The sequence below is a fragment of the uncultured Lacinutrix sp. genome (assembly GCF_947500325.1).
Lineage (GTDB): Bacteria > Bacteroidota > Bacteroidia > Flavobacteriales > Flavobacteriaceae > Lacinutrix.
In genome coordinates, this window is sequence record NZ_CANMRQ010000001.1 from 519,044 (window position 1) to 576,714 (window position 57,671).

Consider the following 57,671-nt stretch of genomic DNA (forward strand, 5'->3'; position numbering starts at 1 on the left):
TATCATCATTACATGAGGTGAATAAAAAGGCCATTGCAGCCATACTTAGGATTAATTTTTTCATAAAAAGTTAGGTATTTAATTATAATTTTGACGAATATATATATTTTAACAGAAAAAAATATTGAATTGATAAAAAAATCATTCGTTTTTCGATAAATAACCAGCTATATAGATGTATGGTAAAAATATTCGATAAAGCGTATTTTTGTAAAACAACTCAAAAAAAAAAGCATTTTATCGACGAAATACTTAGTAAGTGAATTTAAGTGTCCTTAAGAGTTTTTATAATAAATAGCGTCTTATTTTTTTATGTTTAAACTAAGATATTTACCTGTTCTTTTTGAATTGTATAAGTAAAAGAAGTTCTAATAGTTCTTGGTGTCTTAAAGAAATATATTAGTTGTATACAATAGTATCGAGTAAGAAGAGTAATGTTTAATTATCTAATAAGTGTGATCAAATATCATTAATACCTTTTAAATAAAAGCTAATGACTAAGGTTTTGTAGCGCTGTAGGTACTAAAATAACCAATAAAATATTTTTTTTGTCGATTAATTTCCAGATAAAGAAGCTCGTGATGCTCCAGGCTGTAAAATGGCTCTCATACGAGATTTTTGACCTTCAGAGAACATAGACATACAAGCATCATCAGTATAATCCATATAGTTCATTGTCATATCGTTAGAACGGCAGTTTTTAGTTGGGTAAGATGGGCACCCGTAGTTAGGTCCGTCTGATGTTGGTGTATCTACTACAAAATCATCTTTTTTACATCTTCCATCACCCCAAATATGTCGTAAGTTTAGATAGTGACCTACTTCATGAGTTGCAGTTCTACCTCCATTATAAGGCGCAGAAACAAAACCTTGAGTTCCAAAATATTGTGGAGATATTACTATACCATCTGTTTCAGATGGGCCACCAGGAAATTGGGCGTAACCTAATATTCCATTACCAATGTTACATATCCAAATATTTAGGTGAGTATCTGGTGTTACTGGAGGATAAGCAACTTTCATTGCATCATTAGTACCCCAAGACACTCTAGAATTAGCATACTTATATGTTCCTGCTAAAGAGAAGTTGATTTCTGTATCTGCAGCCAAATCAGCAAATTCTAATGGTACTTGGTTAGCATCACTGTTAGTTTTTCTAAAATCATTGTTTAACACTGTAATTTGAGAATTAATTTGTGCGCTACTTATATTTTGTTGTGAGTTACTATAGATAACATGTACATAAATAGGAATGTTTACCACTCCTAAATTGTCAACTTTAGGAGGTGTATTTCCTCCGTTGTTAGGATTTCCTCCATTACCATTACCGGGTTTTTTTTTAATAAAATCACGAGTATTGTATTCTATGTCATACATTATTTTATTTAACCCTTTGTTTTCATTTAGTAATCTGTTAAGATTTACCATAGAATAACATACAGATTTACCTTCAGCAATTCTTATTGGTTCTTCAGAATCGGCATTTGTATATAGATAGAAACTAGACATATCTATTGCAGATTGGTCTAGAATTTCGTCACTATTATCGTCATTACATGAGGTGAATAAAAAAGTAATAGCTACTATGCCTAGGGTTAGTTTTTTCATAAATACCAGGTATTCAGTTGTAATATTTGACCAATATATGTATATTTTAACTAAAAAAATGATGAATTGTTAAAAAATAAGCTTTTATAAATACAATAAATGATATAGTTGTATTGAATGACGCTAAATATAGATGCACCTGCTATAAAATTATCCAGGCTAAAACATATATAACAAAAGTTTAAATAATGCCTCCTTTAAGCGTTTCTGTACACTCGGAGCCACCACAATCTTGCTATTAAACAATCTCTAGATAAACTTCTTTAAGGCATTTAAGTAACTTACATTCTATAATGTTAAGGTAGGATGTTAAAGTGTTTTTTGTTAGTTAATTAATGCTAAGCAAAAGATAATATTATAAAAAGTGCTTCGTTAGGAAAAAGATTTTAGACCACTTTTAAATGAAATAAGACTAAGAAAGCATCATTTTTGCTTTTTTAACAGCTTCAACTAAAGTATCAATTTCCTCTTTGGTATTGTAAAAAGCAAAAGAAGCACGAATAGTTCCTGGAATTTTGAAGAAGTCCATAATAGGTTGCGCACAATGATGTCCAGTACGAACGGCAATACCCATTTTATCTAATAAGGTACCAACATCATAAGGGTGAATGTTTTCTATATTAAAACTAATAACTGACGTTTTGTTTTTAGAAGTGCCATAAATTTTTAAGCCTTCAATATCAAGTAACTTTTCTGTAGCATAGTCCAGTAGTTCGTTTTCGTAACTAGAAATTGCATTAAACCCAATACTATTCATATAATCAATAGCAGCTGCAAAAGCAATTCCACCACAAATATTTGGTGTTCCAGCTTCAAACTTATGTGGTAAACCAGCATAAGTCGTTTTTTCAAAGCTAACAGTTGCAATCATTTCTCCACCACCTTGATATGGTGGTAGTTTTTCTAGCCATTCTTCTTTACCATATAGCATACCAACTCCAGTTGGTCCACAAATTTTATGAGCAGAAGCGACGTAAAAATCTACATCTAATGCTTGAACATCTGGCTTAATATGTGGACAAGCTTGTGCGCCATCTATTAAAACAGCTGCGCCAACTTGATGGGCTTGTTTTATAATTGATTCTATAGGATTGATGGTTCCTAAAGCATTTGAAATATGATTTACAAAGACCAATTTTGTTTTATCAGATAATAGTGCCGAATAGGTGTCCATTTCCAACTCACCATTTAAGTTCATTGGAATAACTTTTAATATAGCTCCAGTTTTTTCACATAGCATTTGCCAAGGCACAATATTACTATGGTGTTCTAATGCCGAAACAATAATTTCGTCCTCTTTTTGTAGTAATGAAGTAAAACCATGCGCTATTAAATTAATACTCTCTGTTGTTCCTGAGGTTAGTATAATTTCGTAAGCGTGTTTAGCATTAAAATGGTTTTGTATTGTATTACGTGCCTGTTCGTATTTATCTGTTGCTTCTTGACTTAAAGAGTGAACACCTCTATGAATATTTGCGTTATAGTTAGTGTAATAGTCTACAATAACATCAATAACTTGCTGAGGCGTTTGAGACGTTGCAGCATTATCAAAATACACTAGTGGTTTACCGTTTACTTGTCTATTAAGTATAGGAAAATCTTGCCTTATGTTTTTTATATCTAGCATTAAAGATCGAAACCAATATTTACTCCTAATTTATTAGCAATTAGTTTGGTAATGCGTTGTTTTAATTCTGGAATTTTAACCGAGTCTAAAACATTATTACTAAAAGCGAACATTAATAAAGCTCTGGCTTCTTTTTCTGGAATACCACGTTGTTTCATATAAAACAAAGCACTTTCGTCTAATTGACCAATAGTACAACCATGAGAACATTTTACATCATCTGCAAAAATCTCTAATTGAGGCTTAGTATTTATAGCAGCTTTATCACTTAATAAAATGTTATTATTTGCTTGAAATGCGTTGGTTTTTTGCGCTTCTTTTTCAACAATTACTTTTCCATTAAAAACACCTGTAGAGCTATCTGCGAAAATACCTTTGTAATCTTGATGACTTTCGCAATTTGGTTCTATATGATGCACTAAAGTATTATGATCTACATGTTGTTTGTCACCAATAATGGTAATGCCTTTCATTGTAGAATCCATATGTTCACCATTTTGGTAAAAGTTAAGATTATTACGAGTTAATTTTCCTCCAAAAGAAAATGTATGTACAAAACAATTTGTTTGCTCTTTTTGCTCAACAAATGTATGATCTATTAAAGATGCATTTTGATTATCATTTTGAACTTTATAATAGTCTACAATAGCGCGTTTATTTGCAAAAATTTCAGTGACACTATTAGTTAATACAGGATTATCTGTTAAGCTTTGGTGGCGTTCTATAATTTGAACATGAGAATTCTCTTCTACAACAATTAAATTTCGTGGTTGTAATAAAACTGCCGATTCATTTCCTGTAGAAAAATGAATAATTTGTATTGGTTTTTCTACAGCTTTATTCTTTGGGATATATATATAAGCGCCTTCGTTTGAAAAAGCAGTATTTAAAGATGCTAAACTATCTTTTGTTGCAATCTTATTAAAATAATTTTCAATTACAGGCTTGTATTTATCTTTGTTTAAAGCAGAAGACATTAAGCAAACGTCAATACCATCATGAGTGACTTGAGATAAATGAGATGAATATTTCCCATCAATAAAAATAATTTTATACGTATCTATATCGTGAATAAAATATTTTTTTATGTCTTTATATTCTAAGGCATTTTCTTGCTTTGGGAATACACTGTAATCATGTTTTAAAACACTGTTTAATGAAGTATACTTCCAAGCTTCTTCTTTTTTAGAAGGAAAGCCAGTATTTTCAAACGTCTTTAAAGCTTCATTTCTAATGTCGTGAACAGGCGAATCTACGTCTACACGATTTTCGAATGCTAAAAATGAGGTTACTAATTTTTCTTTTAAATCCATTGTCTAAGCGTCTACTTCTTCTTTAATCCAATCGTAACCTTTTTCTTCTAACTCATGAGCTAGTTCTTTTCCTCCAGATTTTACAATACGGCCATTATATAAAACATGTACAAAATCTGGTACAATATGGTCTAATAAACGTTGGTAATGCGTAATTACAACTACAGCATTATCTTTGGATTTTAATTTGTTAACACCATTGGCAACAATACGAAGCGCATCAATATCTAAACCAGAATCGGTCTCATCTAAGATGGCTAATTTTGGTTCTAACATTGCCATTTGAAAAATCTCATTACGTTTCTTTTCTCCACCAGAAAATCCTTCGTTTAATGAGCGAGATAAGAATTTGCGATCTATTTCTAAAAGTTCAGATTTTTCACGAATCATTTTAAGCATGTCCTTAGCAGGCATATCTTCAAGGCCTTTAGCTTTACGCGTTTCGTTTATAGCGGTTTTCATAAAGTTCGTTACCGAAACTCCAGGAATCTCAACAGGATATTGAAACGATAAAAAGATGCCTTTATGTGCACGTTCTTCTGCAGCTAATTCTTCTAGATCTTCACCTTCAAGAATGATTTCGCCTTTCTCAACTTCATACTCTTCTTTTCCTGCTATAACAGAAGCTAATGTACTTTTTCCAGATCCATTTGGACCCATAATAGCATGTACTTCTCCTGCTTTTACTTCAAGGTTAATTCCTTTTAAAATAGACTTATCTTCAACACTTGCGTGTAAATCTTTAATTTGTAACATATGTTTATTGACCAATTTTAACGACTTCGTTTTGTTTTGGATCTAATTTTTTGACGTTTATAATTTCTTTTATTTCAACTCTATATGGCCAACCTTCCTCTGCTTCAGGTTTTGGTATTATTTTACCTCTTATTTCTGCCATGATACCATCTGTAGATTCTTTTCTATGCGATGCTCCCATTTTATATAATTCTTGCATTTTGTCATCTATAACAACACCATAAACAGAATTTCCTACTTGTAATACAGCTGCATCAGCAAAATAAATGAATTCGCCTTTCAATAAGGTTAATCCGTCGCTTTGTTTTTCAGTTTTTTCAGGGCCATCTGCACCAATAGTTGTTGTTTCGGACTTCGTTTCATTTTTACAGCTTGTAAAAACAAAAACACATAAAAGTAATATTAAAATATGCTTCATCATTATTTTAAGAATTTAGGATATTTAGGTAATTTATTAAAATCTTCTACAGAATGTTGAATGTAAACTTTTGCATTGGTTTCTTTAGCAAAGGCTTCAAAAGCATCCATACTTTTTAATGTTTGATCTACATTAAAGTTGAAACTAGGTACACCACGATTGTCTCTATTTTCTTGTAAATGATATAAATCTCCAGTAAGTAAAATAGAACCAGCTTCAGCTAAATTTAAATATAATACTTGATGACCAGGTGTATGTCCTGGCATAGATTTTATAATCACTGTGCCATCGCCAAAAACATCATGATCACCATTAAGCTTTTTTACTTTTGTTAATGTCGCTATTGGAGGATAATTGTCTCCTTTTTTTTGTTCATCACTAGTGATAAAATTATATTCACTTTCTTGAACTAACCATGTTGCCTCTGAAAATTTTGAAGCAGATCCAGTGTGATCAAAATGAGAGTGTGATAATGCTATGTAATTAAAATCTTTTGGTGTTAAATTCAAAGCTTTTAATTGAGAGACTATTGAATCTTTTCTAGATACTGTAAAAGCGCCATTTGGAGTGGTAAATGGTTCTTGCCCAACTAAGCCTTCTGCTAAACCTGCATCCCAAAGTAAACGGCCATTAGGGTGCTCAACAATGTAAAAGGCATCTGCAAAAGTTTTCGATTGTCCTTTAAAGGCATCGTCTTGCGCAAAAATCTCTAGTTTATTTACTAATACATTACCGCCATCTAAAGTATATAGTTTTACTTCAGTTTTTTTAAGTTCAGCTTCTTCTTGTGCTGCATTATAACCATCTTCTACTCCCTTTTTAAAATCTTTACAAGATATGAAGCTAATGATAAGTATTAATAACAGAATTACTTTTTTCATAACGATTAATTTATCCAACAGAGCCTTCAAGACTAATTTCTAAAAGTTTTTGTGCTTCAACAGCAAATTCCATTGGTAATTTATTTAATACTTCTTTACTAAAACCGTTTACAATTAAAGCAATAGCCTTTTCTGTGTCAATACCACGTTGGTTACAATAGAAAATTTGATCTTCACCAATTTTACTAGTAGTAGCTTCGTGCTCTATCATAGCCGTTTTATTCTTTGCTTCTATGTATGGAAATGTATGTGCACCACATTCATTGCCCATTAGTAAACTATCGCATTGTGAGAAATTACGAGCATTGTCTGCACGAGAACTTACTTGTACTAATCCACGATATGAATTTTGAGATTTTCCTGCAGAAATTCCTTTAGAAATAATAGTCGATTTGGTGTTTTTACCCAAATGAATCATTTTAGTTCCAGTATCTGCTTGTTGGTAATTGTTTGTTACTGCTATAGAGTAGAATTCTCCTACAGAGTTATCTCCTTTTAATATACAAGAAGGATATTTCCATGTTACAGCACTTCCAGTTTCTACTTGTGTCCATGAGATTTTTGCGTTTTTCTCACATAAGCCTCTTTTGGTTACAAAATTGAATACACCACCTTTTCCTTCAGCATTACCTGGATACCAATTTTGTACAGTAGAATATTTTATTTCTGCATCATCTAAAGCAATAAGCTCCACTACAGCAGCATGTAATTGGTTCTCATCACGACTTGGTGCAGTACAACCTTCTAGGTATGATACATAACTACCTTCGTCTGCAATAACTAGCGTTCTTTCAAACTGCCCTGTTCCTGCTTGGTTTATTCTAAAATAAGTTGATAGCTCCATTGGGCAACGTACTCCTTTTGGAATATAACAGAATGATCCATCACTAAACACTGCAGAGTTAAGTGCAGCATAAAAATTGTCTTTAGTTGGAACAACTGTACCAATATATTTTTTTACAAGTTCTGGATGCTCTTTTATAGCTTCAGAAATACTCATAAAAATTATTCCCTTTTCTCCTAATGTCTTTTTAAAAGTAGTTGCAACAGAAACAGAATCTACTACAACATCCATAGCGACATTGGCTAATTTTTTTTGCTCATCAATAGAAATTCCTAATTTTTCAAACGTAGCTAAAAGTTCAGGATCTACTTCGTCTAAACTATCATATTTTGGTTTGCTATTAGGTGCAGAATAATATGATATAGCTTGAAAATCTGGTTTTTCATAATTAACATTTGCCCATTCAGGCTCTTCCATCGCTTTCCAAACTTTAAAGGCTTCTAGTCTCCATTCTGTCATCCATTCTGGTTCTTCCTTTTTCTTAGAAATTGCGCGTACAATATCTTCATTTAAGCCAACAGGAAAAGTTTCAGAGTCTATGTCTGTATAAAAACCATATTCGTACTCTTTGGTTTTAAGCTCTTCTCTTAAATCGTCTTCTGTATATTTACTCATTTTGTCTTAAAATTATAAAGAGAAACTTTCTCCACAACCGCAAGTTCGGTTTGCATTAGGGTTATTAAATACGAAGCCAGTTCCGTTTAAACCACCAGAATATTCTAATGTGGTACCAATAAGGTATAAGAAGCTTTTTTTATCAACTATGATTTTTACACCATTGTCTTCAAAAACTTTATCTTCTTCTTCTTGGGTCTTGTCAAATTTCAAATCGTAAGACAAGCCAGAGCAACCACCGCTTTTAACTCCAACACGAACATAGTCTTCGTTAGGATTATAGCCGTCATCTGTCATTAACTCAACGACTTTCTTTTTAGCTGTTTCAGAAACTTTTATCATATTCTTATATAGAATTTATCTAAATAGAGTGCAAAGATACGATATAAGTCTCTTTTTACCATATAACCTAACATTATATTAGTATATGAAGTAATAGTATTTTTTTATGAACAGCTTTCTTTAAAAAGTCTTAATTCTGAAAGTCTGGATTGGTAAGAAAAGATGGGTCAGATAGAGACAGTAAAAAAGCTTTTAAATCTGCTTTATCTTGATCTGAAAGTTGAACGCCGCCTTGATCAACTTTTTTCATTAAAGGGTCTATAGTTGAAGAGTTTTGAAGACCTTCACTATAAAAATCAATAACTTCATCTAATGTGCTAAAACGACCATCATGCATATATGGAGCTGTATATGCTAAATTTCTAAGTGATGGACTTTTAAATTTTCCATTGTCATTTGGATCACCAGTTACAGCTCCCAAACCAAGATCTGAGAATGTTGAATCTAAGCCATTATTATGAAAAATATTATCAGTCCATAAAGGATTATTTGGATTTCCATGACAGTGAAAACAATCTCCTTTTGCCTCGTCTAAAAACACATTAAGACCATTTTGTTCTTGAGGTGTAAGAGTTGCTAATCCTTGATCTGCTCTATCAAATTTTGAGTTAGCAGAAATTAAAGTGCGTTCAAATTGGGCAATAGCTTTTGCTGTAAGTTCTTTTGTAATTGTAGTAGTTTTGAATGCTTTGCGAAATAACTCTGGATATTCAGGGTGTGTTTGTAATTTGTTTACAACATCATCCCAGTTACTATTCATTTCAATAGTGTTTTGCACTGGTTCTAATGCTTGTCTTTCTAAACTTAATTCTTTGCCATCCCAAGCAAAACGCTCACCATAATTCCATGCTAAATTAAATAAAGGCATGGAGTTTCGGTTTCCAAAAACACCGTTTATTCCATCACTAGTTGGGGTATTATCTGTAAATGCATTTTGAGGACTATGGCAATTTGCACATGACATAGTTTCATCTCCAGATAAAATAGGGTCGAAAAACAATTTCTTTCCTAAAGCTACTCCTTCTATAGTTTGAGGGTTATTATTTGGTATAACTGGAGCAATAATATTTTGTTCGAAAATTGCAGGTATTTCTAATGAGTTTGGTGTTGGTTCATATACTTCCGTATCTGGAGTGTCATCTTTTGAACAAGAAGATACAGAGACTATGAGAAGTAAGTATATGAACCAATTTTTCATTAATTATTGTGTTACGGTACCTAAGCCAAATACATTTTGTCCATTTTGATTCATTAACAATTGGGCATTAGCGTTTGGCATTAAAACTTGATTTAAGACATTTAAGTCCCATGTGTTAGGGTTTTTAAACCATTCAGCAACATTCATTTTAACCTCAATAGTTATATCATCGCTTATTGTCATTGCTCCTAAATCGACAGTAATAAATGTAGGCTGATCTGGGAATACAGGAGGCATACCTGCATTAACAGCTCTAATGTGGTGGTAATTGAAAGGAGCGTCTGTGACAGTACTATTAGTATATTTTCCGTCAAATTGCATATAGTGATATCCACCACCTAATGCGGCCATAGGGACATTAAAAGAAGCTGAATTTAAATCTGTATAAGCACCATCAATATTATCTTCATGTTTTAATCCGTAAGTAAATGATACACTTGTGTAAGCTCCGGTTGGAATTTTCATTTCTGGATTATAATTTAAATCATCATTAGTAACGTCTACTAACTTATAACCTTCAATAGTTGTACTTTCTCCATTAGCTTTTGTGAAAGTAACATCAGAAATGATATATCGCAACCTTGTCATTGTAATCATTTCACCATTAGCATTAGTATACTGGGTGTTTTCAAAATCTGAACCAGCTATTGCTGTATCATCCCAGTTATGAGTGAAGTTAAAACTTGTTTTAGCTTCTGTTTTTGTTTTTAAATTGTCATCATTATCATCACTACAAGAGGTAAATGTAATAGCTGAAATTATTAAAAGGGCAAAAATCTTTTTCATTTATTATTTAATTTTTATTATTAGTAAATCACTAAAACCTTTGTTTTCGATTAAATCACCATCATTACTAGTTGCATCACCTACAGCAACTACAGTTTTGTCATTTAGTTCTGTTATACCATATGCAAAATCAATATTAGAACCACCGACAGTTTTTTGCCATTCTAATATTCCATTGCTATCGACTTTTAAAACCCAAGCATCATTTTGCCCTTGGTTAATAGTTAAATCCCCATCTGAGCTTCTAGAGCTTCCAGATAATAGAAAGCCATTGTCTTGTGTTTTAACTATTGCTCTAGCGACATCGAAACTTGAACCACCGATAGTTTTTTCCCAAAGTAATTCTCCTAATGGAGATATTTTAATAAGCCATAAATCGGCCGCTCCATTATTATTTGAAATATCGGTGTCACTACTTCTAGTGTCTCCAGCAATAATGTAATTACCATCTCCAGATTTTACAATGCCTCTAGCTTCGTCTATTTCTGAACCTCCAAAAGATTTTTCCCAAATCAAACTTCCTGTATTAGAAATTTTAATGACCCAAAAATCATAAGAGCCTTTATTGTTGCTAATGTCTGTATCAGCACTGTCCGATCCGCCAGCAATTATAAAGGCATTGTCATCAGTTTCTACTATACCTTCAGGTGTGTCTGTAAATAATCCACCAAAAAATTTACTCCATTCTATATCGCCATCTGTATTCAGTTTTATTATCCAATAATCGCCACCTGCATGTCTACTACTGTTTCTAGAGGTGTTACCTTCTCCTCCAGATGCAGTAACATCTAAAACGCCAGAAATTAAGTAGCCATTATCATTTGTTTGTATTACCGAAATGCCAGAATCTGTACCAGAATAGCCAAAAGATTTTTGCCAAGAAATATTTCCAGAAGCATCTAACTTTGCTAACCAATAATCTTCTTGGCCAGCATTAGTACTTACATCTTCGTTACTACTGTAGCTTGAGCCTAAAATAGCATAACCACCATCTTGTGTTTGTATTATATCTTTGCCACGATCATCTTCACTACCACCATATGTTTTATTCCATTGTAGTTCGCTATCTGTATCAAATTTTAATAACCAATAGTCAAAACTTTCATCAGTTTTATCTGTAATATCTCCATTGGTACTTTGTGTATAACCTAATACGGCATAACCACCATCTAAAGTACTTACAACTGCTTGTGCGCTTTCGTTTTTACTTCCACCATATACTCTAGCAAAATCTAAAATGCCAGTGACAGAATTATTAGTTGGTGTTATGGTATCATCATCACTTTTACAACTATTAAAAACAAATAATATAGATGCAATAAATATTAAGACTCTTTGAAAACGCATTGTTTTTTATTTATGGTTGGCTTTTCTTGATAATAAATAAACCTCTATCAATATCGCTAATAACTATGTTGCCACTAGCGAAATAAGGATATACATTCCATGCGCCATTAAAATTAGCATTATTATCATCTGGGTAAGTATCAAAGAAACCAACTTCTGTCATTGAATTGCTTCCTATGTTCGATATGTCTATCATACGCACACCAGCTCTATAATTGGCTTGAAAATACGTGTTGTTATGTATATAGCCATTATGATCTATTGCAGGAGTATTACCTGTATATTCCATATGAAATGTTGGATTGTCTAAATCTGTAAAATCGAAAATTAATGCTCTAGTATTACCACCAAAATTTTGTTCATCTAATTCATCTCCAAGTATAAAGTATTTCATATCACCAGTAAACCAGCCTTGGTGTGTATATCCAATGTTATTATAACTAATAGTTGAAATTCCTACTGGATTTGCTTTGTCAGTAATATCAACAATCACAACTTCATTTTCATTACTCCCAATTAAAATTTCTTTTCCTGTATAGTCAGAATCTGGACCGTTATATGTTACCACTTGCGCATCATGAGAGTATCCTCCATCTGCATAACCACCTGCAGCAACAGGATTTGTTGGGTTTTGTATATTAACAAAATGTGGTCCACCATTAAAAGTAGGTGTTCCATTTAACCTTGTTCCAACGCCATAGGCATAACCACTGTCTTCATTAATAACAATGTTATGAGCACGACCAAAGCCTGTGTAACGTGCATCAGCAGTAAAAGTTTCAGGTGCATTAGTAACGTTTCTTAATCTAGTTAAATCAAATACTTGCATACCGTGATTAGAAGCTTCACTAACAATAAATGCATGATTATTATATACTTTTATATCTCTCCAACTACTATTTACAGTGGCAGTTGGAAGTATTCCAACAACAACTAATTGTGAGGTGTTTGTTATATCAACAAAAACTGAGGCAGAAGAAGTTCCTACCAAAGCATATTCTCTTCCAGAGACTGGATCTGTCCATCCCCAGGAATCATTACCACTACCTGCAGCTCCCATTTCGGCAACTGAAAGTGTTGCCATTAGATCATAATCGTTGCAAGGAAAATTTCCTGCCATGCCATTTTCACAAGGAAATAATGGTTGTGGATTTCCTTCACAGATATCGCCAATACCATCAGAATTTAAATCTAATTGATCTGGATTGGCCTGATTTGGACAGTTGTCAATATTATCCATAACTCCATCTCCATCACGATCATCACAGACATCACCAATACCATTATCATTAGAATCTAATTGATCAGGGTTACTTGCCTCAGGACAGTTGTCTGAAATGTCTGCAACACCATCATTATCTTGATCTGGAAATGCGGTTAATGTAGAATTATCATCATCGTTAGAGCAGCTAATAGATACTGTTATTAAAAAGAATCCAAGACCAAAAAGGGTAGCAATTTTAAAAATGTTTTTTAATTTTTTCATTGAATTCAATGTTTTAAGTTTTTTTGTCTATGTATAATAGTTAATAGACTAAATTAATAATTCAATTTATTCGATTATTAATTTTTTAGTTACAGCACCATTTATTTTGATTAAATACATGCCAGAACGATAGTTTTTTACAGGTAAAACGTATTCTTGTTTATTAATATTGTTAGCAGTAAATACATTTTGCCCTAAGATATTATAAATTTCAATAGTATTTACTTTAATATTCTCTGAAGCTTTTATAGTTGTATTGGATGTCGTTGGGTTTGGTGACAAAGTGAAGCTATTTGAAAATTCAAATGAAGGCGTATCTAATGTATTACTTTTTCTAACAATAAAAAGTCCTCTTTCAATATCACTTATAATAATATTTCCACTATTGAAATATGGGTATACACTCCAAGCTCCATTAAAACTAGCACTATCACTTGTAGGGAAAGTATCGAAATAACCTATTTCAGATGCAGAATTGTTTGATGAAATAAGTGTAGGCACATCTAATACTCTCATTCCTGCTCTATAATTTGCTAAATAAAACTTATCATCTTTTACATATCCATTGTGATCAATAGCAGCTGTTGGGCCTAAATAAGTAGTTGTTAAAGCTGTATTGGTATTAAAGTCTGCATCAAGGTCTTGGAAATCAAATATTAGTGTTCTTGTGTTATTTCCAAAACTTTGTTCATCTACTTCATCTCCTAAAATAAAATAACGATGATCATCTGTGAACCAGCCTTGGTGAGCATATGCAATTTGTGGATAATCAAATTCATTAATTGCAACAACATTAGACTTATCTGTAACATCTAAAATGACTACTCTATCAGAGTTTCCATTACTACCAATAAAAATTTGTTTTCCTACATGTTCAGTATCTGGACCATTATAAGTTACTACTTGGGCATCATGAGTGTATCCTTTACCAGCATAGCTGCCAACTATTGTTGGAGATAAAGGTGTGCTTATATCTAAAAAAACAGGTCCGCCACTTGCTGCACCTCCACAACCTACTAAATAAGCTATGCCTTCAGATTCATTAATTACTATGTTGTGGCAACTTCCTATTGTTATTCCATTATCTCCTTGAAACCTAAGAACATTACCATCATTAGCTGCACTTGTATACGTTAAATCTGCATTTGGACCGTTTCTTAGAACTGTTAAGTCAAAAATTTGGACTCCATGATCTCCAAGAAGATCTGCTACAATAAAAGCATGATTGTTATAAACTTTTACATCTCTCCAAAATGAAGTGTTTCCATTAGCTGTTTCTATTCTTCCTAAAAAGATTGGATTTATTGGATCTGAGACATCTACAAAGGCAGTGCTATTTGTCATACCTACAATCGCATATTCTTTTCCGTTTAAAGGATCAGTCCAGCCCCATATATCACTACTTTCTTCATTGCCCAAAGTGGTCGCTAAAACCGAAACAGGTATATTAGACATTAAATCGTAATCTTTACAAGGGTATATTCCAGCCATATCCATTCCTGCTCCAGAATTAAATTCACATGGAGTTTGAGCAAACATAGACGTTTGAAATAATAAGCAAATAATAATTGTAAATGTGTAGTTTTTTAACATTGTGGCTAAGTTTTTAATTGAGTTTTGCGAAAATATATAAAAAAACGATAAAAAGTACGTTTTTCATGTTAAAATGCACTGTTTATCAGTTTGATATGGTTTCATTCAATTCGATAAAATAGTAATAATCAATATAAAAACAATTAAAGTATTGGATACCCTACTAATTTAGTATATCTTCTTATTTTTGCATCATGATAGAGGATAAAAACCAACTGCGTACACCATTAAGTGAATTAGGAGAATTTGGCTTAATAGATCATTTAACAAATCAATTTGAAATTAAGCATAAGTCTACAGTAAAAGGGATAGGAGATGATGCGGCAGTTTTAAATATAGAAGAAGATAGAATAGTAGTAACTACAGACATGTTAGTTGAGGGAGTGCATTTTGATTTAAGTTATGTGCCTTTAAAGCATTTAGGTTATAAAGCAGTTGTTGTAAACTTATCTGATGTTTATGCTATGAATGCAGCAGCGACTCAAATAACTGTTTCTATTGCGGTATCTAATAGATTTCCACTTGAAGCTTTAGAAGAATTATACTCAGGGATTGCTTTAGCTTCAAAAATATATAATATAGATGTTATTGGAGGTGATACTACATCTTCAACTTCAGGCCTTTTGATTTCTGTTACGGCTATTGGTCAAGTGAAACCTGATGATGAAGTCTATAGAAGTGGTGCTAAACCTAATGATTTATTAGTAGTGACTGGAGATTTAGGTGGTGCTTATATGGGATTACAGATCTTAGAACGAGAAAAAGAAGTGTTCAAGGTAAACCCTAATAATCAACCAGATTTAGACGCGTATACTTACATAATGGAACGCCAATTAAAACCAGAAGCTCGGAAAGATATTGTTAAATTATTGAAGGATTTGGATGTTAAACCAACTGCTATGATAGATGTTAGTGACGGTTTGTCTTCAGAAATTTTACATATTTGTAAGGCAAGTCATGTAGGATGCGATCTATATGAGGATAAGATTCCTTTAGACCCTCAAGTAATTTCAACTTGCGAAGAGTTTGATATAGACAGTACAACAGTAGCATTAAATGGGGGTGAAGATTATGAGTTATTAATGACAATTTCTCAGGAAGATTTTCCTAAAATAAAAGCTAATCCGAATCTATCTGTTATAGGTTACATTACAGAAGAGAGTAGTGGGGCACATTTAGTAACAAGAGCAGAAACTAAAATTCCGCTTCAAGCACAAGGTTGGAAGAGTTTTAATAACTAAGAAGTCATTTTGTAAGACTCTTGCAATCCTTCACGACGTAATTTATTTTGTCTTTTTTTGTGTACTCTGGATAAGATGAAATTTATCTCTTTAAACTTTGGAGTTAGTTCTACTAAATTACCATTTCCATTGGTAGTTAGTTCTTTGCTACAATTACAGCATTTATATTCTTTAACATGATAAGTTATGGACTTCGATACTTCGTATCTATGTCCAAATAGATTACATAATAGTTGCATGGTTAGGGAGAGTTTTAATTATAATGTTATTCATTTTTTTGATTCTAAGGGAGTTAAACTTAATCAAAAAATAATAATTCCCGACAAAAAGACTTATTTATTCGATGAAATACATGATTTTTTTTAAAAACTCACTTTTATTTTCAATATGACTCATGTGTCCTTGCGTAAAAACATGAATAGGAATATTATTTTTATTAGAAAATTGAAGGATGTTTTTGGTATCTAAAACAGTATCTTTTTCTCCTAATAAAATCATTTTTTTAAAAGGCGCTTCTATAAAAAAAGAAGAAGAATCCTCTCGTAATTTCATGCCTTCTTGAGCTGCCATATAACCTTGAAGAGGTGTTTTAAGAGCTATTAACAATGCTGCTTCGTACTCTTCCTTATATATCGTTTTACTTTCGGCACTAAATAGATTTGCAAAACTCATTCGTACCATGTTTTCAAAATTGTTTTGCACCATTTTATTTGCTCTTGTTCTTAATATTTTTCTTTCACTGCTATCAGCCTTGTAAGTTGAGTTTAATAAACACAAGCCTTTTACATTTTGAGTATATAACTTTGCAAAAGTTAGTGCTACATATCCACCCATAGAATGACCAATAAAAGTATATTTTCTTAATTTTAAATGTTTTAAAACGAAATAGACCATATTGGCCATGTCCTCCATTGTATGTATATAGCCAATACTACCCGTTTTTCCATGACCTAATAAATCTATACAAATGACTCTGTTTTTTTTAGAGATAATGTTTTTTGCATCGTTCCACATAGATGTGTCTTCTAAAAAGCCGTGAAGTAGTATTACAACAGATCCTTTTCCTTCATCTGTATAAAAAATAGTAGTGCCTTTGTATTGTAAAATCATTTTAAAGTATATTTAGACAAAAATAAGCTTTCAATAAGTATCGTTCTTGAAAACTTAATTAATAATTGTCTAACACTCACAGTTTAACTGTGATAATTTAATACTAGATTTTTTTGAATAAAAGTAAAGAAGTATTTGTTATAGGTTTTGCCTTATTCTCAATGTTTTTTGGAGCTGGGAATTTATTATTACCACCACTTTTAGGTTATAACGCTGGAGAAGATTGGTTTTGGGTAACAATAGGATTTATAATTACTGCAGTAGTGATTCCTATTTTTGGAATTTTAGCACATGCTAAGTTGCAAGGAACAATGTTTGATTTTGGTAAAAAAGTGTCACCAACATTTAGCTTAATCTATTGTGTTATTGTATATATAATCTCTATAGCAATACCATCGCCTAGAACTGCATCTGCAACACATGAAATAGCTATTCACCCAGCATTTGGAACAAGTCCATTATTAACAAGTGCAATATATTTTACTTTAGTATTAGTGTTTGTTTTAAATCGATCAAAAATTTTAAATCTTATAGGGAAGTTTTTAACACCATTAATAGTAATAACACTTTTATTAATCATAGGTATAGGTTTGTTTTCTAGTAATATGCAAATGAATGCGTCTGCTTTCGAAATACCAATTGTAAGTGGTATATTAGAAGGCTATCAAACTTTCGATGCAATTGGAGCCGTGGTTGTTGGAGGCGTTATTATTATATCTTTAAATTTTAAAAAAGAAGATTCTTTTGAAGAAAGAAAAGATTTGATTAAAAAATCAGGATTTATTGCAGGATTAGGATTGTTTATTATTTATGCAGGATTAATTTCTGTAGGTGCTTTTTATGGTTCAGAAATAAATGTAGACTCTACTTTAAGTAACGATATGCAAAGAGCAAAACTATTACGAGGTATTAGTTTAGCATCATTAGGTAATTTTGGAAACACTGTACTAAGTATTTTAATTTCTTTAGCATGTTTTACAACAGCAGTAGGTATAATAGCAGGAACAGCAGATTATTTTAAGGGCTTATTAAAGCACTCTAAAAATGCTTATACAGCTACAGCAGTTATTTCTTGTGTAGTAGGAGTTGCTATAGGGCAATTAGATTTTCATTCTATAATAATGATAGCATTGCCAATACTTATGTTTATTTACCCAATAACAATTGTACTAATATTATTAAATGTATTGCCAGAACGGTTTGCTTCTACTATAGTTTTTAGAGGTGTTGTAATTGTAACATTTCTTTTTAGTATTCCAGATTTTTTAAAATTTATTATCCCACCAGAAAATTTAGAAAGCGTTGTTAATCTTGTTCCGTTGGCAAAAGATAGCTTAGGTTGGGTTTTACCTTCTTTAATTACATTTTTATTATTAAATCTAGAAAATCTAAAAAGAAAAGCTTTGTAATTCTATGTCTAATTAAAAAAAGCTTTGTTATAGAGGTAACAAAGCTTTCTTATTGCTATAATTTTCTTTTAAAAATATATCGTGTAATAAAAATACCTTGATCATCACCTTCGCCAGCATCGCTTTCTACTGCGCTTGTTACAAATACTAAATCCCAGCCTTTAGAAATCATAGTTGTTAGTTTGGACGAAATAACTGCATCATTAGCGGCAATATTTTGAAATCGTATGCCTCCAATATTGTAAAAGTTTAATAGTTTGGTTTCTTCAAAATCTTTAACTCTAATATTTTTTCGTTTAGATTTGTTTCTAGTATTATCATCTTCAGTTTGATTAGATGAAAATTCACTATAATCACGTTCTACGTTAGAAGAAATAATTCTAGAGCGACCTAAACCCATTGGTACAATAGATTCAACACTAGTAATAACTTTTATTTCAAATTTTGGGATAGATGTAGTTGTTGTTTCTTTGTTTTGAGCTTGTAGGCTTGTTGTTACAATTAAAGCTAATAAACCTCCTAATAAAATTACTTTTTTCATAGTTCTTTTTTTTAATTTGTTATTAATTGATATTGTTCTAATTCTGTATCAGTCATTAAATGAATTCCATTAAAAGGAGCTGCATTTATTGTGAAAAAATAAAAGTTTGGACCATTTGTAGTTCCTAACATTTCTTTAAAATAAGCTAGCTGACTATTATGCCCAGGTGAGTTTTGTGGTAATTGATCTGCTGTTTGACCTTCATAACAGCACCAAGAATGTACTCCAATTTTAGAGCCTGCTTCTCTTGTTCTAATCTTACCAGAACAAAATAAATCTACACCTCCAGAATATATTTCGCTATTTGCTTTTAAATGTGTTGAGTAACCAGCATTTCTAATTAATCTACCAGTTTCTACATTTACATCATCATTAACAGAACCTTCAATTGTTGTTAAGACAAAAGTATTTACTTCTGGATAATTTGAGTTAATTTCAAGTATTTGGTTAAAGGTGTAAGTTCCTAATGTTCCAGATAGTAATGCTTGATTCTCATTTATGGTATAACTAGAGTTCCCTGCTCCAAAGTGACTTTCTTGTAATGTAATAGAAAGAGATTTGATATCACTAGATGTATTAGTAACTTGACCAGATAAGGTTATAGAGTTATTGTTTTCATTTACTGTAAAGTTAGATCCAGTATATAATTCTGTTGAGTTGACTATAAGTATAATCGTTTCTCCATCAGGCAAATTATCGTCATTAGTAGAGAGAATTATTTGTTCATTAGAATTTAGAATAATAACGTCGTCTCCATCTAAATTTGACATTTCTATAGTGTTAACAGTACGTTCTGGAGTTTCACCAAAAGTATATGTGCTTTCTATAACAGTTATAGGATTGGAATTTAGTTTTTTAATTCCATTAGGGTGAAATAGATCTGTTACGGGATTGTCGTCGTCATTTTTATTGCATCCAATTAACCCTACTAATATAAATATTGCTATTACTGATTTTAAAATTTTTCTATTTTTCATTTTTTTATTATTTAAGATGTGTAAACCCTTTGTTTAGGGGTTAAAACGCATATCCTAATGATATTCCTAAAACAGGAATTATTCCATTATCTTTTCTAGCTAAGTTAACAGCAGATTTATTTTTATAATTAATAGAAATATATTCGGCTCCGGCATTAATGTCTAATGAGAATCCACTTCCCCATATCCATTGATAACCTAATATAGCACCAGCTCCAAACGAATTGAATTTTTCTTTAACACCTACAAAAGCTGTATCTCCAGTAGCATATGTACCAAGTGCACCTCCATAAAACCCTTTTAAACTTTCTTTTAAATAGTATCTAAACTGTAATTCACCTCCAATAGATTTATTTTTATTGTTTCCATCAAACTTATAATTTGAATAGTTGGCACCTATAAGGCCAGATGTTTTTTCTCCAAGAGATAATTCGTATGCAACTAAATTTGAGCCGTATAAAAGCCCAATAGGGTTTACTTTAACAACATTTTCTTGAGCGTTTAAAGCATTCATCCCTAAAGCTGAAAATAACATTATTACTATTGCTTTCTTTAAATTCATAATTTTCATTTTAATTATTAGACAATTAAGAGTGTACTACTCTATATTTAATTATTTATTTTTTTGATTTTACAACCACTAATACTTTATAGTTACCTTGCTTATCAACAAACATTTGCGGGTCTAACTCATAATTCATAATTTTTGGCATTACGTCTTTAAGTGTTGTTTTTTTGCCATTAGCGTAGTATACTTCAGTCATGTCTTTTGGAGGAGGATTTCCCATTAATTTTTCTATTGGAAGCAGTTTCAAATGCGATGGAACAAAATCATATAGTGTTTGGTTCACTAAACCTTCTTTTTTTGTCTCTTTAAGAAATGATGTGGCTAATTTCCAATCTTTAATCTCTTTATCACTCATCCAATGCATTTTTCCTGCAGGAGCAGCTGTAAGAGTTCTAAAATAAAATGCAGGGCCTATTTCTTTACCCAAACACATTGTGAAATATGCTAATTGGTATTGATGTGCTGGATGATCTTTAGCAATATCGTCTGCAGATATACCGTCGCCTCCCCAAGAATGAATCCCTAAACGAGCCCCTTTTGTAACAATACGTTCTTTTCCTGCACAAAATAAATCTACACCTCCAGAAGAAATATTACTATTGGCAAGTACTTTAGTATTTAAACCGGCCTCTCTAATAATGCGTCCAGTATGCATATTTACTGCATCGTTTATAGAACCTGGTACATTTTGTAATACTATAGTGGTTATTTCTGGATGGTTTTTAATAAGGTCTTTAAATTGTGCATATCCTTTTGTGCCTAAGGTGCCATTTAAATACACATCTGTTCCTTTTATTTCTAGTCTTGTATCACCTAATCCTGCTAATGCTTCTCCTACTTTCATTTTGAAAGAGGATTCTTCACCTCCAGCTACAGGCGTTAAGGTTCCTGTTACATCGAATATTTTCATATCTTCTTTTTCTGCAGATATGATATTGGCAGTACCTTGCGAAACGATATATGACGGAACTTTTGCTTGATCTTCTTCTGAAAGTTCCATTAGATTCACATTAAATAAAAGGGTTTGAGCAGTAAAGGATCTTTTTTCTGAATCTTTAATGGATGTGATTAGTATTAAAGTATTTGTTTTTTTCTCTATAGTAAAGGTTGAAATCATCATGAATTCATTGTCTTCATAATTTATCTCTGGGAAAAAGAAATCGAGATTAAAAGGCTTTCCATTTAGTTGTAAGCCAAAATCCTTAGCAGCGTTTAATTGTTTCTCAACTTCTGCATCTATATTTTCTATAGAAATACCTTCATCAAATTCTTTAAAATTTGCCCAACATTTGTCATTATACCAATAACCTCCCTTTTTCTCACATTTACTTTTAGAAGATGCTTTAACTGTTTTATTGATTTTTTTAGCCATTTTACTTTGCCCATAACTATTAGACAGAGCAAATGTGATTAACGTAAAAAAAAGAATTTGCTTTATTGTTTTCATTATATTTTATTGTTTTGCTTTTTAATTATTTGATATATACCGTATAGTGTTGTTAAAATGAGTATAGGTAATATGATTATTAAGTCTATTCTTAATATGTATTGATTTAATGTTTGTATCCAATTGTTAACAAGAATTTCCCAAACTATAAAGCTTGTCCATAATAGGATTAAAAAAGCTAAAAGTAGTAGTGTTGTTCTTTTCATTTCTATAGTTTATATAAGCATGTGCATTGTTGCCTCAGCAAATATTTCTGAAATAAAAAAGAACGAACAAAAAAAGAGATAGTATTGTAGTTCGGAATTCTGAAATCCGAACTATTTACTGTTTTTATTGCGTGTTTTTTGTCTGAAATCCGGAATCCGAACTTTTAAAAGAACCGATATTATTGGCTTTTATAGCGAGAAGGAGTTGTGCCTGTAACTTTTTTAAAAGCATCGTAAAATGTACTTTTACTTTGAAAGCCTACTTCTTTACCAATACCTTCTATACTTAAATTATTGACTGTTTCACTATTGAGAAGTCTTTTAGCTTTTTCAATTCTAAAGCTATTAATATAAGTATTGAAGTTTTGATTAAGGTTCGCGTTTATAACTCTAGAGATACGTTTTGGATGGACATTAATGCCTTCGGAGATATCTAAAATAGTTAAATCTGGTTTTATAAAAATGGAATTATTAACAATAAAATCGTTTATTTTTTCTAGGAGTTTTTGTGAGTTTTCAGAAGAAGAAATTTGCTTTTCTGTAGCAGTATTGTTTTCTGGTGAAGAAAATAATAAAGCAATATTTTGTTGTAAAATACCTCGCATAGATACCCAATACAATAAAACAACATTGATTATAGATATTATTAATTCGAAATAATAATTGTCATCGAAAAATGCAGAGATAATAAAGGTTGTGGTAAATATTAAACCAATAAAAACAAAAACTCTTGCCCATTGTAAAACTTTATATTCAACTGATGCATATTGGTTTTTAAGTTCTGCGATATGTTTTTTAATCCATTTTATAGTTAAAATTCCTATTCCTATAGAATAAAATATTCCTAACACGTCTAATAACTCATACCAAAGAGAATCTTCAATTTCTTTTTTTACTTCTAAGGGTTGAAAAAATATAATAATTCCAGTAATAAGTATTAAAATTCCAGGAATTAAGGTTTTATAACTTTTTTTGTGATTAGAAAAAATGGAAACTTGTTGTACATAAATATAGAACAATGGATAAAGCAACCATGTAAATTTAAAAGGTAATAAAATATACTCCGGATAATGATCTAGAACCCCTAGATCATCTAATATTACAGGTAATAAATCAAGTGCGTAGGCTATAATGAAAAAGCCTAAAAATAAAGTGGATTTATTTTTTTTTCTATTTATTACTATAAGAAGAATTCCTAAAATAAGACCTTGAAGTAATCCTAGAGTATCTATTAAAGATATAATATTGTAATTAATTTCCATAAGTGGTTAAAGTTACATTTAAAATAAAAAATGCACATACCTCTTTTTTTCTTAAAAAGAGGTATGTGCATTTTTTAGTGTACACAAAATTTAAAAAGTCATTTTTCCTATTTCTTCCTCAATGATAAAAAATGACTGTTATGGTGTTTGATAAATAGACGATTAAGATTTAAATTTGTTACAAAGAAGAATTATTTTTTAATTTTAAAACTAAAGATGTTGTTCTGTTAAATTTTAAGATTTTTTACGACTAAACTTATAACTATTTATTTTATTAATGGCAGTACAAGATATTTCAAATTATACCTATAAAGATATTTTTTCATTAAGTGTTGTAGAGTTTGAAAAAGCTTGTGTGGTAAATAGACCAGAGCAAGTAGATGCTTATAGTATTTATTGGATAAAAGATGGTAAAGGTACTTATAACATAGATTTTAAAAGTTATAATTTTGATGAAAATGTATTGTTTTTTCTTTCACCAGGGCAAGTATTTTCTGTAGATTCTGAAAAAATAAAGGAGGCCTATAAATTAACTTTTATCCGTGATTTTTACTGTATACAAACACATGATAAGGAAGTAGCATGTAATGGTGTATTATTTAATAATGTATATGAAACTCCTTTTGTTAAACCTTGCAAAAACGACACTAAAAAACTTAGTTTTATAATAGAAAGTCTAGTAGAAGAATTTAAAAGCTCTGAGACGGCGCAATATGATATGTTGCAAAGTTATTTAAGACAATTTATAATACATTGTGTCCGTATACAAAAAGAACACTATCCTATAAAGACGGATATTGAAAGTAAGCTTTTTAAAGACTTTAGCATATTGGTTGAGCAAAATTATAAGACAGAGCATTCTGTTACGGATTATGCTAAAAGATTAGGTGTCTCTCCAAAATCGTTGACAAAAAATTTCCAGAAGGCAAATGCAGAAACACCAAGTAACTTTATTAAAAACCGAATTATTTTAGAAGCTAAAAGACAACTAATTTATTCTAACGATTCTGTAAAACAAATAGCCTATTCATTAGGTTTCAATGATTCTGCATATTTTACACGTTTTTTTACAAAAGCCACTACGAAATCTCCTCTTCAGTTTAAAAAGAACTATTAATACAAACCAGTTTTTAGTGTTTCTAGATTAGGTATAAAGGTCTATTTTCTTTTGCTATTATATGTCTATAAAAAAGGATGTTACTCGCATTTTCAAAGTCAAAACCACTACTAGTAAGCTTAACAAAACCCAATAAAACAGACTAGTCCAAGCATAAGGAACTTTTGTCCATTTTTTAAGGAGTCTTCTCGTCGCATCTTTGCAGTGTAACAAATAAACAACTAAGATTTATGAAAACAATAGAAACAAACCAATGTCCAAATTGTTGGGGTTATCAAGTTTATGATGAGAATGAACCAGAGCGACAATTATGTGAATGCAAGCAATAAAATAATTAATAAAACAATAACAATTAAAAAATAAAATTATGAGTACAAGAATAGAAACATTAAACCCGGAAACAACGACAGGAAAATCTAAAGAATTATTTAATGCCGTACAAAACAAATTAGGGTTTATACCAAACTTAATTAAAGTATTTGGTAACTCTCCAGCAACATTACAAACGTATTTAAGCTTAGGTGAATTAACGGCAAGTGGAGAATTTACAAATAAATATAGAGAGCAATTAGCTCTAGCAATTGCAGAATCTAATGCTTGTAATTACTGTTTATCTGCACATACTGCTATTGGTAAAATGAATGGTTTAACAGATGAGCAAACACAACAAAGCCGTCAAGGTTTTGCAAACGAGGAAAAAGCACAAGCAGGATTACAATTTGCAAAGTTGGTTACAGAAAATAGAGGACAAGTATCTACAGAAGCAATTAATGATGTTAAAACTGCTGGTTTTAACGATGGTGAAATTTTAGAAATCGTATTAAACGTAGTGTCTAATACTTTAACAAACTATGTAAATCATATAGCAGAAACAGAAGTAGATTTTCCATCTGTAGAAGCTGGAAAATTTGCAATAACACAATAATTAACAAATAATAATTTTAAAAACAGAAACAATGAAAAATTTAGTATTAGGAATCTTTTTAGTAGCCTTTACATTTGTAGCACAGGCACAAGATAAAATGAAAACATCTACAGTAAAAACTGTAGCATTAGAACAAACAAAAGGGGAGTTTACACAAAAAGCATTGACTTTAAGCGAAGGTACTTATGTGTTTAATGTAACAAATACTAATGCAGCACCGGAAGTAGGATTGGTTTTAATACAAGATGGAAAAGATGGAGCTAACCCTAAAAACCACATTGCAGATGCGTATGTGTCTCAAATGGTAAAGCATGGTAAAACTGAATCTTCTAAAGCGGTAACACTTACAAAAGGGACATACAAATATTTCTGCCCTTTTAATAAAACGCCTCAATATACTTTAGTTGTTGAGTAGTTAATTAAGTAGTTTTTATGTTTAAAAGCGAACTTCATTGAAGTTCGCTTTTTTTATTTAATACTATAATTATTGTCACTTCTTTTGCTACCTATTAATTTTATTTTTTGTCTAATATTGCTGGCAATATATAATCTATCATCATTTTGTCGACATTAGAATGAGCATATGGCATATTATAAGCAGATGCAGTGATTACAATTACAAATGGGATATCTTTAAATATAAAAATTTTATTACCTCCATTACCAGTGCAAAACGAAACTTCATAATCTTTACCATCTATAGTATATGTTTTGTTCCAGAAAAGATAACCATAATAACCGTTTTTTATTCCAGTATAGGCTTGCGATACTTGTTTTGCTAAACTTTTTTCTACCCATTTTTTAGATATAATTTGTTTGTCATTCCATTTTCCATTGTTTTTGTATAATTGACCATACTTAGCAAAATCAATTGCTCTTAATCGTATTCCTCCTGCAGTGTTTCCAACATTTTGGGGCGTGTATTGCCATTTGTAATTAGTAATGTTTAATGGAGCAAATAACTTCTTATCTGCATAAGAAACCAGTCCATTTGGTACAGATTTATGAATAATATCACCTAAAACAACCACACCAGCTGTAAAGTAAGTGTAGTCTTTTTCCATAATTTTATCTTTTTCTATGGGCTGATCTAGTGCAAACTTTACCCAATCGCCAGTTGGATACATATACTCTTCGTTTCCAGGGTTACTCATATCGGTGTCATCACCTAAAAAACCTGAGCTCATTGTTAAAAGTGATTTTAAAGTTATTAAATCTTTTGCAGGCTCATAATTTTTATAAGATTCAAGTTTATAAAACTCTTTGAGTTGTTGCTCTTCATTTTTTATATAATTTTCTTCAATTGCAATCCCCATCATTGTCGATGCAATAGATTTCCCAACAGACCTTGAATCATGTAAACTACCTCTCGTTTCCCCATTAAAGTACTCTTCTATTAATAATTCGCCTTCTTTAATAACTACAATTCCATTAATGTTTTCAAACCTCTTTTGAGCAATTTTTTTATTGAGTGCTTCAATTTTAGAGTGGTTAAAATGGTCTTTTGATATATCCCATCCACTATTGACTGCTATAGTTTGTAAAGCAACAGCATTTTGGTCAAAAGGTAATTCTTTAACATTAATATCAAGATTTCCTTTTGCTAGTAGTTTTCCAACATGTAGTTCTTCATTATTTAAATAGGTTCTTATTTCTATACTCAGTACATGTTTCCCTTTATCCAACTTATCTCTTCCGCCTGACATTTTCATGAATTTTAGCCACAAGTACCAACCCCAATGATCTATTCGTTCTGGTGAGATTAATGGAAGGCTATATTCTAGTTGTGTTTTTTTTGCTGATTTTAAACCAGCTCCGGTATTTAAGTTTTCTACATAAACAATTTCGTTATCTACTAAAAATGAAAACTGAAAATTGCCATTATTTAATAATTCATCTTCAGATAATTTTGGTGCTAATAATTGAAGACTATGCACTAATGGTTTATCTAATGTAAAATGGATAGACAGATGCTTATCTTCATTTAAATTAAAATGTTTAGAAAACTCAGGAGTATTACTTCCTTTTATTTTTGCTTTATTTTTTGCGAAATAGATATTATTGGTTTGCTCTAATTGAATGTGATCACTTTGCTTTTTATTTAAGGATATGTTTTTATTGTTTTGACATGATATAAAGGAGTAGACAAATAATATTAGTACTGTAATTGATTTCATTTTTTTTGATTTTTTGATTTGATTTATTTTGATTATGAATTGATTGTAAATATCAGCCTTTGTTTCTTTGAATAATTGTATAATATTAACATTTGGGAAATTAACTTAAGAAATATTTGCTTAGTGATAATTAGTATAGTCATATCTAATTATAAATCCTCAATTTTAAATTCTACTTTAAGTTTTTTCTATAAAAACTTGGGTTTATCTTAAAATAAGACTTAAAAACACGGTTAAAATGGCTTTGATCTGAAAAGCCAGATTGATAGGCAATTTGTGTCAATGAGTAATTAGAATCTAGTAATAACGGAATGGAATTTTTTATTTTTAATAGCCTAATATATTCACCAAGGCTTGCAGAAAAATATTTAGGTACTGCTCTGGAAATATGATTAGGATGAATACCTAATTGATTTGAGAGGTATTTAAGATTAAGGTTAGCTTGGTCGTAATGTATTAGTTCTTTTAATTTAATAACCCAGTTAGGTATATTTTTATGATTAAATTCTTTTATTGGTCCTAAAGATTCGCTTACTTGTAGTAATAATAGTTCAATAGATATTTCACTATACTCATCTGAAAGAATAAATTCATGATATAATTTTGCAAATAAAAAATGCACATGTGGATTTTCTATTAATTGACTTCCTTCTAGTAAGTTTAATTCTATGTTGTTACTCTTAAACCAGCTTTTTTCGAATTCTAAATGAAATCCAGCAGCATTTTCAGAATGTTTAGATCCAAAATGTGCTTCTTGCCAATTATTAAACATTAAGCTTCCAGATGGTAGTAGTGTTTTGTTTTTTGTATTGCAATCCATCATATTACCATGTAAAACAAACATGAAATAAGGGTTTTCATGGTAATGCCAAGGAGTTTTATCTGTATGATAATCGTATTTGGATAGTAAAATACCATTAAAAGATGCTTCCGAATTTCTTTTACCATAATATTTTCCTTTGGTTGATACTTTCATAATTATCTGGTATGTTCTAATCTCAATGTCTGTTTACACGGCATTATGTCTTTTTATTGTATGTTATGTTTATATCCAAGTCCTCATTTAAATTGTATTATTTAATGATGCAATATTTTAAAGATTAATTTATTTTAAAAATGTTACACTAGATTTACTAGATAATGATTTTTTTTCACCATAATCACCTGCTACTCAAATTTTGAGTTATAAACCAATATTATTAAATAAAATTCTTTCAATGTTAATGCTATGTAAGCAAACCAATTACTTTTTATGTATGATCTATAAATCCTTTATATCTAATTTCTATTCCTAATTCATTAGCTAGTTTTTTTAGTAGTTTTTTCGATTTACTAAGAAGCATTTGCTTCGTTTTATAATCTCCCTTTTCAAAGATGTGAGATGGATTTATATTAAACACTTTAATGTGTTGTTTGTTTTTAGTCAAAAATTCAATGTCTACCCAGAATCTGTTTTTTATTATCGTACCAGTTTCTGAATCACTTAAATCTACTTCGTCTTTATTTAAACGATATGTAATTAAGCTTATATCTGATATATTTATCTTGTGACTTTTATATTTGGTGGATTTTAATTCTACAATATTTGCGCTTTTTCGAATTGTAATTAATTCTTTAGTTGGTTCTAATAATCTTGATATAGAATATGATATTTTTTGGAAAGCAACAAACCCAAAAACCAAAATGAAAAAAATTAAAATTCATGAGAAATCGTCTATCACATTAATTGCCATCCAAATACTAAATACTAGGCTAGATAAACCTAATAACATTGAGGTTGAAATATCAAACCAATCTTTAGAAGATCTATTGTAATTTAGTATTGTGGCTGATTTCTCTTTATCAAATTCAAAATTTCCAAATTGTTGTTTCATTTAATAGATATTGAGTCTATTTGTACGACGTTTGACTGTAATAATAGTTACAGTTTTAATTCAATCTTTTTATTGCAGAAAAGGCTTTATCAACAAGATGATCTTCTACTAAAACTGTAAATTCATTTGTAGTAGAAATTACTTCGTATAATGAGATACCTTCCCAAGCAAAACGCTTAAATATTTGATAGTATAATCCAGATACTTTAGAGTTGTTTTCTGGTAAACGAATACTAATAGCAGAAAGATTTTCTTGTAAACCAATCATGGTTTCGTTTTTAAAATGTTCTTGTATTTTTTGTTTTTCGGTAGCAGAAATCACCATGTTGCTTTCATGAATACCTCTAGAAAATCCGTAAAAAATATTAGTATCTATGCTTTCTAATATTTTGCTATGGCTATTGACTAAGGTTTTTGAATTTTGGAAGGTAAAATCAATTAAATTTGATCGTACAGTTATATCTCCTAAATGCTTTAATACAGCCTTTAATTTATTTGAATGCCTCAAGTCTTTTGGAGGATTATAGCGTCTCAAAGCCATCATTATAGCTCCGGTTTTCACGGGTTTTCTAAGCATGACACTTATAGGTGTTTGTAACTCTTCTGCTAGAGCAGAGAAGTTAATAATGCTTCGTGATAATGCTTCTTCAAGAAAAGGTTGGGTAACTAAAATTTCTTCAACACAAGTTGCTATAGTTTTCATAATGTTAATTATTTAACAGATTGTGTAAAAGTAGACTAATTTTTTTATTTTCATTTATAATAATGGATTACAGTGTAATTTGGCCTTTTAAATAAGAATAGTATGTTGGTATTAAAATTTGGAGGTACATCTGTTGGGTCTATAGAGAATATGACTAATGTAAAAAACATTATCAATGATGGTGAGAAGAAAGTAGTTGTTTTATCTGCTATGTCTGGGACTACAAATGCTTTGGTAGATATTTCAGAATTCATAAGAGCAAAGGAACTAGAAGTAGCCTTAATAAAAATAAATGAGTTGTATGATATCTATAAAAAAACGGTTAAAGACTTATTAAGTGACACCTTTTTAATTATTGAGGCTGAAGCATACGTTAATACTATTTTTTCTGGTTTAATAGATTTGCTTAATATTAATTACTCTGAGTTGTTGCATAATAAAATTGTTGCTCAAGGTGAATTATTGTCTACTTTTTTATTTAGCCGCTTTTTATTTCAAGAGAATATAAAAGTCGCTTTGTTACCTGCTTTAGATTTTATGAGAGTCGATAAAAATAATGAACCAGATGATTTTTATATAAAACAAAATTTTAATAGAATTATAAATGAAATTTCCGATGTAGATATATACATCACACAGGGTTTTGTATGTTTAGATGCTGAAGGTACTATCTCTAATTTACAACGTGGCGGAAGTGATTATACTGCAACAATTATTGGTGCAGCAATAGAGGCTAAAGAAGTTCAAATTTGGACAGATATTGATGGCTTTCATAATAATGATCCTCGTTTTGTAGAAAATACTAAAGCGATTTCAAATCTTTCTTTTAATGAGGCTGCAGAATTGGCTTATTTTGGGGCAAAAATTTTGCATCCGCAAACGGTAGTACCTGTTCGGACATTAAATATTCCTGTGCGATTAAAAAACACCATGTCTCCGGATTCTTACGGAACTTTAATTACCAATGAAATTCATGGAGAAGGCATTAAGGCTATAGCCGCTAAAGATAATATATATGCTATTAAAATTAAATCGGCTAGAATGTTGCAAGCCTATGGATTTTTAAAGAAGGTCTTCGAGGTTTTTGAAAAGTATGAAACAGCAATAGATATGATAACCACTTCTGAAATTGCTGTGTCATTAACTATAGATGATGACACACATTTAAAAGCTATAGTAGAAGAGCTAGAAAAAATTGCAAATGTAGAAGTTGATGATTATATGAGTATTGTATGTTTAGTTGGTAATACTATTATTTACCATCAAGATACACCTCAGTTATTTCAAGTACTACAAGATGTAAATGTTAGAATGATTGCATATGGCGGTAGCAATAACAATATTTCCTTATTGGTAAATACTAGTGATAAAAAAGAGACATTACGAAAATTACAACGTTATGTTTTTGAACATAGTGATCGCCTAGTGTTGAATTAGAATTTAAAATATGAATTTGGAAGTTTACTTTTTATAAAGGCTTTAACATTAGTCAATTACATATTTAGCTATATTTATATAAAACCTTTATTATGAAACCTTTTATTTTTTTATGTGTTTTGTTTTTTACATTACAAGTTTCAGCCCAAGAAAAAGAGTTAGCAACTAAGAATGTTACAATTGCTGCAAATAATTATATTGATACTTTTTATAAAGCAGATACAACATTAGCTTATAAAAGTGTTCATAAAAAGTTACGGAAAGTAGGTTGGTGGTTTGATGAAAAGAAAGGAAAATATTCTGATGATTCTGAAATGCCTTTTGATAAACTTATAAGTTTGTCAAAACGTTGGAATAAAAAAGGAGACAAAGTAAATGAATCTACTCCAAGAAATATTGAAGTTTTAGATGTTTCAGATAAAATTGCAGTAGTAAAAGTTACTGCAGCTTGGGGTATTGACTATTTAAATATGGTTAATACCAACGAAGGTTGGCAAACAATAAATATTGTTTGGCAAACGAAACCTAAATTTTAATTACACATTAAAAATGTGAAGTTTACTCTTTTTTTACTGTATAGTTTTTTTATTTTCAACTGTTATTTCAGAACCTTCAGCTAACATAACAGAATGTGGTTTAAGCTTAGTTAAAAAGCTAAAAGTGTTACCATAAACAGCCCCAAAGTCGACATTTATTTCATAATCTGTAACATTATACTGTTTCCACTTTGGGTGAGTAACTTCGTATTCATTAGTTTTTGTCTCACTATGTTTTGCATAGCCCCAATAATGCTCTGTGATAAATTCTGTTTCGCTATTTAATGGGATCTCTATTTGTGTTTTATCTGCTCTAATTATAAATGATTGCCAGTTAGAGTTATGTTTCCAATGGTATTCTATAAGCTTTTCATTATCAATATCTTCCCATTTATGCAGCATTGGCATTGTTTCGTAATTCTCTTTATATACAGTATTCGCAACAAAAGTTAAAGCTGGTTTAGGTACTATTTCTTTAATAAATACAACACCGCGTTTCCACTCATTATTCTCAAGCCTTTTAACATAAAAGCGTAAATTAACCTCTTCAAAATTGATGTGAAAAGGAATCTTAATGCCTAATAGCTTAGTGTTTAAAAACATAAAACCTACTAGACTTATATAACATTTGTTATTCCATAAATCTAGCTCCGTACCATAAGGAACATAAGGTGATAAGATTGATGGATCAATCTCATAGTTTGCTATAGCAAGTTTTCGCCATTCTGCCTTGAGGAAACTCATTTTGTTTTATGTATTCATTAAATCTTCAATTTCATCAACTTCAATAGGAATGTTTCTCATTAAATTAAAAGGATTTCCGCTTTTTTGGATGACTACATCATCTTCTAAACGAATACCAAAACCTTCATCTGGAATATAAATACCAGGTTCTACAGTAAATACCATGTTTGCTTGCATAGGCTCAGTTAAAATACCATAATCATGTGTGTCTAGTCCCATATGATGAGATGTACCATGCATAAAGTATTTTTTGTAAGCAGGCCAATCTGGGTTTTCGTTTTGAACATCTGCTTTATCAATTAAACCTAAGCCTAATAGTTCTTTTGTCATTAATTTACCAACTTCAACATGGTATTCTGCCCATAATGTTCCAGGGGTAAGCATTTTAGTGGCTTCATTTTTAACCCTTAAAACTGCGTTGTAAACGTCTTTTTGTCTGTCTGTAAACTGTCCAGATACAGGAATGGTACGTGACATATCACTAGAGTAATTAGCGTATTCTGCACCTATATCTAGTAAAATTAAATCGCCTGCTTTACATTGTTGGTTGTTCTCTATATAATGTAACACATTTGCGTTTTTTCCAGAGGCTACAATTGGTGTGTAAGCGAATTTTTTAGAACGGTTTCTTAAAAATTCATGCATAAATTCTGCTTCAATTTCAAACTCCCAAACATCAGGTTTTACAAAACCTAAAATACGACGAAAGCCTTTTTCTGTAATGTTACAAGCAGTTTGTATTAAGTCTATTTCTATTTGGTCTTTTACAGAACGTAAACGTTGTAAAATTGGATTGCTTTTTGCTACATTATGTGCAGGGTATTTATCTTTTAACCATTTTGTAAAACGATCTTCACGAGTTTCGGTTTCTACATTAGCACGATAATGTTCATTAGTGTTTATATATACCGTTTCTGCTTGAGTCATAATCTCAAACATTATTTTTTCTAAGTCTTGTAACCAGTAAACCGTTTTAATGCCACTAGTAGCTAATGCTGCTTCTTTGGTTAGTTTTTCTCCTTCCCAAACAGCAATATGCTCATTCGTTTCTTTTAAAAATAAAATTTCGCGATGTTTTTCAATTGGACAATCTGGAAATAGAACTAAAATGCTTTCTTCTTGATCAACACCACTTAAATAGAAAATATCTCTATGCTGTTCAAAAGGCATTGTACTATCTGCACTAATTGGATAGATGTCATTAGAATTAAATACCGCTAGACTTTTAGGTTGCATTTGAGCAGTAAAGTTTTTACGATTTTTTATAAAAAGAGAGTTGTCTATTTTGTGATACTTCATTGGAAAATTATTTTTTACTCATCAAAAAGATGGAAATATGTTACTTTTCCTCAAAAATAATCAGATTATAATAAAAAAGATGCTTTAAGCACCTTTTTATATAACATTTAATGTCTTTAATACATTAATTTCTATTAGCTGTTGGTTCTTCATCAATAGGTAATAAAAGTTGATAGTCGTAACTGTAAATAAGGTTTCTCAATTTGTGGTAGTCACCTGTTTTAGGAAGTTGTATTTCATTGTTTTCTATAGCTTTTCTAATAGCTTTAAGGTTTATAATTGCCCATGCTTCTTTTTTTGCTAATGGAAAAAATACTTTATAGCGTTTATAGCTTCGTTTATATTTTTCAAAATTATTAACGATTTTTCCGTTTTCCTCTTTATAAAAAGGCTGCCAGGTATTAATACAAGTAGTTATAGTACCATTCTTTTTTGCTAAAGACTCTGTAAGCTCGCCTATGTCGTAAGCGCCATTTACAAATGTTTTTTTTGCATGTAAACTTCCAATTTTTGTGAATATTTTTGGATTCTTTTCAGTTTTTGAAGCTGCGTTATAATGTTTCATAAAATTATTTCGCATATAACTAATACGATCTACGTGAGAATCGTTTCTCCAATTTATGTATATATCCCAACTAATTTTTAAATCTTTAATAATAGCTTGCGCTTTTTTGTTAGAACTTTCAAAAGCTTTAAAATACTCAATAACAGCTTTCTCTTTTTTTATTGGTCCATAAGCTCCATCAATTTCTTCTTTTAAATCAGCAATGAAATGTTTATACATTATAGCTTTTGCTTCATTTTGAAGCCTAATTATATTGGAGTAATTTGATGTTTCTTTAGCTGTTTCTGTTAATTCGTCCATTAAAAAAAATGTTGAAAAATAAAATTCTTGATCTAAACCCCATAGCTTCATATTGTATGTTCTGGCTTCTTTTAAAAATTCAGCATCTGTAACACTTGTAAAGAATGGAATAGGTACAGCGGTTTCTCCTCCTTGAGACACAGAATATTTAGAATTAAAAGATTTTAGATTTTCTACACTTTGACTTGCTGGAGTTGTTAATTTAGTGAGTTTTTCTGCAGAATGTGGACCAACTTCAATGGCAAAATGTTTAAATCCTGAATTGGCTAATAAAGGAATAAACGCTTTATTAAATATGGAGGTTTGTTCAGAATTATGCATTTCTCCATAGACTACAAATTGAGATTTAGCAGCTATATTTTCTAGTTCGACTTTTCCTTCTCCTAGAATTGCGTTATTTTTAATAGTAAAATAAGATAGATGGTTTTTGAGAATTTCAGTGTCTAAAATTGTCTGTTCGTTTTGTGAATTTACAGTAGAGTAAATAAATACTATACATAAAAATATGATTGATTTTTTCATGATATAAAGGTTTTAAAATTAAATCTTGAGTAAGATTATTACATCTTATTTTAATCTTTAAAAAAATCTGACGTACTTATTAGTAAATTATATGAACACCGTATTTTATATTATTTTTATGTTTGTTGTCTAAAACAATAAGTTGGTATAATAAAGTTATAAGTTGATATAATTAAACTAATAACTGTTTAGAATGGTATTAAATTCGTGATATGCAATTATCTAAAGAGCTTAAATACAATATCCTTTTTGCTGTTCTACTGGTTTTTATTGGTGAAACATGGTCATATTCAAATGATATGATTTATAATAATACTAGAACCGAATGGTTTAGACCTGGAGCTGTTGTATTATTTATAACCTATAACATTTCATACTTTTCTGTATATACTATAAATTATTTAGTATTTGCACCTCGTTTTTTAAAACCTAATAAGATTTTTCAATATATTTTTTCGTTTGTTGCTATGGTCTTAATTTTTGCAGCTATTCGCTTTTTTTTGGAAGAAATTTTAATTCTAGAATTATTTAATTTTCACAATTATAATTTAAATAGACCCAATATCGTAGCGATATATTTGACAGATAGTACTATTTATGCAATGAGACCATGTTTGTATAGTAGTTTAATGTTCTTGTTTTTTAGGTTTACTGAAAATAAATCTCGTATGCATGAGTTAGAAATGCAACATCAGGAAGCTCAAATGACCATGTTGAAATCTCAGATAAGTCCACATTTTTTATTTAATACCTTAAACGGGTTTTATTCTGATTTATACGATAAGCAGCCAGAAACTGCAGACGATATTTTAAAATTATCAAATCTATTAAGATACGTAACCTATGATGCAAAGGCTAATTACATGCCTTTAAATAAGGAAATCTCTTTTATTGAAGATTATCTTTATTTCTATAAAAGGAGATATGAAGATGAGTTTTATGTAAATTTATCTATAAAAGGGAGTGTTGAGGGACAGCAAGTACCATCGTTGATGCTAATTCATTTTGTTGAAAATTTGTGTAAACATGGGATTATTAATGATTCTAAAAAAACAGCAGTTATAGATATTGTTATAAATAATAATAGCCTAGAAATTCGCACAGAAAATGAAATAAACCCTTCAGAAAATTATATGGATAAAGGCATTGGAACAAAAAATATTAAAAGACGTTTAAAGTTGTTCTTTGAGGATAATTATATTTTAAAAACTAATCATATTAAAGATACATATCTTACGTATTTAAAAATACCTCTGTAATGCAAAAGCTTAAATGTATTATTATTGACGATGAGCCAGCAGCAATACGCTTACTAGAGCGATTCGTGTCTGATGTAGCCTTTTTAAAGCTCCAAAACACTTTTACTAAACCGCTAGAAGCACTCGCTTTTTTAGAAAGTAACCCAGTAGATTTAGTGTTTCTTGATGTCCAGATGCCTCAAATTACTGGTGTTCAATTATCAAAAATTATAAAACCAAGTATGCAAATTATATTCACCACTGCTTACTCTGAGTTTGCTATAGATAGTTATGAGGTTGCTGCAATCGATTATTTATTAAAGCCGTTTTCGTTCGAACGTTTTTATCAATCTGTTCTTAAAACTCAAACAAAATGTATAAAACCTTTTGTAAATCAAGAAGAAATAGGAAACTATATTTTTATTAAAACTGATGGCAAACATAATTTTAATCGTGTCTTTTTAGAAGATATTCTATACATAGAAGGTTTAAAAAATTATGTATCTATACAGTTAAAAGAGGAGCAGATTATTACGTATAGTACTTTAAAACATTTATCTTATAGATTGCCTGAATTCCAATTTATCCAAATCCATAAATCTTATATTATTGGGTTGTCTCATATAAATAAAATAGACAATGATACCGTATGGATTGGAGGAAAACAATTACCTATAGGTAATACTTATCGAAAAAAATTCTTCGAGATCATTAATGAAAAACAGCTTTAAATTATTTTTTTTCTATTTAGAATACTAAGCGTTAAAATAAATAGAAACAACAACTTTTAAGTAAAAAAATGGTAATTTCATCCCATTAAAACGTAACTATTATGCTGTATTCTAGATTTCTTTTATTCATTTTTTTTCTAAGTACTTTTATTGTCGATGCACAACAACCAGCGACGTCAGCAATAGAAGTTCAAAATGCATTAAAACAAAAAGAAAAGCTTCAATTAAATTCTATAGTAAAAAATATTCCGTTCAAAAACATTGGTCCAACAGTTATGAGTGGCCGTGTGGTAGATATAGATGTAAACCCTAAAAACTCTGCAGAATTTTATGTAGGTTATGCTTCGGGCGGTTTATGGCATACGGTAAATAATGGCGCATCTTTTATTCCGATTTTAGATAGTTCACAAACTCAAAATGTTGGTGATATTGCTGTAGATTGGAATACTAGAACGATATGGGTTGGTACAGGAGAAAATAATAGTTCAAGATCTTCGTATTCTGGTATAGGGATATTAAAATCTCAAGATAATGGTAAAACTTGGGAGAATGTTGGTTTAGCAGATTCCCATCATATAGGACGTATTTTAATTAATCCCAATAATCCAGATGAGGTTGTTATTGGCGTTACAGGACATTTATATTCACCTAATAAAGAACGCGGTATTTACAAGACAAAAGATGGCGGTAAAACATGGAAGCAAGTCTTATTTGTTGATGAAAATAGTGGCATTATAGATGTACAACAATCTCCAAATAATTTTAATGTCTTGTTTGCATCCTCGTGGACAAGAGATAGAAAAGCATGGAATTTTGATGGTAGTGGAAACAACTCTGCAATATTTAAAAGTATAGATAGTGGTGAAACATGGATGCGTGTTTCTATAGAAGAAAGTGGTTTTCCTACAGGAAAAGGTGTTGGAAGAATAGGATTAGCTGTTTTTAATGATAATGTAGTTTATGCACTTCACGATAGTCAATTTAGAAGAGAATCTGATGATAAAAAAGAGAAAACAAGAGGTTTACAAAAGAATGATTTTAAAACAATGAATGCTTCAGAATTTTTAAAATTAGAAGATAAAAAACTAAATGGTTTTTTAAAAACTAACGGCTTTCAAGAAAAATATAGAGCAGAAAATGTAAAGCAAATGGTGCGTAGTGGAAATGTAAAGCCAATTGATTTAGCTACATACCTTGAAGATGCAAATGCTATGCTTTTTGACACACCAGTAATTGGTGCAGAAGTGTATAAGAGTATTGATGGTGGGAAAACATGGAAAAAAACACATGACGATTATCTAGACGATTTGTACTATAGCTATGGTTATTACTTTGGAGAAATTAGAGTAGATACTCAAAATGAAGATGGTATTTATATTATGGGTGTACCTATTTTAAAATCTAAAGATGGCGGGCAAACGTTTACGTCAATTAGTAAAGAAAATGTGCATGCAGATCATCAGGCACTTTGGGTAAATCCTAATAAATCTGGCCATTTAATTAATGGTAATGATGGCGGATTAAATATGTCTTACGATGATGGTGAAAACTGGGAAAAATTAAATGTCAATAGTGTTGGTCAGTTTTACGCTATTAATGTAGATAATCAAATGCCTTATAGAGTTTATGGTGGTTTGCAGGATAATGGTGTTTGGGTTGGTGCTCACAATGCTCCAGAAAACAAAGCATGGCATCAAAGCGGTATGTATCCATGGGAAAGTATAATGGGTGGTGATGGTATGCAAATTGAAATAGATAATAGAGATAGTAATATTGTATATACAGGTTATCAATTTGGAAACTATTTTAGAATAAATAGAGAAAAAGGAGAACAAAAGTATATTCAACCAAAACATGAATTAGGCGAAAGTCCATATCGATTTAATTGGCAAACTCCTATTCATTTATCAAGACATAATCAAGATATTTTATATTTAGGAGGTAATAAATTAATGCGTTCACTAGATAAGGGTGAAAACTGGAAAGCTATTTCTCAAGATTTAACACAAGGCGGAAAGAAAGGTAATGTTGCTTATGGAACATTAACAACAATTAGCGAATCGCCTTTTGAATTTGGTTTAATTTATACAGGAAGTGATGATGGTTTAATTCATATTACAAAAAACGGTGGAGGTAGTTGGAATAATATATCAGGTAAGCTTCCAAAAGATTTGTGGGTGAGTAGAATTGTTGCATCTAAACATAAACAAGAACGCGTTTATGTAACTCTAAATGGATATCGTTGGGATGATTTTACTACTTATGTTTATATGTCTAATGATTATGGACAAACATGGAAAAGTATTGCGTCTAACATTCCAATGTCTCCTGTAAATGTTATTCGTGAAGATATTGTAAATGAAAATATTATTTATTTAGGAACAGATAATGGCGCTTATGTAAGTTTTAATAATGGTGAATCATGGGAAGCTTTTTCTAAAAATTTACCAGCAGTTGCTGTTCATGATATGGTGATGCAAGAAGCAAGCAATGATTTAATAATTGGAACACATGGAAGGAGTATTTATAAAACTAATGTAGAGCCACTTCAAAAAATGAATAATGCTTTAATGAATGAGCATATTACTATTTTCGATACAGAAAATATTAGTGCTTCAAAACGTTGGGGAAATAGTTGGAGTAAATGGATGCAGCCTTTTGAACCTACTACTAATTTTAAGTTTTATTCAAATGCTTCGGTCAAAAAAACCATAGAAATTAGAAGCGATAAAAATACTGTTTTAAATACTATAGAAGTTGAAGCAGATAAAGGATTTAACTACGTAGATTACGATTTAACAATTACTGATAAAGGAAGAAAGAAACTGCTAAAAGAAAATACAAGCATAGATATTGTAAAAGCAAAGAATGATAAATATTATCTTCCAAAAGGTAAATATCTAGTTTATATTGATGGTGTAACTAAAGGATTTGAAGTAGAATAAATAATATTTTATTATTTTTTGAGTTTTTATATAAAACCTCAAACAAATGAAATACCTAAAATTAATTACAATTATAACTGTAATATTATTATTAGTTGCCTGTAGTGATAATAATGAACCTATTCAAAATAACGATTCTCAGGTTAATTTAATTATAAAATTCAAATTCGATCCAACACAAGAACGCTTAAATAATTTGGGGCAACCTGCAACTATACCAGTTGGTAATGCAGCCCAATCACCAGATTTTAAAAAAATGAGCGCTAATTATATTGAATTTGCTCCAGATGCATTAACACTTTTAGGGCAAGGAGAAATTGTTTTTAATGGTACAGAAACATCTCAAGGAGGAGCAATGGCTATAGATTTTCAAAACGCTGTTTTTGCAGGTAATAATGAAACTTTTATAACTATTCCATTAAGTGAAGTTGCTGTTGGGGATTATGAATGGGTACGCGTGTCTTTAGCTTATCAAGAAGGTAATATAGATTTTTTGGCAGATGATGGTAATGCCTATACAGGCACACTAGCAAGTTTTGTTGGCTATAATACATTTATATCTTCTTTTGATTTGAATGGAAGTAATATAGCTGTAGATGCAAATAGGTTACAAGGTTTTTGGGCTTTTGAAACCTTAGGATTAACATTCCAAGGTCAAGCACCAGAAGGAGCGACTACTGTGCCTAATCCATTATTTAATTCTTCCCCTATTCCTCAAGGATCGTGTGTGGTTACTGGACAATTTGAAAATGGTTTTACAATTAGCGGTAGTGAAACAGAAGATGTAGAAGTAACATTATCATTTTCTGTAAATAATAGTTTTGAATGGACAGAAGTAAATGCAGATGGTAAATACGAACCTAGTGCTGGTGAACAAGTTGTAGATATGGGGCTTCGTGGATTAATACCTATTGTCTCTAATTAATCTAGTTTTAGAATCTGTATAAATAACAGGAAGTGTTTGTTAAAGTAAACTAAAATTGAGAGGTTAACGTTATGATATAATCTAATTTAGCTGTGCTAAACTAAATTCATCATCAATCAAATCAATCATGAAAAACTTCGCTGTTTTACTATTTTCCCTTTTTTCAATATTTCAAAGTTTCTCTCAAGAGGACACAACGCCAGCATTAAAAATTTTTTTAGATTGTGATGTTTGTGATATCGATTATATCAAACAAAATTTAGGAAATGTCCAATTTGTTAGAGATCAAAATCTTGGAGATGTACATTTGTTTTTCGTTACACAACGAAATGGTAGTGGAGGAAGAAGTTATGAAATAGACTTCATTGGCAAAGACAGTTTTAAAGATATATCCTATAAGTTAAGTTTTTCTACAGATACTAATATGACTGATGATGATGTTAGAAAACGAATTTTAAGTAATATTAAATTAGGATTAGTTCGATTTTGGATTGGAAAAGGAACTATTGAAAATATATCTGTTTCTGTTCCAAGTCCTGAAAACGAAGAAGAGCAAGTAGAAGAAAAAGACCCATGGAATTATTGGGTGTTTAGAGTAGGCGCTAATGGCTTTTTTAATGGCCAGGAATCTAATAATAGAAGTAATTTAAATGTAAATGTTTCTGCTGCCCGAGTTACAGAAAACAATAAATTTTCTTTAAGAGTAAATTTTGGGGAAAATAAATCTACATTTACTTTTGATGGAGAAGATATTGTTAACATTAATAATAATAAATTTTTAAATATTAGTGATGTTTTAAGTCTTAACGACCATTGGTCTTATGGCGCATTTGCAGGAGTTGGAGCTTCGACTTTTAGCAATAGAGATTTCTTTTGGAATTTTAAACCAGCTATAGAATACAATTTTTTCAAATATAAAGAATCAGCAAAAAAACAATTAACATTATCTTACAGAAATGGTGTTGTTTTTAACGATTATATTGAGCGTTCTGTATTTGGGAAGAATAAAGAATATTTATGGGAACATAATTTGTTATTAGGAGGAAGCATTAACCAAGAATGGGGTAGTTTAAATGCTGAAGCGTCGTTTAATCAATTTCTTCATGATACAACATTAAACTCTTTAGGCTTTTTCCTAGGTGCCAATGTAAGAGTATTTAAAGGATTTAATTTTAACGTTAGTGGTAACTATAGAATTACAAGAAATCAAGTTAATTTAGCTGCTGGAGACGTGTCTTTAGAAGAGTTGTTACTTCAACAACAGCAACTACAATCTGGTTATAATTATTGGGTAAGTCTTGGGTTTAGTTATTCTTTTGGTTCTATATATAATACGATAGTGAATCCTAGATTTAATTTCTAAATTAAACCCATTCTAAATTTCAACGAAAACAGTATGTAAAATTTGTTATACCAACTAACGAGCGTTATCTTTGTGAGAACTATACTTTAACTACAAAAATAATGAGCGGAATTTTAAATTCTTCAATAGGAAGAAAGTTTGCCATGGCACTTTCGGCACTCTTTCTGATGGTTTTTTTACTACAACATTTTTCAATAAACATACTGTCTGTATTAAGTCCTGATACTTTTAATGATGTATCTCACTTTATGGGTACATTTTGGGTCATTCAGTATTTGTTACAGCCGGTACTTATTATAGGTGTGATTTTTCACTTCGTCATGGGATTTGTTTTAGAAATAAAAAACAACAAAGCAAGACAAATTAGCTATGCAAAAAATAATGGTGGAGCTAATTCAACATGGATGAGTCGTAATATGATTTGGAGTGGAGGATTTATTTTAGTCTTCATGATTATTCATTTTATTGATTTTTGGATTCCAGAATTAAATACAAAATTTGTTGTGGGAGATATGTCGGGATTAGTAGATCCTAATAATATTGAAAGCGGTTATAGATATCACGAAGAGTTAGTACACAAATTCGTACCTATATGGCGTGTTGCATTATATTGCGTTGGATTTATTTTCTTAGCACTACACTTATTACATGGTTTCAACTCATCTTTCCAATCAGTCGGAGCAAATAACAAATACACAAAAGGATTAAAAGGATTTAGTAAAATTTATGCAATTGGCATTCCATTAGGATTCATTTTTATTGCATTATTTCATCATTTTAACCATTAATATACAGAGAGATTTATGGCTTTAGATTCTAAAATACCTCAAGGTCCAATTGCAGATAAATGGACAAATTATAAAAATCATATCGATTTAGTAAATCCAGCAAACAAGCGTAATATTGATGTTATAGTTGTTGGTACTGGATTAGCTGGTGGGTCTGCTGCTGCTACATTAGCAGAGCTTGGTTATAATGTAAAAGCATTTTGTTTTCAAGATTCTCCAAGACGAGCGCATTCTATTGCAGCTCAAGGTGGAATTAATGCAGCAAAAAATTACCAAGGTGATGGAGATTCAACGTATAGATTATTTTACGATACTGTAAAAGGTGGTGATTACCGTTCGCGAGAAGCAAACGTATATCGTTTAGCTGAGGTGTCTGCAAATATTATAGATCAATGTGTAGCTCAAGGTGTTCCTTTTGCTCGTGAATATGGAGGATTACTTGATAACCGTTCTTTTGGAGGTGTATTAGTATCTAGAACATTTTATGCAGCAGGACAAACAGGGCAACAGTTATTGCTAGGTGCATATTCTGCAATGAACCGTCAAATAGGTCGTGGAAAAATAAAAATGTACAATCGTCATGAAATGTTAGACGTTGTAAAAGTAGATGGAAAAGCTAGAGGAATTATCACTAGAAATTTAATTAATGGTGAGATTGAAAGACATTCAGCTCATGCCGTAGTGCTTGGAACTGGTGGTTATGGTAATGTGTTTTTCTTATCTACAAATGCGATGGGAAGTAATGTTACTGCTGCTTGGAAAGCCCACAAACGTGGCGCATACTTTGCAAACCCTTGTTATACACAAATTCACCCAACTTGTATTCCTGTCTCTGGAGATCATCAATCTAAACTTACATTGATGTCTGAGTCTTTAAGAAATGATGGTCGTATTTGGGTTCCAAAAAATATGGATGATGTAAAAGCAATTAGAGAAGGCCGTTTAAAGCCAACTGAAATTGCTGAAGATAATAGAGATTATTATTTAGAACGTCGTTATCCTGCTTTTGGAAACTTAGTACCTCGTGATGTTGCTTCTCGTGCCGCTAAAGAAAGATGTGATGCGGGATATGGTGTAAATGCTACTGGTGAAGCAGTGTATTTAGATTTTGCTTCTGCAATACAACGTTATGGAAAAGAGCAAGCACATATTAAAGGTTTAAATGAGAATGATGCTGCTTTAATAAAATCATTAGGGCAAGAAGTAGTAAAAACTAAATATGGAAACTTATTCCAGATGTACGAGAAGATTGTAGATCAAGATCCATATAATACACCAATGATGATTTATCCAGCTGTACACTACACAATGGGTGGCGTTTGGGTAGATTATAACTTAATGACTACTGTTCCTGGTTTATATTGTATAGGTGAAGCTAACTTCTCAGATCACGGTGCTAACCGTTTAGGAGCTTCAGCATTAATGCAAGGTTTAGCAGATGGCTATTTTGTGTTACCATATACAATTGGTGATTATTTATCTGATGATATTCGAACAGGACCAATTTCTACAGATACAAAAGAGTTTGAAGAGGCTGAGAAAGAAGTAAAAGAAAAAATAAAATTCTTCATTACTAATGAAGGAAAACATTCTGTAGATTATTTCCATAAACGTTTAGGGAAAATCATGTGGAACAAAGTTGGGATGTCTAGAAATGTAAAAGGTTTAACGGAAGCTATTGCTGAGATTAAAGCCCTTAGAGAACAGTTTTGGAAAGAAGTAAGTGTTCCAGGAAGTAGTGATGAATTAAATGAAGAACTAGCAAAAGCTGGTCGTGTGGCAGATTTCTTAGAATTAGGAGAGCTATTTGCTAAAGATGCTCTAAACAGAGAAGAATCTTGTGGAGGTCACTTTAGAGAAGATTCTGTTGAGTTAGATGGAGAACAAAAAGGAGAAGCATTACGTAATGATAAAGATTTTGCTTACGTGTCTGCTTGGGAATATAAAGGAGAACCTAGTGATGCCGTTTTACATAAAGAAGAACTAGAGTTTAATGATATTGAATTAAAACAAAGAAGTTATAAATAAAAGAAAGACTATGAATTTAACGTTAAAAATATGGCGTCAAAAAAACGCTAACGATAAAGGAAAAATGGTTGATTATAAAATCAGTGATGTATCACCAGATATGTCTTTCCTTGAAATGTTAGATGTTTTAAATGAACAATTAATAAATAGTGGAGATGAGCCTGTAGCTTTCGATCATGATTGTCGTGAAGGTATTTGCGGTATGTGTTCTTTGTATATAAATGGAGAAGCTCATGGTCCAGATCGTGGCGTAACGACTTGTCAATTACATATGCGTATGTTTAAAGATGGTGATACTATTTATATCGAACCATTTAGAGCTAAAGCATTTCCTGTAATAAAAGATTTAGTTGTAGATAGAAGTGCTTTTGATCGTATTCAACATGCAGGCGGATTTATTTCTGTAAATACGTCTGGAAATACAATTGATGCTAATGCTATTCCAGTAAATAAAGAAGATGCCGATGAGGCTTTCTCTGCGGCAACTTGTATTGGTTGTGGAGCATGTGTAGCGAGTTGTAAAAACTCTTCAGCAATGCTATTTGTAGGTGCAAAAGTATCTCAATTTGCATTATTACCTCAAGGTAAAGTTGAAGCTACAGATCGTGTACTAAACATGGTTAAGCAAATGGATGATGAAGGTTTTGGTAATTGTACAAATACTGGAGCATGTGAGGTTGAATGCCCAAAAGGTATCTCATTAGAAAACATTGCACGTATGAATCGTGAGTATTTAACAGCGTCTTTAAAAGGATAGTTTTTAGACAAATAAGAGTCTTAAAATAAACAAAAACCCAAGCCATAGCTTGGGTTTTTTAATTAGTTTTACATAATTACTCTAATTCATTATGAAATTTAAATCAATACTATGTACTTCTGTATTTTGTTTTGCAATATATAGTTGTAAAACCCAGACAACAAAAACTGTCACTAAAGTAGAAAGTAATACTTCAGTCTATGATAATTACTCTTATACTACAGATTCGCTTTTGAAACATATAAAAACACTATCATCAGATGCTTTCGAAGGTAGAAGAACAGGGACAGCAGGTGCATTAAAAGCTAAAACATATATTATCGAAGCGTTAAATAAACTTGATGTTGGACCATTAGGAGCTCATTACGAGCAACATTTTAAATTTGATAAATATGATGCAGTAAATGTTTTAGGACTTATAAAAGGAACAGAAAAGAATAATAAATATATTGTTATATCTGCACATTACGATCACGAAGGCGTTAAAAATGGAAAAGTATATAATGGAGCAGATGATGATGCATCAGGTGTAAGTGCATTAATAGCATTTGCAGAGCATTTTAAGAAAAACCCTCCAAAGCATAATGTGATTTTGGCTGCTTTTGATGCGGAAGAACTTGGATTAAAAGGTGCTTATCATTTTGTTAAAGACAATACTATACAACAGAGAAATATTGTTTTAAACCTCAATATGGATATGATTAGCCGTAGTGATAAAAATGAGTTATTTGCTGTTGGTTCTCGTTACTATCCTAAATTAAAACCAGCAATCGATAACTATAAAAAGATAGGGAAAGCAAACCTTTTAATAGGGCATGAAGGTTTGGGTGATGGTGATAATTGGACGTATTCTAGTGATCATGCAGCTTTTCATAAAGCAAAAATCCCTTTTATCTATTTTGGTGTAGCAGATCATGAAGATTATCATAAACCTACAGATGATTTTGAACGTATTGATACTGTATTCTATCAAGATGCCGTAGAAACAATACTACAGGTTTTTAAACAATATGATGCTCTAGAATTATAAATAACAATGCAAGACTCTTCTTCATATTATAAACAGAATATTTCTACTTATAAAGCTGAAATTTCAAAGATATATAAACAATTAACAGGATTAAGTACTGCACGTCTTTTAGTATTTATAGCAACAATTATAGGTGTTTATTTTACCTTTAATAATTGGCAAATTGCTTTAAGTTTTGCTTTAATTGGGATTGTTTCTTTTTTATACTTACTTTCTAAACACACCAACTTAAAAACAAAATACAAGCTTAAAAAAGCTTTACTGTCAATTAATGAAGAAGAAATAAAGATAGGATCTGGTGATTTTTTTCATAGAAATGCAGGACTAGAATTTCAAGATCCAAAACATCATTATGCTTTAGATATTGATTTATTTGGTCGTGGTTCATTCTTTCAGTTTATAAATAGAACAGCAACAAATATTGGCGCTTTATCATTAGCAAATACATTAAAAGCTAATGCAATTAAAACTATAGAAAAAAGGCAAGAAGTAATAAAAGATTTGTCGTTAAAAACCGATTGGAGGCAAAGTTTTCAAGCCACAGCAAATTTAATTGAAGTACAAACCAAGCCAAATCAAATTGTAAAGTGGTTAAATGAGCATAAATCATTTATGCCAAAATTTTTTAAATGGATTCCATTAATTTTTTCGATTGCATCGATTGTAATAATAATTTTAGGTATTACTAAAGTTATTCCTATTGCTTATGCTGGATATTGGCTATTTGTTGGGTTTGCTATTACTGGTCGTTTTTTAAAGAAAACAAATGATTTAGCGAAAAACACTAGTAAGATTAGAGATACATTTAGACAATATGCGTTGTTATTAAAAGCTATTGAAACAGAAACATTTACTTCAGAAATACTTAAGGAAAAACAACAAAAAATACAATTAGAAGGAAAAAAGGCCTCAACTATTTTAAGTAATTTATCTAGTGCGATGGATGCATTAGATAATAGAAATAATATGATTGGATTAATTTTTGGCAATGGCTATTTCTTAACCGATGTTAAAAATAGTTTTACCATAGACCAATGGATAGAAACCTATAAATCTAAAGTAGAAGATTGGTTTGAAGTGGTTACTTTTTTTGACACTTATAATAGTTTAGGTAATTATGCTTTTAATCATTCTCATTATGTATATCCTAAGATATTAAATCAGGGAGAAACTACAGCTGTTAAAAACTTAGGCCATCCATTATTGAAATTAGAAAAACGGATAGATAATAATTTTGAGATTGATGGTGAGCAATTTTTTATTATTACTGGTGCTAATATGGCAGGAAAAAGCACCTTTTTAAGAACAGTATCTTTACATATTGTTATGGCAAATATAGGTTTGCCAGTTTGTGCAGAGTCAAGCGAATATGTGCCAGTTAAATTAATTACAAGTATGCGTACTAGTGATTCTTTAACAGATGATAGTTCTTATTTCTTTAGCGAATTAACACGTTTAAAATACATTGTAGACGCTATAGAAACAGATAATTACTTTATAATCTTAGACGAGATATTAAAAGGCACTAATAGTACAGATAAGGCTATTGGATCAAGAAAGTTTGTTGAGAAATTAGTAGCTAGTAATGCTACAGGAATTATTGCTACACATGACTTAAGTCTTTGTGAAATTGAAAAAGAGCTTAAAGAAGTAAAGAATTACTATTTTGATGCGCAAATAATTAACGATGAGCTTTATTTCGATTATACCTTTAAAAAAGGAATCTGCCAGAATATGAATGCGAGTTTCTTATTAAAGAAAATGGAGATAGTTTAAATTTTAACTAGTTATTTGTAAAAGTATCGGCGAAATTTTGCAAATACGTAAAGAACCATAACCTAGTATTGAAGACGTTATCTTTATATCAAAAATTTGAACTTTAGAACCTCTTTTCATTTTTTGTATATCTTTAAGTAAAAGGGTTGATTTAATTCTATTTCCATATACTTTTTGAACATTCTTTCCAGGTAATTTAATTTTAAAACCTATTACTTTAGCACTAAGTCCATTAATTAATAAATCTGGAAAATCGTAAGATACTTTACCGGAACTTAATTCTGTTTTAGATAATTTAATTATACTTTTTTTTGAGTTTCTCCCATTAAATTGACTTATACCACTACTTAAATTTTTTATTTTTAAAGTTTTTGAAATCTCAAAGTTTTTTCCATTAGTAAGTTTTCCTGTAACATAAATAATAACTTCTTTACCAGATTGAGGTACCATTTCATAATTACCTTGATCAATTTTTTTTAGCCCAATTCCTTTGGCGACATATTCTATATTGTTTTTAGCAACTATAGTAATTGGATTTAATATTCCTCGATATACTATATCTTGATTATTATACTCAACAATTATTTCAATTTCTGTTAATTTCTCTTTAGCTATTTGGCTTTCATGTTGTCTAATAAATGTAGAGTATATAAGAAAAACAAAATAGAATGATGTTAAAAATTTTACCATAATTTCTTAACTATTAGGAATTATAAGTCGCTCATTAAAAACCCATTTTTTAATTAAAGCCTTATTGGTTGTTATTTCTGCAAAAACATAAATTTTAGATTTAAAACAAGCAGATGTTTCTGCTAATTCAATTACTACTTTATTATCGCAATAACTCGAGTGTAAAAAGTAAATGTCTTTGTCTTTTATTAAAACATAGCCAACATGATTGTCTAGGCCAACAAAGTAAATACCATCTTTATAAGTCCTGTTTAGTTTTTGTTTTAATGTTTCAAAAGAAAGATTAGAATATATTTTTAATTCATTCTTTGGTTGTAATGCTATAGCTTCATTTAAACCACCTTGTTGCGCCATTTTATAGCGATTTATAACAAAACCAAGATGTTTTAATGTTGTAGAAACAAAATAACCACAAGCAATTTCACCATTGTTTGGGACACTAGTATGACCATTAAACTCCCAAGTTGTCCCATACCAATGTGGAACAATATCATTAATTAACTTTAAATATAAATACTTAGAAGCACTGTCTATAGCTTTTTCTTTGTTTTTAAAATATAGTGGTTGAAAATACCTTTTTGGAGATACTTCCATGTTGTGTTTTATTGTATTGTAATTTCCTTTAGCTTTAAAATTAATATTTAGCTTAATACTGTCTAGATTAGGAGTGGTTTTTTCTTCAATGTTTTTATTTGAAGATATATTATCATTATCAAATACAATAGTACTAGTAACTTGATAGTCTTTACAACTAAGAAATACTAAAAGTAAAAAAAGATGTTTTGTTTTAATAGCGTTTAAGAATTAGTAAATAAAAAATAAGGATATTAGTTAGTGATATATAGGTTATATAATTAACGCTATAAGTATACTATTAATTATGTCTTATCTTAATATTTATAATCTTGTGGAAGGTTTTACCTTACTAATTCTTATTAGTATAATCCTAAAACTTCACCTTAATAACCTTATTAAGAGTGTAGCCATTGGTATTATCTCCCGTAACATTGTCGGCCATGTTACCAGCTAAACTATCTCTAAATTCATAATCTCTTCTGTTGGAAGTATCTGCTTTCCCTTTATATTTTTTATCAGTATATACTGTTTCAGATATTTTATCTGGAAACGCAATTTGTGTCGCTAATAAAGATTTTCCATTCTTTTTAAGAACTTCAATATGTAAATGAGGCGCTCGACCAGGATACCAACCTGGGTATATAGAAATAAAAGAAACGTTCCCTTTATTATCTGTAGTTTGTCTACCACGAAGGAAGTGTTTATGCTTAAAATTACCATCTAACTGATGTGAATATTCAGAGTAGTTTCCTTTTTTATCACATTGCCATATATCTACATATACATCTGATAAAGGTGTACAATTAGTATTGACATTTTGAATTGTTAAATTTACAAGCAAAGGAATGCCATCTCGATCACCTATTATATTAGCTCTAACAACATCTGCAGGAGACTTTAAAGGAAAAGGGCCTATAGTTTCTCTTGGCGTCATTTCACAGTCATTATTAGTGTCTTTATTTGAGGAATAGTTTAAAGCAGCTCCTAAAACGGGAGTAGCAACAAGTCCTAAACCTAGATTTTTAATGAATTTTTCTCTCTTCATAACATGATGATTTAATTAATAAAAAATAAAAATATAAATGGGAAAATAAGTCCTATAACGGTTAATATCCATCCGCGTTTTTTAAAACTATACTTCCCTTTCGAAATAAACATTCCTGTAATAGCAATAACTAACATGGCAATACCGAAAATATCTGAAAACCATATCCACCAACTATTTGTAGTCTGATGTAATATGGCCATTTGCTTTAATACAGGAATAGGTTTTACAAATTCGATTTCTCCATTTCCAGTATTTAAATCTATTGTCATGAAAGCATTATTAAAATAAACTCGTCCTTCATCTCCTCTTTCTCTATAGGCTTCAAAATCACTTTCTGGAGCAAATGTGGATGCAGTATTTTTAAAATATTCCTCAGTTATGCTTGATTTGTCTTTTGGTAAATTCAGTTTTACTGGCTCTACTTTTACTGTATATTCTCTTGAACTAAAACTTTCTCTATGATTTAGGGTTATTCCAGATATCGAAAAAGCAATAATTAATCCTAAAAAAAAGTAGGCTAGATCTCTGTGAATTAATCTGTTCCAATATGCTCTTGTCTTTTTCATTTATAAATTATAATTACTTACTTCAAATGTATTTTTGATTAAACACTTTCTATAAAAAAATCTATGAAACAGCGTTTTTTTTCAGTTAAATTAAAGAACTAAGGTTTTTTATATTAATAAGTCGAAACTATATTTAGGCGCAAATCACTATAATTCACTTAATTTATGACCTAGTTTATTTAAAAAGTAATAGGACATAGTTAAATAGCTTATATATTTATATTATATAAATTAATAAAGAAGAGAATGGGGCAATATGTACTATTTTTTTTGTTAGATAAACGATAAATAAAGTTTGTTAGTGAAAGGGAGACAAAAACATATTATTTTCTGGGTACTATACACTTTATTTATTTTTTTCATATTTAGCGTGCTTACAAATTTACTTGAAACAGTATTTAGAACTTTAGGGGTTATAAGTATGCAAATGCTTGTTTTTTATTTTAATTATAATGTGCTAATACCAAAATATTATTCAAGTAAAATGTATGTCCGTTACGGATTGATAAATTTTTTATTGCTGATTTTTTCGGTTTTCACATTAGATTTTTTTGTTAGATTATCTTTTTATATTTCTCACCTTAATAGAGATCATAGTTACTCTCTAAATACGGTGTTTAACTTAAGATATTTTGATATAGATTCTTTAGAAATAATTTTTAACCATATGATGCCAGTTTTACTGGCTATATTTATTAGTTTCTTGTTTTATAATTTTTCTGAACTAAAAAAAAGAGAAGAAAAAGAAACATTACTAGCTAAAGCCGAAAAAGATTTTTTGATTTCGCAGATAAACCCACATTTTTTATTTAATACTCTTAATAATATTTATTCGCTGTCTGTTTTTAACAATGCTCAAAGTTCTTCAGCTATTATGCAACTTTCTAAAATGTTAGACTATTCTTTGTATGGATCAAAAAAAGAATTAGTTAGTTTACATGAAGAAATACAACATATTAATAATTTTATAGGCCTTTTTAAATTAAAAGATGATGGTATAGAAACAATTACTTTTGATTTTGTAAAGGCAAATAAAACTTTGAAAATTGCTCCTATGTTATTAATTCCATTTGTGGAAAATGCTTTTAAGCATGGAAATGTAGAAGATGTGAAAAATGGCTATATAGAGATCGATCTATATACAAAACAGGAGCAAGTGATTTTTAAAATAAAAAATTCCTATAGACCAAAGAAATCTGTTGATGAATCTAGTGGAATAGGAATTATTAATGTTAAAAGGAGATTGGAGTTATTATATCCAAACAAGCATCAATTACATATTGAACAAAAAGAAAATGATTATATAATAAACTTATCTATAACAACAAACACGGATGAAGCTTAATATAATTATAATAGATGATGAACAATTAGCTAGAAAACTTTTAGAGAATTATATCTCTAAGATAGAACATCTGGATCTTATAGGTTCTTTTAAATCCCCAATTGAAGCCTTATCGCTTTTAAAAGAAAAATCAATAGATATAATACTACTAGATATTAGAATGCCAGATATTTCTGGATTAGATTTTTTAAAAACATTAGAGAATCCGTCTGCTATTATATTAACTACTGCGTATAGAGAATATGCATTAGAAGGCTACGAACATAATGTTACAGATTACTTACTTAAACCTATTGAGTTTTCTAGATTTTTAAAAGCTATTAATAAAGTTGATATAAATAAAAATGATACTACTACAAATTATAAAAAGGAGATAGAATATATTAATTTAAAATATAATAAAAAGACTTATCGAATAGCATTAAGTTCTATACTATATGTTAAAGGAGAAAATGAATATGTCAACTATTATCTTAAAAATGACGAAAAACTTTTAATATATGGGACATTAAAAGACATTGAACTTAAGTTGCCTTCTTCTAATTTTATTAGAATACATAGATCTTATATAATTAATATTAATGAAATAGATTATGTAGAAGGTAATAGGGTTGTTATACAAAATCAAAAACTGCCTATTAGTGATAGTTACAAGAAGATTTTTCTTGAGAAATGGAATGCTTAATATTTATTCTAGCTTTTCAATCGCTTCTAATATATCGGATTTATAAACTTTGAAACCAGCATTTATATTAATGAATTTATTAGTGTCTTGAAACTTTAAAAGGGCATTTTTAAATTGTTTTTTTGCTTCCTTTAAATCTAGTTTTTCTTTGTACGCAATACCTAAATAATAATAAGTATCAGCAAGGTCTTTATTTATAATAATTTGCTTTTTTAAAGCCTTTATTGCTTTATCGTATTGTTTATTTTTAACATATAAAACTCCTAAAGAATGGTAATCTGCAAATCCAAAATCATCTTCAGTTTTATAACTATTTAAGCAGTTAAGAATAGTTTCTATCCCTTTAGTGTAATTACCAGTTTTGGCATATGCTAAACCTAAAATAATACGCATATCTTTTTCACCACCTGGCGTAAATTGTATATACGCTTTTGGCATTGCATAATAAGTTTCTAAGTCTTTAATACATAGTTCATTATTTTTATATTGCCAATACCAGTAAGCTCTATACCATAAATAGTCTAGAGGTTTTAATTTTACAGCTTCATTTAATAACTTAAGTCCTTCAATTAAAAACCCTCTTTTAAAATAAGGAACAGATTTTTCATAATATGCCCAATGAAATTTTGGACCTAAAGTAATAGCCTTATCAAAAAGTAGTTGAGACTCTTTACTACCTTGTTTATATTTTAAAGCTTCATCACTAAGTTCACAAGCTTTTCTTTCTCTACTGTTTTCTGGATAAATATAGCAGTTAACTTGACTAAAACTTTTTGAACAAAAAATAAAAAACGATAGTATTAAAATTGTTGTTTTCATGTTTTTTGAATTTCCCCATTTATTATTTTAATAGTAAAAAAACTATAGCCATCGAGATCTTTACCTTTGTAAAAAGGATGATTCCAGCCATTTAAACTTTTTATAATACTTAAAATATGTTCTGATAGTTGATTTGGAGGTTTTGTTTTAAGGAATGAAGAGTCGAGAGTTTGTAATCTATAACGTCCAGTTTTGTTCTTACAATTTATAGCGAATCTTACAATAAAATAACCTGAGAAATGTTCAAACTTTGGATTAAAAACAAATTTATTTAATAGTTCTGCTTCTAAAGCTTTTTCACCTCCATTATATTTAATAAGTGCTCGTTTGTGTAGAACATTTGTAGAGTCACAGAATTTAAAATCTTTGTTATCTGTATTTGGATTATAAGCTGTGTCTCCAATTTGATTTTCGTAATATGTGCCTTCTATTTCATTATTACAACTCAATATAAAAAAGAGAAATATAGTGAAAAGTGAAATCGTTTTCATTTTCATGAAATTAACTTAATGCTTTTATTTTGGCTATCATCTCTAATGCATTCTTATCTTCAGGTTTTAAACTTAATACTTTATAATAGTTCTTTAACGCTTCAGTATAATTTTTAGTGATAAAATAAGCTTCGCCTAAACTATCGTAAACATTATGCTTATAAGGAAAAATCTTTGTATTCAAATCGAAAATATACAATGCTTTTTCAGTCTGTTCAGCTCTTAAAAATACATAGCCATATGTATTAAGTTCACGACTACCTTTTACAAACTCTGCTAATCTTGGAATTAATTCTGTTTCCATAGTTTTAAGTGAATCCAAAGATTTATTTTCTAACTGATTATTAAGATAAGTCACAGCTAGGTAGTTTGGTCTGTATTTAGTTGTAGTTGTAATTTTAAGTATGTCACGCTCAAACGTTTCTTTTGGGTGTTCAACAATTCTGTTGACTTCTTTACCATCTTTATAAAATATAAAAGTTGGGACACGATGAATATTCATACCTTTTTCTTCACCATTTGGACCTTGTTTATAAGCGTCGTCACTTCTATTTAAAGCAATAACTTCTAATTGATTCATAGGGTAATTTGCTTCCTCTAAAACCGAATAAAAACGGGGAACTTCCTTTTTGCTATCGCCACACCAAGTACCTAAAAAAGCTTTAATTGTGTAACCTTTAAGTGAGTCTTTAATTGTTTTAATAATTTTGTTATTGGCTAAATAAGCATCATGATTTTTATTAAACCATTCTTTAAAAGTTGCTTTTGTTAAACCTTTTTTATCTATTTTTCCAAGCAACATTTGTTTTCCTTCTCCGTATTCTACAACTTGATTAATACTTTGCGAAAAACCAATTGATAGGCTTAAAAATAATGCGATTAAAATAACTGTTCGTTTCATGTGTTTTAATTAATGTTTTTAACGGTCACGTGTAGCATCCTTAATATTGATTTTACTAAATAAAGCTATATAGCTATGGATGGTTCATGAGTTTATTAATTTGTTTGATGATGTTTCAAAAGTAAATTCTAAATATCTTAAGCCATAATAATTTGTACAAACAACAAACTTAAAGTGGTCAATGAAAGAAATACATGTAGTTTGTCACGTTAAGATGGGTTTTTGTACTTCATTTTTGATGGTTAACTCATTTCTAAGTACTTTTCAATAGTGAAAGACACTTTTTTAAAAAAACATGGCTCGCAAATATTAGTACACATCTTATTCTGGATGCTTTTTGTATTGGTATCTTTATTTGTATTTTCTAGATACTACTGGAAAGAGAATCCGTTTTTACAGTATTTATCAATACTCGTAGTTATAGTATATGTAAATAATATTTTACTACTTCCTTTATTTGTAAAAAAGAAATGGTATATACCGTATGTCTTTGTATTTGCAATTATTTCATTTTTTGCAACACAATTATATTGTAATGTGTTTACTAAATGTGGCTGTTCTGTAATGAAATGCCTTAGTGACTACTTATGGCAAACATTAGTACCTTTAATTTTCTTTTCATTTGTATGGATTTTGTACCGTTATATAGATAAACAAGCAGAAGTAGAGCGAGTAAAGAAAGAGCATACAGAAATGGAGTTAAAATTCTTGAAATCACAAATAAATCCGCATGTATTGTTTAATAACTTAAATACTATTTATTCTTATTCTATAGAAAAACCAAACGAGGTTCCAGAGCTTATTTTAATGTTATCAGATAATTTAAAACATGTGTTATACGAAAGTAATGCAGAAACTATTTCGTTAGAAAAAGAACTTCAGTTTCTAGATAATTACATTAAGTTTCAACGAATACGAACAGAAGGCGTAAAACAAATTTTTTATAAAACAGAAATACAGTCTACAAACAAAAAAATAGCGCCACTATTATTAATAACCATTATTGAAAACGCTTTTAAACATAGTACACTAAATAGTGATATTTCTATTTCTATAATGGAAAAAAATGGTCTTTTGCAATGTGTTTGTGCAAATGATTATAATAAAAATGAAGATTCAGCTAATTTTAAAATAGGCTTACAAAATTTAGAAAAGCGATTACAGTTAATATATAAAGATAACTACAGTTTTATTA

At 30.1% G+C, this 57,671-nt stretch carries 57 protein-coding genes (2 of these 57 running past the window's edge); 20 read left to right on the forward strand and 37 right to left on the reverse strand.

What is annotated here, in order from left to right; all coding sequences use genetic code 11:
• The 14 genes from Q0997_RS02375 to Q0997_RS02440 form a co-directional block, all read right to left on the reverse strand.
• Window positions 1–64: the 5' end (the start) of a zinc metalloprotease gene (locus Q0997_RS02375; RefSeq protein WP_299884061.1), read on the reverse strand. The gene continues 992 nt to the left of window position 1, outside the view; the window shows 64 of its 1,056 coding nt (coding positions 1–64); its start codon is at window positions 62–64; the stop codon falls past the left edge of the window.
• Between the two features lie 491 nt (window positions 65–555).
• Window positions 556–1,608: a zinc metalloprotease gene (locus tag Q0997_RS02380; protein ID WP_299884063.1), complete on the reverse strand. Its 1,053-nt coding sequence runs from the start codon at window positions 1,606–1,608 to the stop codon at window positions 556–558.
• A 412-nt stretch (window positions 1,609–2,020) separates the two neighbouring features.
• Window positions 2,021–3,235 (reverse strand): aminotransferase class V-fold PLP-dependent enzyme, encoded by a 1,215-nt coding sequence (locus Q0997_RS02385; protein ID WP_299884065.1) that lies wholly within the window; start codon window positions 3,233–3,235, stop codon window positions 2,021–2,023.
• Window positions 3,235–4,548, reverse strand: coding sequence for a Fe-S cluster assembly protein SufD (sufD, locus tag Q0997_RS02390; protein WP_299884067.1), 1,314 nt, complete (start codon window positions 4,546–4,548; stop codon window positions 3,235–3,237). Before sufD ends, Q0997_RS02385 begins: the two co-directional genes overlap by 1 nt.
• Before the next feature lie 3 nt (window positions 4,549–4,551).
• Window positions 4,552–5,304 (reverse strand): Fe-S cluster assembly ATPase SufC, encoded by a 753-nt coding sequence (sufC, locus tag Q0997_RS02395; RefSeq protein WP_299884069.1) that lies wholly within the window; start codon window positions 5,302–5,304, stop codon window positions 4,552–4,554.
• A gap of 4 nt (window positions 5,305–5,308) precedes the next feature.
• Entirely contained in the window at window positions 5,309–5,725 is a 417-nt protein-coding gene (locus tag Q0997_RS02400; RefSeq protein WP_299884071.1) for a hypothetical protein, read from the reverse strand.
• A complete protein-coding gene (locus Q0997_RS02405) occupies window positions 5,725–6,603 on the reverse strand; it encodes an N-acyl homoserine lactonase family protein (RefSeq protein WP_299884072.1) in 879 nt (292 codons plus the stop codon). Before Q0997_RS02405 ends, Q0997_RS02400 begins: the two co-directional genes overlap by 1 nt.
• Before the next feature lie 10 nt (window positions 6,604–6,613).
• Entirely contained in the window at window positions 6,614–8,062 is a 1,449-nt protein-coding gene (gene sufB, locus Q0997_RS02410; RefSeq protein ID WP_299884074.1) for a Fe-S cluster assembly protein SufB, read from the reverse strand.
• Window positions 8,063–8,074: 12 nt separating this feature from the next.
• Window positions 8,075–8,404, reverse strand: coding sequence for an iron-sulfur cluster assembly accessory protein (locus tag Q0997_RS02415; protein ID WP_299884076.1), 330 nt, complete (start codon window positions 8,402–8,404; stop codon window positions 8,075–8,077).
• 130 nt (window positions 8,405–8,534) lie between these two features.
• Window positions 8,535–9,602 carry a cytochrome c peroxidase gene (locus Q0997_RS02420; protein WP_299884078.1) on the reverse strand — a complete coding sequence of 356 codons (1,068 nt, stop codon included), beginning with the start codon at window positions 9,600–9,602 and terminating at the stop codon, window positions 8,535–8,537.
• A gap of 3 nt (window positions 9,603–9,605) precedes the next feature.
• Entirely contained in the window at window positions 9,606–10,388 is a 783-nt protein-coding gene (locus Q0997_RS02425; protein WP_299884080.1) for an MbnP family protein, read from the reverse strand.
• A 3-nt stretch (window positions 10,389–10,391) separates the two neighbouring features.
• A complete protein-coding gene (locus Q0997_RS02430; RefSeq protein WP_299884082.1) occupies window positions 10,392–11,735 on the reverse strand; it encodes a hypothetical protein in 1,344 nt (447 codons plus the stop codon).
• A gap of 10 nt (window positions 11,736–11,745) precedes the next feature.
• Window positions 11,746–13,221 (reverse strand): choice-of-anchor B family protein, encoded by a 1,476-nt coding sequence (locus Q0997_RS02435; protein ID WP_299884084.1) that lies wholly within the window; start codon window positions 13,219–13,221, stop codon window positions 11,746–11,748.
• 66 nt (window positions 13,222–13,287) lie between these two features.
• The gene (locus tag Q0997_RS02440; protein ID WP_299884085.1) at window positions 13,288–14,814 is read right to left on the reverse strand and encodes a choice-of-anchor B family protein; all 1,527 of its coding nucleotides are present in this window, start codon (window positions 14,812–14,814) and stop codon (window positions 13,288–13,290) included.
• Between the two features lie 194 nt (window positions 14,815–15,008).
• Between Q0997_RS02440 and thiL the strand changes: the two genes are divergently transcribed.
• Window positions 15,009–16,055, forward strand: coding sequence for a thiamine-phosphate kinase (gene thiL, locus Q0997_RS02445; RefSeq protein WP_299884087.1), 1,047 nt, complete (start codon window positions 15,009–15,011; stop codon window positions 16,053–16,055).
• On the opposite strand, the gene Q0997_RS02450 is transcribed toward thiL, so the two are convergent.
• The gene (locus Q0997_RS02450) at window positions 16,052–16,294 is read right to left on the reverse strand and encodes a DUF1660 family phage protein (protein WP_299884089.1); all 243 of its coding nucleotides are present in this window, start codon (window positions 16,292–16,294) and stop codon (window positions 16,052–16,054) included. The two genes, thiL and Q0997_RS02450, sit on opposite strands and share 4 nt — an antisense overlap.
• Before the next feature lie 97 nt (window positions 16,295–16,391).
• Window positions 16,392–17,165: an alpha/beta hydrolase gene (locus tag Q0997_RS02455; RefSeq protein WP_299884091.1), complete on the reverse strand. Its 774-nt coding sequence runs from the start codon at window positions 17,163–17,165 to the stop codon at window positions 16,392–16,394.
• A 113-nt stretch (window positions 17,166–17,278) separates the two neighbouring features.
• On the opposite strand from Q0997_RS02455, the gene brnQ reads away from it, so the two are divergent.
• A complete protein-coding gene (gene brnQ, locus Q0997_RS02460; protein ID WP_299884093.1) occupies window positions 17,279–18,574 on the forward strand; it encodes a branched-chain amino acid transport system II carrier protein in 1,296 nt (431 codons plus the stop codon).
• Window positions 18,575–18,629: 55 nt separating this feature from the next.
• Here the strand turns inward: brnQ and Q0997_RS02465 are convergent, their stop codons facing one another.
• The 6 genes from Q0997_RS02465 to Q0997_RS02490 form a co-directional block, all read right to left on the reverse strand.
• Window positions 18,630–19,115: a hypothetical protein gene (locus Q0997_RS02465; protein WP_299884095.1), complete on the reverse strand. Its 486-nt coding sequence runs from the start codon at window positions 19,113–19,115 to the stop codon at window positions 18,630–18,632.
• 11 nt (window positions 19,116–19,126) lie between these two features.
• Entirely contained in the window at window positions 19,127–20,092 is a 966-nt protein-coding gene (locus tag Q0997_RS02470) for a hypothetical protein (protein WP_299884097.1), read from the reverse strand.
• A 40-nt stretch (window positions 20,093–20,132) separates the two neighbouring features.
• Window positions 20,133–20,654, reverse strand: a complete 522-nt coding sequence (locus tag Q0997_RS02475) for a DUF3575 domain-containing protein (protein ID WP_299884099.1) — start codon at window positions 20,652–20,654, stop codon at window positions 20,133–20,135.
• A gap of 55 nt (window positions 20,655–20,709) precedes the next feature.
• The gene (locus tag Q0997_RS02480; RefSeq protein WP_299884101.1) at window positions 20,710–22,107 is read right to left on the reverse strand and encodes a hypothetical protein; all 1,398 of its coding nucleotides are present in this window, start codon (window positions 22,105–22,107) and stop codon (window positions 20,710–20,712) included.
• Window positions 22,107–22,313 (reverse strand): hypothetical protein, encoded by a 207-nt coding sequence (locus Q0997_RS02485; protein ID WP_299884103.1) that lies wholly within the window; start codon window positions 22,311–22,313, stop codon window positions 22,107–22,109. Before Q0997_RS02485 ends, Q0997_RS02480 begins: the two co-directional genes overlap by 1 nt.
• A 179-nt stretch (window positions 22,314–22,492) precedes the next feature.
• Window positions 22,493–23,575: an AraC family transcriptional regulator gene (locus Q0997_RS02490; RefSeq protein ID WP_299884105.1), complete on the reverse strand. Its 1,083-nt coding sequence runs from the start codon at window positions 23,573–23,575 to the stop codon at window positions 22,493–22,495.
• A gap of 277 nt (window positions 23,576–23,852) precedes the next feature.
• Here Q0997_RS02490 and Q0997_RS02495 point away from each other — a divergent pair, with 277 nt between their 5' ends.
• The 3 genes from Q0997_RS02495 (at window position 23,853) to Q0997_RS02505 (ending at window position 26,032) form a co-directional block, all read left to right on the forward strand.
• Complete coding sequence (locus Q0997_RS02495; protein ID WP_299884107.1) at window positions 23,853–24,692, forward strand: helix-turn-helix domain-containing protein; 840 nt, start codon at window positions 23,853–23,855, stop codon at window positions 24,690–24,692.
• 367 nt (window positions 24,693–25,059) lie between these two features.
• The gene (locus tag Q0997_RS02500) at window positions 25,060–25,617 is read left to right on the forward strand and encodes a carboxymuconolactone decarboxylase family protein (RefSeq protein ID WP_299884109.1); all 558 of its coding nucleotides are present in this window, start codon (window positions 25,060–25,062) and stop codon (window positions 25,615–25,617) included.
• 31 nt (window positions 25,618–25,648) lie between these two features.
• A complete protein-coding gene (locus Q0997_RS02505) occupies window positions 25,649–26,032 on the forward strand; it encodes a cupredoxin domain-containing protein (RefSeq protein ID WP_299884111.1) in 384 nt (127 codons plus the stop codon).
• A gap of 100 nt (window positions 26,033–26,132) precedes the next feature.
• On the opposite strand, the gene Q0997_RS02510 is transcribed toward Q0997_RS02505, so the two are convergent.
• The 5 genes from Q0997_RS02510 to Q0997_RS02530 all read right to left on the reverse strand — a co-directional run bounded on the left by Q0997_RS02510 (window position 26,133) and on the right by Q0997_RS02530 (window position 30,371).
• On the reverse strand, window positions 26,133–27,794 hold the full coding sequence (locus Q0997_RS02510; RefSeq protein ID WP_299884113.1) for a serine hydrolase: 1,662 nt from the start codon (window positions 27,792–27,794) through the stop codon (window positions 26,133–26,135).
• Window positions 27,795–27,966: 172 nt separating this feature from the next.
• Window positions 27,967–28,770, reverse strand: a complete 804-nt coding sequence (locus tag Q0997_RS02515; protein ID WP_299884115.1) for a helix-turn-helix transcriptional regulator — start codon at window positions 28,768–28,770, stop codon at window positions 27,967–27,969.
• Between the two features lie 274 nt (window positions 28,771–29,044).
• Window positions 29,045–29,476: a hypothetical protein gene (locus Q0997_RS02520; protein WP_299884117.1), complete on the reverse strand. Its 432-nt coding sequence runs from the start codon at window positions 29,474–29,476 to the stop codon at window positions 29,045–29,047.
• Between the two features lie 18 nt (window positions 29,477–29,494).
• Window positions 29,495–29,668 (reverse strand): hypothetical protein, encoded by a 174-nt coding sequence (locus tag Q0997_RS02525; protein ID WP_299884120.1) that lies wholly within the window; start codon window positions 29,666–29,668, stop codon window positions 29,495–29,497.
• Window positions 29,669–29,723: 55 nt separating this feature from the next.
• On the reverse strand, window positions 29,724–30,371 hold the full coding sequence (locus Q0997_RS02530) for a hypothetical protein (protein WP_299884122.1): 648 nt from the start codon (window positions 30,369–30,371) through the stop codon (window positions 29,724–29,726).
• 102 nt (window positions 30,372–30,473) lie between these two features.
• Between Q0997_RS02530 and Q0997_RS02535 the strand changes: the two genes are divergently transcribed.
• Entirely contained in the window at window positions 30,474–31,808 is a 1,335-nt protein-coding gene (locus Q0997_RS02535) for an aspartate kinase (RefSeq protein ID WP_299884124.1), read from the forward strand.
• A gap of 92 nt (window positions 31,809–31,900) precedes the next feature.
• Complete coding sequence (locus tag Q0997_RS02540; RefSeq protein ID WP_299884126.1) at window positions 31,901–32,344, forward strand: nuclear transport factor 2 family protein; 444 nt, start codon at window positions 31,901–31,903, stop codon at window positions 32,342–32,344.
• Between the two features lie 33 nt (window positions 32,345–32,377).
• Here the strand turns inward: Q0997_RS02540 and Q0997_RS02545 are convergent, their stop codons facing one another.
• The 3 genes from Q0997_RS02545 to Q0997_RS02555 form a co-directional block, all read right to left on the reverse strand.
• Entirely contained in the window at window positions 32,378–33,088 is a 711-nt protein-coding gene (locus Q0997_RS02545) for a DUF2071 domain-containing protein (protein ID WP_299884128.1), read from the reverse strand.
• Window positions 33,089–33,094: 6 nt separating this feature from the next.
• Window positions 33,095–34,387, reverse strand: a complete 1,293-nt coding sequence (locus Q0997_RS02550; RefSeq protein WP_299884130.1) for an aminopeptidase P family protein — start codon at window positions 34,385–34,387, stop codon at window positions 33,095–33,097.
• Window positions 34,388–34,511: 124 nt separating this feature from the next.
• A complete protein-coding gene (locus tag Q0997_RS02555) occupies window positions 34,512–35,774 on the reverse strand; it encodes a hypothetical protein (RefSeq protein ID WP_299884132.1) in 1,263 nt (420 codons plus the stop codon).
• A gap of 212 nt (window positions 35,775–35,986) precedes the next feature.
• Between Q0997_RS02555 and Q0997_RS02560 the strand changes: the two genes are divergently transcribed.
• The 10 genes from Q0997_RS02560 to Q0997_RS02605 all read left to right on the forward strand — a co-directional run bounded on the left by Q0997_RS02560 (window position 35,987) and on the right by Q0997_RS02605 (window position 49,355).
• Window positions 35,987–37,033 (forward strand): sensor histidine kinase, encoded by a 1,047-nt coding sequence (locus Q0997_RS02560; RefSeq protein ID WP_299884134.1) that lies wholly within the window; start codon window positions 35,987–35,989, stop codon window positions 37,031–37,033.
• The gene (locus tag Q0997_RS02565) at window positions 37,033–37,743 is read left to right on the forward strand and encodes a LytTR family DNA-binding domain-containing protein (protein WP_299884136.1); all 711 of its coding nucleotides are present in this window, start codon (window positions 37,033–37,035) and stop codon (window positions 37,741–37,743) included. The genes Q0997_RS02560 and Q0997_RS02565 overlap by 1 nt, the downstream gene beginning before the upstream one ends.
• 101 nt (window positions 37,744–37,844) lie before the next feature.
• Entirely contained in the window at window positions 37,845–40,688 is a 2,844-nt protein-coding gene (locus Q0997_RS02570) for a glycosyl hydrolase (RefSeq protein WP_299884138.1), read from the forward strand.
• 46 nt (window positions 40,689–40,734) lie between these two features.
• Window positions 40,735–41,613: a hypothetical protein gene (locus Q0997_RS02575; RefSeq protein WP_299884140.1), complete on the forward strand. Its 879-nt coding sequence runs from the start codon at window positions 40,735–40,737 to the stop codon at window positions 41,611–41,613.
• Window positions 41,614–41,740: 127 nt separating this feature from the next.
• On the forward strand, window positions 41,741–42,976 hold the full coding sequence (locus tag Q0997_RS02580; protein ID WP_299884142.1) for a hypothetical protein: 1,236 nt from the start codon (window positions 41,741–41,743) through the stop codon (window positions 42,974–42,976).
• 101 nt (window positions 42,977–43,077) lie between these two features.
• Entirely contained in the window at window positions 43,078–43,764 is a 687-nt protein-coding gene (locus tag Q0997_RS02585) for a succinate dehydrogenase cytochrome b subunit (RefSeq protein WP_299884144.1), read from the forward strand.
• Between the two features lie 15 nt (window positions 43,765–43,779).
• A complete protein-coding gene (locus Q0997_RS02590) occupies window positions 43,780–45,792 on the forward strand; it encodes a fumarate reductase/succinate dehydrogenase flavoprotein subunit (protein ID WP_299884146.1) in 2,013 nt (670 codons plus the stop codon).
• Between the two features lie 10 nt (window positions 45,793–45,802).
• Window positions 45,803–46,549: a succinate dehydrogenase/fumarate reductase iron-sulfur subunit gene (locus tag Q0997_RS02595; RefSeq protein ID WP_299884147.1), complete on the forward strand. Its 747-nt coding sequence runs from the start codon at window positions 45,803–45,805 to the stop codon at window positions 46,547–46,549.
• A gap of 91 nt (window positions 46,550–46,640) precedes the next feature.
• Window positions 46,641–47,579, forward strand: coding sequence for a M20/M25/M40 family metallo-hydrolase (locus tag Q0997_RS02600; protein WP_299884149.1), 939 nt, complete (start codon window positions 46,641–46,643; stop codon window positions 47,577–47,579).
• Window positions 47,580–47,585: 6 nt separating this feature from the next.
• On the forward strand, window positions 47,586–49,355 hold the full coding sequence (locus Q0997_RS02605) for a DNA mismatch repair protein MutS (RefSeq protein ID WP_299884151.1): 1,770 nt from the start codon (window positions 47,586–47,588) through the stop codon (window positions 49,353–49,355).
• Window positions 49,356–49,358: 3 nt separating this feature from the next.
• Here Q0997_RS02605 and Q0997_RS02610 read toward each other — a convergent pair whose 3' ends face one another.
• The 4 genes from Q0997_RS02610 to Q0997_RS02625 all read right to left on the reverse strand — a co-directional run bounded on the left by Q0997_RS02610 (window position 49,359) and on the right by Q0997_RS02625 (window position 52,235).
• Window positions 49,359–50,045: a GldM family protein gene (locus Q0997_RS02610; RefSeq protein ID WP_299884153.1), complete on the reverse strand. Its 687-nt coding sequence runs from the start codon at window positions 50,043–50,045 to the stop codon at window positions 49,359–49,361.
• A gap of 6 nt (window positions 50,046–50,051) precedes the next feature.
• A complete protein-coding gene (locus Q0997_RS02615; RefSeq protein WP_299884155.1) occupies window positions 50,052–50,639 on the reverse strand; it encodes a hypothetical protein in 588 nt (195 codons plus the stop codon).
• A gap of 352 nt (window positions 50,640–50,991) precedes the next feature.
• Window positions 50,992–51,666, reverse strand: a complete 675-nt coding sequence (locus tag Q0997_RS02620) for an intradiol ring-cleavage dioxygenase (RefSeq protein ID WP_299884157.1) — start codon at window positions 51,664–51,666, stop codon at window positions 50,992–50,994.
• Window positions 51,667–51,677: 11 nt separating this feature from the next.
• A complete protein-coding gene (locus Q0997_RS02625; RefSeq protein WP_299884159.1) occupies window positions 51,678–52,235 on the reverse strand; it encodes a PepSY-associated TM helix domain-containing protein in 558 nt (185 codons plus the stop codon).
• 613 nt (window positions 52,236–52,848) lie between these two features.
• On the opposite strand from Q0997_RS02625, the gene Q0997_RS02630 reads away from it, so the two are divergent.
• Both Q0997_RS02630 and Q0997_RS02635 read left to right on the forward strand, forming a co-directional pair.
• Window positions 52,849–53,580: a sensor histidine kinase gene (locus tag Q0997_RS02630; protein WP_299884161.1), complete on the forward strand. Its 732-nt coding sequence runs from the start codon at window positions 52,849–52,851 to the stop codon at window positions 53,578–53,580.
• Window positions 53,570–54,265 (forward strand): LytTR family DNA-binding domain-containing protein, encoded by a 696-nt coding sequence (locus tag Q0997_RS02635; protein WP_299884163.1) that lies wholly within the window; start codon window positions 53,570–53,572, stop codon window positions 54,263–54,265. Before Q0997_RS02630 ends, Q0997_RS02635 begins: the two co-directional genes overlap by 11 nt.
• A 3-nt stretch (window positions 54,266–54,268) precedes the next feature.
• Here Q0997_RS02635 and Q0997_RS02640 read toward each other — a convergent pair whose 3' ends face one another.
• The 3 genes from Q0997_RS02640 to Q0997_RS02650 are packed head-to-tail and all read right to left on the reverse strand — an operon-like array spanning window position 54,269 to window position 56,476.
• Window positions 54,269–55,084 carry a hypothetical protein gene (locus Q0997_RS02640; RefSeq protein WP_299884165.1) on the reverse strand — a complete coding sequence of 272 codons (816 nt, stop codon included), beginning with the start codon at window positions 55,082–55,084 and terminating at the stop codon, window positions 54,269–54,271.
• Complete coding sequence (locus Q0997_RS02645) at window positions 55,081–55,575, reverse strand: hypothetical protein (RefSeq protein WP_299884167.1); 495 nt, start codon at window positions 55,573–55,575, stop codon at window positions 55,081–55,083. The genes Q0997_RS02640 and Q0997_RS02645 overlap by 4 nt, the downstream gene beginning before the upstream one ends.
• Window positions 55,576–55,585: 10 nt before the next feature.
• Entirely contained in the window at window positions 55,586–56,476 is an 891-nt protein-coding gene (locus Q0997_RS02650) for a hypothetical protein (protein ID WP_299884169.1), read from the reverse strand.
• Window positions 56,477–56,746: 270 nt separating this feature from the next.
• Here Q0997_RS02650 and Q0997_RS02655 point away from each other — a divergent pair, with 270 nt between their 5' ends.
• Window positions 56,747–57,671: the 5' portion of a sensor histidine kinase gene (locus Q0997_RS02655; protein WP_299884170.1), read on the forward strand. It continues 50 nt past the right edge of the window; only the first 925 of its 975 coding nucleotides appear in the window; the start codon lies at window positions 56,747–56,749; its stop codon lies off the right edge, out of view.

Coding starts and splice junctions, on each gene's coding strand:
- Q0997_RS02565 (WP_299884136.1), top strand. CDS start 37,033: ATGCAAAAGCTTAAATGTATTATTATTGACGATGAGCCAGCAGCAATA.
- Q0997_RS02545 (WP_299884128.1), bottom strand. CDS start 33,088: ATGAGTTTCCTCAAGGCAGAATGGCGAAAACTTGCTATAGCAAACTAT.
- Q0997_RS02510 (WP_299884113.1), bottom strand. CDS start 27,794: ATGAAATCAATTACAGTACTAATATTATTTGTCTACTCCTTTATATCA.
- sufB (WP_299884074.1), bottom strand. CDS start 8,062: ATGAGTAAATATACAGAAGACGATTTAAGAGAAGAGCTTAAAACCAAA.
- sufC (WP_299884069.1), bottom strand. CDS start 5,304: ATGTTACAAATTAAAGATTTACACGCAAGTGTTGAAGATAAGTCTATT.
- Q0997_RS02615 (WP_299884155.1), bottom strand. CDS start 50,639: ATGGAAGTATCTCCAAAAAGGTATTTTCAACCACTATATTTTAAAAAC.
- Q0997_RS02650 (WP_299884169.1), bottom strand. CDS start 56,476: ATGAAACGAACAGTTATTTTAATCGCATTATTTTTAAGCCTATCAATT.
- Q0997_RS02595 (WP_299884147.1), top strand. CDS start 45,803: ATGAATTTAACGTTAAAAATATGGCGTCAAAAAAACGCTAACGATAAA.
- Q0997_RS02490 (WP_299884105.1), bottom strand. CDS start 23,575: ATGGAAATTAATTACAATATTATATCTTTAATAGATACTCTAGGATTA.
- Q0997_RS02385 (WP_299884065.1), bottom strand. CDS start 3,235: ATGCTAGATATAAAAAACATAAGGCAAGATTTTCCTATACTTAATAGA.
- Q0997_RS02635 (WP_299884163.1), top strand. CDS start 53,570: ATGAAGCTTAATATAATTATAATAGATGATGAACAATTAGCTAGAAAA.
- Q0997_RS02590 (WP_299884146.1), top strand. CDS start 43,780: ATGGCTTTAGATTCTAAAATACCTCAAGGTCCAATTGCAGATAAATGG.
- thiL (WP_299884087.1), top strand. CDS start 15,009: ATGATAGAGGATAAAAACCAACTGCGTACACCATTAAGTGAATTAGGA.
- Q0997_RS02645 (WP_299884167.1), bottom strand. CDS start 55,575: ATGAAAACGATTTCACTTTTCACTATATTTCTCTTTTTTATATTGAGT.
- Q0997_RS02540 (WP_299884126.1), top strand. CDS start 31,901: ATGAAACCTTTTATTTTTTTATGTGTTTTGTTTTTTACATTACAAGTT.
- Q0997_RS02600 (WP_299884149.1), top strand. CDS start 46,641: ATGAAATTTAAATCAATACTATGTACTTCTGTATTTTGTTTTGCAATA.
- Q0997_RS02560 (WP_299884134.1), top strand. CDS start 35,987: ATGCAATTATCTAAAGAGCTTAAATACAATATCCTTTTTGCTGTTCTA.
- Q0997_RS02535 (WP_299884124.1), top strand. CDS start 30,474: ATGTTGGTATTAAAATTTGGAGGTACATCTGTTGGGTCTATAGAGAAT.
- Q0997_RS02575 (WP_299884140.1), top strand. CDS start 40,735: ATGAAATACCTAAAATTAATTACAATTATAACTGTAATATTATTATTA.
- sufD (WP_299884067.1), bottom strand. CDS start 4,548: ATGGATTTAAAAGAAAAATTAGTAACCTCATTTTTAGCATTCGAAAAT.
- Q0997_RS02500 (WP_299884109.1), top strand. CDS start 25,060: ATGAGTACAAGAATAGAAACATTAAACCCGGAAACAACGACAGGAAAA.
- Q0997_RS02450 (WP_299884089.1), bottom strand. CDS start 16,294: ATGCAACTATTATGTAATCTATTTGGACATAGATACGAAGTATCGAAG.
- Q0997_RS02420 (WP_299884078.1), bottom strand. CDS start 9,602: ATGAAAAATTGGTTCATATACTTACTTCTCATAGTCTCTGTATCTTCT.
- Q0997_RS02435 (WP_299884084.1), bottom strand. CDS start 13,221: ATGAAAAAATTAAAAAACATTTTTAAAATTGCTACCCTTTTTGGTCTT.
- Q0997_RS02580 (WP_299884142.1), top strand. CDS start 41,741: ATGAAAAACTTCGCTGTTTTACTATTTTCCCTTTTTTCAATATTTCAA.
- Q0997_RS02380 (WP_299884063.1), bottom strand. CDS start 1,608: ATGAAAAAACTAACCCTAGGCATAGTAGCTATTACTTTTTTATTCACC.
- Q0997_RS02455 (WP_299884091.1), bottom strand. CDS start 17,165: ATGATTTTACAATACAAAGGCACTACTATTTTTTATACAGATGAAGGA.
- Q0997_RS02430 (WP_299884082.1), bottom strand. CDS start 11,735: ATGCGTTTTCAAAGAGTCTTAATATTTATTGCATCTATATTATTTGTT.
- Q0997_RS02405 (WP_299884072.1), bottom strand. CDS start 6,603: ATGAAAAAAGTAATTCTGTTATTAATACTTATCATTAGCTTCATATCT.
- Q0997_RS02415 (WP_299884076.1), bottom strand. CDS start 8,404: ATGATAAAAGTTTCTGAAACAGCTAAAAAGAAAGTCGTTGAGTTAATG.
- Q0997_RS02400 (WP_299884071.1), bottom strand. CDS start 5,725: ATGATGAAGCATATTTTAATATTACTTTTATGTGTTTTTGTTTTTACA.
- Q0997_RS02525 (WP_299884120.1), bottom strand. CDS start 29,668: ATGAAACAACAATTTGGAAATTTTGAATTTGATAAAGAGAAATCAGCC.
- Q0997_RS02625 (WP_299884159.1), bottom strand. CDS start 52,235: ATGAAAAAGACAAGAGCATATTGGAACAGATTAATTCACAGAGATCTA.
- Q0997_RS02555 (WP_299884132.1), bottom strand. CDS start 35,774: ATGAAAAAATCAATCATATTTTTATGTATAGTATTTATTTACTCTACT.
- Q0997_RS02465 (WP_299884095.1), bottom strand. CDS start 19,115: ATGAAAAAAGTAATTTTATTAGGAGGTTTATTAGCTTTAATTGTAACA.
- Q0997_RS02505 (WP_299884111.1), top strand. CDS start 25,649: ATGAAAAATTTAGTATTAGGAATCTTTTTAGTAGCCTTTACATTTGTA.
- Q0997_RS02550 (WP_299884130.1), bottom strand. CDS start 34,387: ATGAAGTATCACAAAATAGACAACTCTCTTTTTATAAAAAATCGTAAA.
- Q0997_RS02610 (WP_299884153.1), bottom strand. CDS start 50,045: ATGGTAAAATTTTTAACATCATTCTATTTTGTTTTTCTTATATACTCT.
- Q0997_RS02425 (WP_299884080.1), bottom strand. CDS start 10,388: ATGAAAAAGATTTTTGCCCTTTTAATAATTTCAGCTATTACATTTACC.
- Q0997_RS02480 (WP_299884101.1), bottom strand. CDS start 22,107: ATGAAAACAATAAAGCAAATTCTTTTTTTTACGTTAATCACATTTGCT.
- Q0997_RS02485 (WP_299884103.1), bottom strand. CDS start 22,313: ATGAAAAGAACAACACTACTACTTTTAGCTTTTTTAATCCTATTATGG.
- Q0997_RS02470 (WP_299884097.1), bottom strand. CDS start 20,092: ATGAAAAATAGAAAAATTTTAAAATCAGTAATAGCAATATTTATATTA.
- Q0997_RS02475 (WP_299884099.1), bottom strand. CDS start 20,654: ATGAATTTAAAGAAAGCAATAGTAATAATGTTATTTTCAGCTTTAGGG.
- Q0997_RS02530 (WP_299884122.1), bottom strand. CDS start 30,371: ATGAAAACTATAGCAACTTGTGTTGAAGAAATTTTAGTTACCCAACCT.
- Q0997_RS02570 (WP_299884138.1), top strand. CDS start 37,845: ATGCTGTATTCTAGATTTCTTTTATTCATTTTTTTTCTAAGTACTTTT.
- Q0997_RS02640 (WP_299884165.1), bottom strand. CDS start 55,084: ATGAAAACAACAATTTTAATACTATCGTTTTTTATTTTTTGTTCAAAA.
- Q0997_RS02585 (WP_299884144.1), top strand. CDS start 43,078: ATGAGCGGAATTTTAAATTCTTCAATAGGAAGAAAGTTTGCCATGGCA.
- Q0997_RS02515 (WP_299884115.1), bottom strand. CDS start 28,770: ATGAAAGTATCAACCAAAGGAAAATATTATGGTAAAAGAAATTCGGAA.
- Q0997_RS02620 (WP_299884157.1), bottom strand. CDS start 51,666: ATGAAGAGAGAAAAATTCATTAAAAATCTAGGTTTAGGACTTGTTGCT.
- Q0997_RS02440 (WP_299884085.1), bottom strand. CDS start 14,814: ATGTTAAAAAACTACACATTTACAATTATTATTTGCTTATTATTTCAA.
- Q0997_RS02495 (WP_299884107.1), top strand. CDS start 23,853: ATGGCAGTACAAGATATTTCAAATTATACCTATAAAGATATTTTTTCA.
- Q0997_RS02605 (WP_299884151.1), top strand. CDS start 47,586: ATGCAAGACTCTTCTTCATATTATAAACAGAATATTTCTACTTATAAA.